This is a genomic window from Eubacterium maltosivorans (assembly GCF_002441855.2).
GTDB lineage: Bacteria > Bacillota > Clostridia > Eubacteriales > Eubacteriaceae > Eubacterium > Eubacterium maltosivorans.
On the sequence record NZ_CP029487.1, the window covers coordinates 2,932,619 to 2,990,289 of the forward strand.

The window sequence follows — 57,671 nt, forward strand, 5'->3', positions numbered from 1 at the left end:
GGTAACGGTCAGCTGAAGAACCTTGCCGACATCGGCGGCGCTTAAGGTGTAAACCGCGCTGGTTTCGCCGGGGATCGGCTCAAAGGCGGTGCCGTCGCCTCTCAGCCATAAGTATGTTACTGTGGCGTTTTCGGGAACGGTGGTGGCTGTGACCTTATGCCCGACAACGGCTTGATTGTTTTCAAGAGTCAGATTAACGGCAGTGACGGAGGTTTTTGCTGCTAATAGGCTCAGTGCATCGCTGATGGCTTTTGTCTTTTCGGCGATTTCTGTCTGTGTGGTTTCAGGCAGGGTCTTTGCCGCTTCATAGGCGTCTTGGAAGGCCTTCCAGCTGGCTGCGGTGTGATCGCTTTCCTGCTTGCCATTGGCGGTTTTTATCATTTCATCGAGCTTATCGGCTCCGGCAAAGATCAATTGGGCTTTTGCGGCAGCCATTTCCTCAAGGGCGGTGTTTACCTGATCAGTTGAGGCCAGGGCGTCTGCTTCTATACGAACGGCATTGCTGACAGCTGTCTGATAGCTGTCCCAGGTGCTTTCTTTATAGTCGTCTGCCTTTAGCGTATAGACAGGCTCTTGATGATTTTCGCCAATTTCGGCGGTGATGGCTGCGGTTAAGACAGTTTTATTCGCCGTGACGGCCTTGGCAGGCTCGCTTGTGACGCTGCCGGTATAGTGTCCGCTGACCTTTCCACTTGCGGTTAGGGTAAGGCTTTTGCCAATATCGCTTTCACGAACCGTATATGTGCTGCCACTGCCGGCATCCTGGGCATCCGATTTCCAGCTCAATAGGACATCAGAGGCTGCGCCTTCGGGATCAACTGCGGTGAGGGAAAGAATTTCCCCGACAGTGACGGTTTTTCCGCTGCCGCTCATTGTGACGCCTTTTAAGGGAGCGGTCACACGGAGGGTGATGGTCGCCATGATGGAGGCGTCGGTGGGATTTTCAGGAATCGCCATGATAACAACGTCTCCCGGCGCCTTTGCGGTAACGGTGCCGTCTTTATCGACAGTGGCGGTGCTTTCCGATGAGCTGCTCCATTTGACGTTTTTATTCGTGGCGTTATCCGGTTTGACGGAAGCGGTTAAAGGCAGGGTACTGCCAGTTTCGATACTGTCCGCTGTTTTTTGAATAACAACGCTGTCGACCGGGATATCTACCGGTTCTTTTTTTGTGACGGTAACGGCGCAGGTAGCTTTGTAGCTGCCGTCTTTTGTCACAACCGTAATTTTACTCTGTCCCTCGGCCAAAGCTGTGACTTTCCCGTTTCCGTCGACATTTGCAATTTTGCTGTCCTCGGCATACCATGCGATGGTTTTGTCTGCAGCGTTATCCGGAGCGACTTTAGCGGTTAACACGGCGCTGTCGCCCACAGTCATGGTGAGCTGGCTTTGATCCAGGGATACGCCGGTAACACGGACTACTGCAGGCGTTGGTGTTGGTGTCGGCTCAGGCGTGGGTGTTGGCGTCGGTCCAGGCGTGGGTGCAGGGACCGGCTGTGGTGATGACGGCTGCGGCGTTTGCTGTGGCGCTGCCGGATTTGTCTGCCCGCCGCTGCTGGTATTATCGGCATTGCCGCTGGTATTATTGTTTTCGCGGCTGGTGTTGTCTGCCGTGGTGCTGGCGGTGGTATCAGTCGTTTTGGTCGAATCCACTTTGTTGTTCACGTCGTTCCCGTTCGCGCTTTTCGCGATAGGATTGGCGGAAACCTTAACGTTTGCGGGGACGATATTGCCCTGAATGTTTTCTTCTCGGTTGGTAATGACGTTTTCGACAACACCTTCTCCAGTAAGGTTTAACGTGGTTTCTGTGGCCAGTGTGTTTACTCTGGCGTCTTTTGCGATGTTCACGGTGCTGTCTTTGGCCTTATCTGTCACGATGAGTTTTCCGACTTCGGAGCTGGCATTGAGGTTTATCTCTGCCTTGGCGTTAATGTCAAGCTTATCGACTTTGGCGTTGATGACGAGTTTGGTCTCTTTGGCGTTTTCACCGACGACCAGTGTCTTAAGAGGGCTGTCGATCGTCATTTCGGCCTTGCCGTCCAGCTTGACGGTTTCGATCTTGGCTTCTTTGGCAATGGCAACAGTACTCCCCTCGCCATTTTTAGCGATTGACAGTGTGCTGATCTGTCCGCTGAGCTCCAGCTTTGCGGGCTGGATAACGTTCAGCTCTGCCGCTTCGGATTCTTTGTCCAGAATAAGGCGGACGTCTTTTTTGTTGACGCTGATCTTATTCAACACTGTTTTTTCAAAATGGACGGAGTTCGCGCCGCCGCCGTTGATGTCCGTATCTTTGGAAATACGGCTGTTGCGGACGGTAACGGTTCCTTCTCCAACGGCTTTGTCGATGGTCAGGGTGCCGTTGATGGTAGCGTTTTCCAGTATGACGCCATCTGATTTGATCTGTACGTCGCCATAGGTGGCCTGATCGCTGTAGGTTCCTGCTGTGTCAAAGACTTTTGCTGCTGTCTGTTCGCTGCTTTTCCTGCCGCAGCCAAAGACAAGCAAAAGAATGGTGATCACGGCCAGAAGGACAATCGCGATGTTTTTCTTCTTCATCTTTTTACCTCTCGTATAGGATTATTTTATTTATAGTTATCGGGCATGGCCCTTGATAAGTAAATAATGATCTAATATTGCGCGTTTCTTTGAAAAGGCTTTTGTTTTTTTGAGAAACGCTTTACTTTTTTATTCCAAACCTTACCGCTTCCAGGAGCGTCGAAGCCATAAAAACGCCGAAGCGCACTTAGGTCGAAGCGCAGCCAGGTAATCTTTTTTTGACAGAGGTTTACCTCCGCTGTTTTATCTGCCAGCTGCTTATAAAGGATTTCTGGCCGCCATTCATAAGCGTTTGAATAATCTTTGTATTTTTGGCTATCCACGCATGAGGCTTGGAGGGGATTATCATAAAAAAGCTTCTTAAGAATAAGGGTGGTTTCATCAAACTGGTAGCAGCGAGAAGCCTCTTTATCGATTACCGCGGGAGAGCCGCCTAAATCCCGCAACACATTGTGAGCGGCTGAAAATGCTTCTTCTCTTAGGAATAACTCGATTTTTTCACAGCAGCGTATATCTGGATAAGGATACAGGTTTTTTAAGGAAAGATCTTTGCCTAAAAGGCACTTTATACCCTGTTCATCAAAGCTGCTGAGGATTTTTTTCAGCAAACGCTGCTGTTTTGCTTCCTCCAGAACAATTTTAATTTTGTTTTTTCGTATTTCGGCCATTACAGGAAGCTCAGGTTGATCGTTTTCACTCAAATATTCCACACCATAGCAAATGAATGGCACCATAGACAGGCGCGCCGCCTCCTGGTATAAACGTCCCCAGTCTAACTCTGAGGACGGCGGGGCTGGCGGATGTGCCGTCAGCACCGAACTGGCCAATTCATGCAGATACTGCGTTTCAGTTGTGCTGTTTTTCATACTGTCTCCTTAGCCCAAAACCGATTAAATATTTCTTTAACCTTATTTGTTTATAATATTAGCTGTTGCCATAGATAATACGGGTGCAGCTCGTTTTTTATTCGTGGAATCCTGTCATTCCACGAACTTTCCAGCGAAAACCCTGTAATCAGAGGGATTTTTTTGTTTTTTGACCAGAATTTGACCAGATTTTCAGAGGTTTTCGATTTTCGACATTTCGATACGGTCCTGCTCATCAATGGCATGTACATAAATCTGCAAGGTGATGCTGGGGTTCGAGTGACCAAGGATTCTGCTTAATGTGGAGATCTGCATATTTTTGCTGGCCGCAATGGTGGCAAAGGTATGCCGTAGAGCATGGAAATTTACACAACGGATTCCAGCTTCTTTCAGAAGCGCCGAAAAATAATTTTGATAGGCTCTCGGGTCCAGATAGGAGCCTTGCCGGTTACTGAACACAAAGCTTTCTTCAGCGATGACGCCGCTTTTTTTCAAGCTTTTCTGATATGCGTGTAACAGCCTGTAAATACCGTCGTTCATGGGAATATCTCTTTCAGAACAGGCGGATTTTGTTTGGCCAAACACGACTTCGGTTTTGTTCTTTTCAGACGCTTCTGCCTTGACCCGCTGAATTGAATGACGGACATGAATCGTTTTTGACTGCAGATCAATATCGGCCCAGCGCAAGGCTGCCAGCTCGCCCAGGCGGATACCTGTTTTTAAGGCGAGTAAGATGGCGCGGGCTCTTTTGTCATAAAGCTTATCTTCCAGCACTTTTTCCAATTTTTGATACTCACTTTGTTTTAAATAATTGGGTTTTTTCTTTTGTCTGGGGGGGATATGTATATTTTTGCAGGGATTATTCTGAACCAGCTCTAATTCGATCATCTTTTCAAAAAAGGACGACAGCAGTACAAGATGGATTTTTATGGTAGCGGGGGCCAGCCCCTTGCGGTTTTTTGCGTCGTTGCTAAGATAATGAATATAATCTTGAACCGTCTTTGGGGTCACTTCATTGACAGGGCAGTCCCCGAGCTGCGGCAGAATATGCTTATAGACGATGCTGCAATAGCGTGTGTAGGAGGAAGCCTTTACAGTAAGCTTTTTAGATTCTTCCAGCCATTGAACAAGGCACTGTCTCAGCGTTGCGCTGCTCTGGGCAAATTTATTATGCGAATAGCTTTCCGCCATACGCTCCAGGCTTTCTACCGGTAAGTTTTTTCTTTTTTGTTTGCGGATCAGACGTTCCAATGCTACTTTTTCGGAGACGCTTTTTTCAGCCTCCTCCAAAAGCGCTACGGCTTCCCGGTAAGTATCGGCGTAGATCGACCGGTAAATCGCTTTTCCATGAATACCCTTATATCCAGTAATATAACGCCCCTCATAACGGTGATCGGAACGCTTATATACATTTTTACGATGTTTTTTCATTACGATTCCTCCTCATACCATTTTTTTGACCAGATATACAATAATTATAAAACTTAAATAGTTCCAAAAGCGCTACTCGCACAGGCGGTTTCCTGTGACAACAATATTTTTGCCGCACATTTTTAAAATTAATGTATATAATTAATGGGAAAAGTGATATAATAAAAACAATATTTAATATTTGTATCTAAAGAGTGTTGCATTTTTGTTCGTGGAATGACAGGATTCCACGAGCTTTTTATATTTTCGGACTATAATTTTTAACAAAAATAAAAAACACAGCTATATGATGGTAGCTGTGTTTTTTGTGAGAAAAAATTTCTGTTAATTTACAGTTCTTCGGCCGCCCCGGTCTTGTTCAGAATCACGACTGCGGCGATGACAACAGCGATCCCGAGAATCTGAATCCAGGAAATGACCTGCCCGAACATAAAATAGCCTAAAACAGCGGCGGTAATGGGCGAGAAGGCAGCCATCATATTGGTGATGGCCGGGTCCACCAGCGAGAAGGACTTGACCCAGACGTACTGGGTTAAAATCTGAGTAAAAATGCCGTAGGCGGCAATGGTGGCCACCAGCAGCGCGATGTTCTGCGCGGCGGCAATTTCTCCGACAACAGCCCAGGGTGGGCACACAGTCCAGTAAATCAGGGCAGCGCCCAGGTTATAGTAGGTGATCAGCACATCGTTGTCGATTTCATTGTTGAGTGCCCACTTGAGCAGCAGGGCAATGGCGCAGTTGCAGAACCAGTCCACCGCAATCCACAGAAGGCCCACGGGGCTGATGAAAGCTTCGGGTGAAAAGACATTCAGCACCATGACCATCCCCACAACCGCCAGGGAGAGGGAAAGAATTTTCCCCTTGGTGATCTTATATTTGAAGATAAATGAGGACAGCAGCATTAGAATAAAGACATGTGAAAAATCGAGAGCCGAGAAAACACCGGCGCCCATGTAATTTAAGCACATGGCATAAGAATAGTAGGTCAGGGCATTGACGATGCCGCCGCCCACCAATACGATAAGCAGGTGTTTCCAGCAGATTTTAAATGCTTTTGGATTTTTCACCAGCGTTTTAATACCGTAAAAAATGATAATTATCATTGGCCCGAGCGACGAAACGGCAATATCACTCATGCCAAAATTTTTGAGCAGTGAGATGAAAATGCTCAGTGTTCCCCAGATTATTCCGGCAAGGCCCCCGTACAGAATCCCCTTTGTCAGATTGCTTTTGCTTGTATCACTCATTTTAATTTCCCCCTTACATGATTAAGCTGATGATAAATGTTTCAAATTCTTTTTCCGTGACCGACAGGCTTTCCCGGATCAAGGCCTGATATTCCTCAGGATATTCTCTGATAAACGTTTCAATGCTTTGGTTTTCTTCATACATATGATTTTCCCCCCTAATATTTTCCGTATTCTCGTACAAATTGCAGCACCGCTTTCATTTTTTCAGGCTCTGCCTCACTAATGTGGAAAGGCGCTTTATTAAAGCCGAAGTAGAATTGCCCATACGCCATTCCAATATCCATAAGCTCTTTGGCCTTATCCAAACATTCCTGAAGTGGGTAATGTGTCAGATAATCCAGTGGATAGGCGCAGGAGACCATGTTTTTTCCTTTAAAAGCTTCGAGGGTTTTTGTGAAATCCTGATTTTGAATGGCGATGATGACCTTGTCTTTGGGCAGCTCGGCATAATAGTCTAAATACCGGCCATCGCTGTAGTCTCCCTGAAACTGGAGGTACAGATAGTGCCCCTTTTCTACCAGGGTATCACAAACCTTCTTAAAAGTAGGCCAGAAGAATTTGTCAAAATTCCGAGGGCTGATCATAGGCGGCAGGTGCACAAAAGCACAGGCGCAGGACAGGCCGCTTTCATCCGCCGGAAGGGTATTTTCAACATAATCAATCATGACGGGCGCCAGCGCTTCGCAGGCTGCCTCCAGCTCTTTCTTCCTCCGACGCATATCAAGCGAAATCTGCGTCAGGCCTCTGAGGTGATCTCCGATCAGATCAAAAGGTGCGTAAAACATGGAGCCGTAATAGATTGGAACCTCATGTTCATACGTAACGGTAAAAAGCTGGTTATAGAAATTTGTCATTTGATTTTTTTCAAAAAGAAGGGTCTGGGCAATGGCACTTATAGCTTTTTGGTCGTCTTTTCCAATGGCACTGTACATTTTTGGAAGGATATTTTTGATAATACACGCCATGGGGTCAGCAATAAGCGCAGGATATTCTGTGTCGCTCAGTGCCATAACCTCGGGGTGCTGCATAATGCCATTTTCCCGGTTTTGTATCCATGTCCGGCTTCCTAAAAGAAAGCTTCTCTGCGGTGGTATCCAGCCAAGGCCAAAGGTGGCATCTATCTCAAAATCTGAAAGCAGCTTTTCATAGGCCTCAATAATTAAGGTGTAATCCCAGCTGGCCCTCATAAAATCCAGTCCTGCGTATTCACAGGCGTAGCTTGTCTCAAAATCTGCCAGTATGGGGACGTGCGCGGCTGTTTGCCCGCACATGGCATTCTTAATATTCTGAATGCGTTCTTCATAAATCATTTTAATCTCTCCCTTTTATTATATGCATATAATATTATATGCATATAAGTTTATAATCTGTTGATATTTTTGTCAAGTAATTTTTATTTTTTATTTTTTTTACAAAAAATGCATGCTATAATAAACCAGAGGTGAATTATGGCCAATTACAAAAAAGGAACAGAGACAAAAACAGCGCTATACGACAGCGCGAAGAAGTTTTTTTATACAAAAGGTTACAATGAAACGACCATTAAGGAAATTGTTGAGGACGCCGAATCAAATCCTGGTTTGTTTGTCTATTATTTTGAGGGAAAAGAGTCGGTTGCCATCAGCATTTTTCGGGAATTTGCAGATGCGATCACTTCTGCGCTTAAGGATATCCTCGTGCCGTTAGGAGAAAAAGGGGAGGATCTGCTCATTGATATGGTAGAATACCGGGCATATTTTGAGTGCATTAATGCCGGCCCTGAAATTATACGATTTTACAATGATATTTCTGAACTCGGCAGCTTTCCAAAGCTGGTCATCAGCTGGATGGATTTCTTTACTCATAAACGTTATAAAGACGGTCTGAGATATGAAACGAATCCCATGATTTGTGATAAAACCTATTTTGATGCCGTCGCTTCTCTGACGGCAGGTATGCAGATTCAGTTTTTCAGGGATATTATCCAAAAGAATATTGATATTCCCTATGAGGACGCTGTCGATATGTTTTTAACGGAGTGTTACCGTTTTTTGGTGCCGGATAAAAATCAGGTTCTGGAAAATGTTCGGAAATCCCGTAAAGTGAACGAGGGGTTAAATTTTGTGGTGAGTGAATACTTTAAGGTGACGGTTGAGAAGAAAAAGCAGAAAATAAAAACACAGCTGTGAGATTTTACAGCTGTGTTTTTTTATAATGTTTTATTTTACAAAAGATTTCCCATAAAGGTCAATGTTTTCTCCGGCTGCGTAGAGCACGCTTTTTCCAACGGGTTCGTCCTTCATGGTGTAATAATAGGTGGTAAAACAGAATACCGGGTCATCCCTGTCCACTAACAGTTTATTCTGGATAAAGCGGTTTGGCGTATCCATGGTAATCTCGAGGACTTTTTTGATTTCAAAACCATCGAGGATTTTGTTGATGGTCAGAAGGTTTTTTTCGGTCATATCCGCCATACTCTCCGGATTATAACGGCCGTTTAAGAGAAGCGCTGTAATGATATAACAGATAGGGAGAGTGTCGGAATACAGGATCTGGCGCAGCTCCACGGCTTTCATTTCCTGCCGGATCTCACGCATTTTTATGAGAGAGAGGCTTATGTCCTCAACGCTGATCTCGGTGATCTCCTCGTTAATATTGGCCTGTGGTGCGAAACTGATGAGGTACTGTTCCTTTTCACATTCCCGAACAAAGGTCCCTACCCGCTCCACAGCGCTCAGGTAGCCCTTATTGATTAAGGAGGAGATGCTCTTGCGGACTGTGACGATGCTGGTGCTGTACTTTTTAGCCAGCTCGGCATAGGTGGGGAGCTTTTCTCCAGGCTTCAGGTTGCCGTAATGGATGTCGTCCATAATATCATTGATGATCTGATCGTATATTTTTACTTTCATTGGTGTCACCTGCTTTGGCCTTTAGGGCAGATAGGTAATGCCGGTCAGCTTACAGCACTCCTTCCTTATATAAAGCTTGCGCATACCCAGAGGGTCGTCGTTATCCATGAGGTTTTGGGTAATCTGCATGACGGGCGTATCCTCGGGGATATTCAGCTTTTCCGCGGCCTGGGCGTCACAGCCTGCGGCCTCGATGTGAATGCGTTCCTGGGTAATGTAAAGATGGTTTCGCTGGTTGACGATTTCGCTGAAGCTGTTGTACTCAAAATCGTCGTTCCAGGGAGAAATGCCGGGAAAATAAGGAATAAACTGGTTGTCATAGATGACGGGAAGGTCATCCTTGAACAGAAGCCAGTTGATGAGCACAATGCGGGAGTCCGGCGCGACCCGCAGATGATAAACCAGCTCGATGGTGGGTTTGATGATCTCTGAGCCCAGCAGCTCCACGCGGTTGTAGGGCTCCTTTAAAATGTTTTCAGGCTTTAAGGAGAGGACAAACTTATCGTTGGTTTTGGCCAGCACATAGTTGCCCTTGCCGGGAATGGTATAGACATAGCCCTCCTCGATAAGGTTACGCAGGGCGTTGCGGATGGTGATCCGGCTGACTTTAAATTCCTCGGCCAGGGTGTTCTCCGGCGGCAGCGGTGTATCGGGCAGATAAATGCGCTGCTTGATTTTATTTTTTATTTTATCGCAGATTTCGTCGTATTTATAACTTATGGGAAACGCCCCCTTCCATCCATTCCTTACAGAGGTTTACGCCTTCGTAAACATCCTTGGTAAAAGCATCGGCGCCTACGTATGCCACAGCGTCCTTGTGCGTTGACAGGCCGCCGAGGATGATCTTTACTTCATCTCTCAGGTTTTCCTTTACCAGGAGCTCGTTGGTCTCTTTCATATATTTTACGCCGTTTGCCATGATCGAGCTGATGGCAATCACATCGGGATGGGATTTTTTGGTTTCCTCCACGATTTTTTCCGGCGAGATGTCAATGCCCAGGTCGATGACCTTAAAGCCGGACATGAGGGCCGCGCTTTTGAAAATGGACTTTCCAATGTCGTGGAGATCGCATTCGATGGTGCATAAAAGAATGGTGCCGATAGCCTCTTCGGGATTTTCCTTTTCGAGCTTCAGGCAGTCGAGCTTTAGAATTTCCTCAAAAATAATGCCGGCCATCATGAGGTCGGTGACGCCGTAACGTCCAGTTTCAAAGTATTTGCCAACCTCGTCCAGTCCGGCCTGGACGGATTCGATGATCTGCATCTGGGAGGCGCCTTCTTTAACGGCGTAGCGTACCAGCTTGATGACCTTTTTTTCTTCCAGTTTTTTAACGGCGGTTACGATGGATTCTAGCAATGGGGGGCCTCCTTTTTAATCGATAAATGCTTTGGGCAGGTAGTCTTCGATGCGTTTTTTCTGCGCATGGGTCAGTGGCGGCGCTGTATAATTTCCAAGCCGCTCATCAATGAGTGCGCTTGTTTCTTCGATAATATCCTGCTCTCCGTCTGTGCTTTTAAAGGGATAGGGATGGTAATGCTTTCGGATAAGGCGCAGATTACTCATGTTGATATAGTTATCGGTGCATCCGGTCTCCTTGATGGCGTCTTTCATCAGGGTTACAGCGTTGACCTCAAAGCCGTTTAAATAATGTTTAACCGTAGCGTACAGGGCTTCGTCCAGGATATATTTATTATAATTGACAGTGTTTAGAGAATCCTCCATGCCAAAGGCATGCATCATGCAGTCGATGCCGGAAAACAGGCAGGAAAAAAGGTTCATGAAGCTCTCGGCGCCGCTCTGGTAGTCCAGGTACTTGGAGTCTGTAAAGACACCGCCGGACCGGACAGGAATCTTATAAAACCGGCCCATTTCTGCTGCGGCCATGGTAAAGAGCGCAGTGGTTGGCTCGCCGGGGGAAGCGTCTGCGTTAAATGGATTCACGCCAAAAAGCGGGAAGCCGTAGACAATGGGAAGGCCCGGCCGCACCATTTGAGCCAGAATAATACCAGCCAGCACGGCGGCATTGCTGATCAGGAAGTTGGAAGTTGGCAGAGGCGGTGCGGTCAGCCCGCTGAGTCCGCTGCCGCAGGCCACCATCAGGGGCTGATTTTCCTCTCCGTGTACCAGAATGACATCGGCGGTGCCCTCTCCCATGATCAGCGGTGCGGAGATATTGATATTGCCGATGAGGAGATTGCTGTCCTGGGAGTCCCAGTATTCTCTGGCAAAACGAATGCTTTCACGTGCCGACGGGCCGCTCTGGGTCATGGAAAAGGCAGGCTTATCGGAATATTTGAGGCACATGGCCATTTTATATTTTTCTCTGAAATCAATGGGAACATCCATGGGCTCAAGAACATAGGGACAGGCCATGCTCATCAGTCTGCTTGTCTGGTTGAGCTTTGTAAAATTGATAAAGTCTTCACGTCCCGCCAAATGGCTGACATTGTTCTTCTTTGCATAGGTGGCGCCGTAGGGCGGCATGGTGCAGGTAGTACCGTCGCCCACGGTTACACGGTGACCGGGTGTGTTAAAGGTAAAGGAGGAAGGCACGTCGACAAGACGGTCTTCTACGATTTTGGGCGGAAGAAAGACCTTTTTGCCTTCTACCTTTGCACCGTTTTTTTTAAAGGTGCTTCTTGCTTTTTCAGAATGAACAACAATACCTGTGTTTTCCAAAATATCCAGAGAATATTCATGAATTTGCTGGCACTCTTCTTTTTCAGAAAATGAATAGCGTAATTTCATGGGTGACCTTCCTTTTAAGTATAACCGGGTAACAAAATAAAATCTGATACCACTAATGATACCAGATTTTATCCGAAAAATGAATACTATATATAGAGGGTTAATTAAAACTTTTCGTCTTCAGGCAGATAACGGTTCAGGATATCCTTCTGAGTCTTGGTTAAGTCAGGTAATGTATAGCTTGCGACACGTTCTTCTACTTCTTTGCTGGCGCGCTCGCGGAGATCGCCGATTTCATCGAAGATCGGCTGTGGGTTGCCGGCCTGGCGGTTAAAGAGTTTGGTCAGCCAATGTTCCTGACGGTATTCTTTCGGCGTTCTTCCGGAGAGGTAATTGCCAAGAGGACCGGCTTTCTTGATGGCGTCAAATACTTTTTCGGCCTTGACGTCAGAGATGTCGATGCCTCTGTTGAGGCGCAGTAAAATACGGTTGACTTCTTCGTCAAGAACAAATTTTTCATAGCTTCCCAGTGCATAGGCCTGGAGAATACCGGCATGGTTCAGAACAAAGTCGGATTTTCCGAGATAGGTGGTCATGAGGATCATGAAGCTTTCAACACCGGCCTGATAGTCTGGTTTTAAGGAGTCTGTACCGGCAATACCGGTTCTTACTGGCAGCTGGTAGTAGCGGCCAAGAGCCAGAGAGGCCATCTGGATGAGCTGGGCTTCCGGCGCACCGATGGAGCAGGCTACGCTGCGCATATCGGTAGCGGTAGAAACGGTACCGTAGATAACAGGGTTTCCAGGGTTGATCAGCTGAGTTAAAACGATACCGGCCAGAATGGTCGCGTTATTCTGGATAACAGAACCGAGAAGTGCTGCCGGTGCGGTCAGGTTGGTCATAGAGCAGGTGATGATGGTAACCGGCTGTCCTTCTTCAACCAGCCCCATGATATTGTCAAGAACTTCATAGGAATAGCCGAGTGGCGACAGTGCACAGGTATTGGTTAAGAGCACCGGGCGGTCCCAGATGTCATAGAATTCTTTATAAAGCTTTGCGATGTCCTTGGCTTCCTGTTTTAAACTTTTGCCCCGGACGTTCATGCTGTTGGCGACATTGCCGTAGGTTGGTTTCTGAGAATATTTCAGGCACATGGCGACCTGAGGCAGATAGAAATCTTCTTTGGTCTTGTCCAGATCTGGTGTATCGTATGCGGAGTTGTTGACAAAGTCAGTGACATCGCTGGTATCCATTAATTTCAGGAATTTAACCATGTCGTCTTTTTGCGCAACGCGGTATTCGTCATCTTCAAATAAGAATTTCGGTGGTCCGTAGCAGCCAACTGTTTTTGGCTTATAGCGTTCGCCGATTTTGGTTTCGCCGGCAGCGGTATAAACGGTAAAGGTTTTGGGTGCGGTTTCGAGCGCCTTGTTTAACAGGTCTTCATCGATCTTTACAATGCTGCCTTCAACGGTAGCGCCGTGCTTTTTAAAGATTTCCAGTGCTTCTGGACAGTCGAAGGAAACCCCTACTTCCTTCAAAACTCTCAGCGAGTATTCGTGTAATAATTCAACATCTCTGGTAGAAACATATTTGTCATAAAATCTTCTGTTAACGTACATGGTACACCTCCAAATTTAATAAATACATGTATTTCACAAGCTCAATATATCACGATATGGAAAGGTTGTCAATACAAAAAACTAGAAAAATATAAAAATTTTGATAAATTTGAGGGTTTAAAGTGGGTTGTTTAGTAAAAAACAGCGGTTTTCTTCTATAGAAGCCTTAGAGAAACATCGTAAAAAATAGAAAATAATTATTTTTTTGGTTGACGTTTCTAATGAAATCGTGTTATACTTCGTTTATAAAAGACATGTATTTCACAAATAGCATGCTTTTTTACAGAAGCATTTCGATCGTCGTTGTTGTTTATCTCAGAATGGAGGCAATTATGAAAAAGATATTTGAGTCTGTAGATAAAACAATTTTTTTGGTAGCCGGAAGTATCACTTTGTTACTTGCCATTGTCAGCATTGTTTTTACCGAACAGGTCGCAAGCATATTTTCTGGTATTTTTAATTTCTTTACGAGCACACTGGGGTTTGCCTATATTGGCTTTGCGCTCTTTGTAATTGTCGCCTGTTTGTTTGTCTCTTTCAGCAAATATGGAAAAATACGTCTGGGCGGAGATGATGAAAAACCTGAGTACAGCAACATCAGCTGGTTTTCGATGATTTTTGCGGCAGGCATGGGCATTGGCCTGGTATTCTGGAGTGTGGCGGAGCCCATGAACCATTTTATGGTGCCGCCCTTTGCCGATCCGCAGACGCCAGAGGCGGCTGTGGAAGCGCTCCAGTATACTTTTCTGCACTGGGGAGTGCATCCCTGGGCATTATATGCAGCGGTCGCGCTGCCCATGGCCTACTTTCATTTCAGAAAGGGTCTGCCGCTTCTGGTGAGCTCGTCCTTCTACCCATTCCTTGGTGATAAGGCGCTGAAAGGCGGGTTTTCAAAAGGAATTGACACCTTTACAGTTATTTTGATTCTGATTGGCGTGGCCACATCCTTTGGGCTGGGAGCGCTGCAGATTCAGAGCGGTCTGGAATTTGTTTTCCATATCTCAGGCGGAACGCTGCTGGCGGTGGTGATTGTTGTTATCTGCACGGTTCTGTTTGTGATTTCCTCGACAGCAGGCATTGACCGGGGTATGAAGCTTCTCAGCAATACCAATACGGTCATTGTGTTTGCCGTTATGCTGTTTGTCCTGCTTGTGGGACCGACGCTGTATATCTTTAATATTACGCTGGAGAGTATCGGCGATTATATTTTTAAATTTATTCCCATGAGCTTTTTCACCGATGCTAACGGCACCGTGGCGGCTCATACGGGTGAAAACTGGATCGGTAACTGGACTGTCTTTTACTGGGCATGGTGGATTACCTGGACCCCCTTTGTGGGCAGCTTTATTGCCAAGATTTCAAAAGGGCGCACAATCCGGGAATTTGTCCTCGCTATTTTGGGTGTTCCAACCATCATGAGCTGTATCTGGTTTGGTATTATGGGCGGCACCGGCCTTAATATGGAGCTTACAAATCCTGGCAGCGTGATTCAGAACGGCGCTGTGGATACGAACAGCTCCGTGTTTCAGATGCTCAGCAATCTGCCGCTGTCCGGTGTTATTTCTGTCCTTGTCATGCTGTCCCTGCTGGTCTTTTTCCTGACCTCGGCTGATGCGGGTGTGCAGGTCGTGAGCACCATGAGCTCCAGGGGCAGAGAAAATTCTCAGAAGCTAATCAAGGTCATCTGGGGTGTGATCTTGGGCTTGCTTGCTATTATGTTTATCGTGACCGGAGGGCTTTCTGCGGTGCAGTCATTGTCCTTTGCTTTCAGTTTCCCGTTCTTGATTATTATCTGCCTGATGATGGCGGGATTTTTCAAGTATCTTAAAAAAGAGGAATTGGATGAGTAATGCCGTTGTCGTCAAAGAACGAACGGGGCTGATTGTTTGTTAAATTTGGAGGGGTAATTATGGAATTAGATAAAAAGAAAAGAAATATTGTTCTCGTCATTTTGAGTATGATCGCCGGGATCGCTTACCTGACGCCGCTGATCCGGTTTTCCTTTTATGACCAGATGATCGTAGCGCTGAACATCAACGATGTGCAGCTGGGGACCATCGCCGGTGTTTACGGGCTTTTTAATGTTATCGGCTATGTGCCGAGCGGTATTTTGGCTGAAAAGTTTAACACGAAGAAACTGCTGATTCTGTCCTGTGGGGCCATGTGCCTGGTAACACTGTGGTATTCGAGCTTTCCGGGCTACACGGCGCTCATTATCATTCATGCGCTTTACGGCATCTTCAGTGTAGGAACTTTCTGGTCACCCTACCTTAAGGCCATTCGCAACCTGGGCAGCGAAAATGAACAGGGACGTCTCTTTGGAATCAGTGAAGGGCTGCGCGGTATCGGACAGACAGCGGTCGCTTTCCTCTGCCTGTGGGCCATGGGGCTTTTTGCGACTCAGGCAGCCGGCTTTAGAGCAGTGCTTTTAATTAACGCTGCGGCCTTTGCCCTGTTGACTGTCTTGGTGATCGTGCTGGTACCAGATTTTGATAAAGGCAAAAAAGAACAGAATGCCAAGGCGGAAAAAAAGGAAAGCATGTGGAAAGCCTTTGGCATGTCCTCCACCTGGCTGTGTATTTTTGTGATTATGTGCGGTTATACCCTCTGGAACACTGCCAATGGTTACATGGGCACCTACTGTACCCGTGTGCTGAACATTTCGCCAGAGCTCTCAAGCACCCTGTCCATTATCCGGAGTTATATCATTGTCTTTGTGGCCGGCATTTCCGGCGGGATTATCATGGACAAGTTCAGCTATAAAGGCAAGGGGATGTTCTGGACCTTCCTGGCCACAGGCATCTGTGTGCTGGCCATCCTGTTTACCTCTAAGATTGTGGCAGTCTGTGTGGTCATTACCGTTGTGCTGGCTTATCTGGTCAATGTGCTTAAATCTACCTACTGGTCGATTCTGGGTGAAGCGGGTGTGCCGTTAGCCATGACCGGTATCGCCACCGGGATTATTTCCTTTATCGCACTGACACCAGATATCTTTGTAGCGCCGATCATCAGCCGATTTTTGGCCTACGGCGAAGCAGGCGGCAATGTAGAACTGGGCTTTAACATGATGCTGATCTGGATGGTTGTCTGGGCTGTGCTCGGCGTTTTCTCCGCTGTTTTACTCAAGAGACGCGGTGTGAAGACCAAGCAGCTGGAACAGGCGGCACAGGTAGAAAACGCGTAAGCTGAAAAATAAAGCATCATCAATCTCATATAAAGAAGGCCCCGGGAATAACGCCCGGGGCCTTTTGCATATTAGCGCTTTACACACCTTCTTTGTTGTGCTTTAATAGAATTAAAGAAAACGATTATAACAGGAGGGCAAAATGAAGAAAGAAATCATCATCGGCGACTGGAAAATGCCGGAATGTGATACGGAAGCGTCCATGAACATGTGGAACGCCCGGGCTCAGGAGTTTGCAAAGCAGAGGGCCGTTGAGGAGAACGACTGGGTAGCCGCGCTTGTTAAGCGGCACGGCATGCTGCCGGCGGACGGCGCGTTCCTGGATGTGGGCTGTGGTGCTGGAAAGTATACGGTCTATTTTGCAAAAAAATGCGCCGAGGCCTGCGGGACTGACTTTTCAGAGGAAATGATTAAGAGCGCTGAGCAGCGGGCCAGAGAGTCCGGAACAGATAATGCTTTCTTTTCCTGTGACAACTGGCATACCCTGGAGCTTGAGAAAAAGGGCTGGAATGGGAAATTTGATTTTGTACTGGCCAACATGACTCCGGCCATCCAGTCGGCAGAAACCTTTGAGAAGCTGACCGAAGCCAGCTGTGGCTGGTGCCTGTACATTCATCCGGTTTTAAGAACCGGCTCGGTGGCAGACCGGCTTAAAAAGAAAATTTTCGGTAAAAAGCCAGATCCCCGCTACCCTCAGCTTCAGTACGCCTTTAACCTGCTCTGGGAAAAGGGGCTTTTTCCGGCTGTGGAATACCGGGAGCACAACTGGATTCGCAGCTTTGAACTGGAACGGGCCATTGATATTTTTAAAAACGACCTGAGAAGTAAAAGAGCCCTGACCACCGGCGAGGAAGCCAGCATTGAAAAATACCTGGTCGAGCACGCGGTAAACGGCATTGTGGAGGAAGAAGTCCGGACAACGCAGTTTGCTCTGTACTGGGAGGTGTAATTAAAAAAAGACTGGAGGAGGATTCCAGTCTTTCTTTGATGTTATATAAGTCCGATAAGCATCCAGTATGGAACAGCAATGGCTAGAACAAAGACAAAACTTAAGATCATTTTCGTCCCCCAGATTCTTGTGAAATCTTTTCCGCTGGTTAGATTATACCCCATGAAAATAAGAACAAGTGCCCATTGATACGGGAACAGGATCTCCGTAGTGGACAGGTTCATGGTGTAATAGATAACCAATGGGCTGATACCGAGGCTGAGGGCGATTTGTGTCAGCGGAACCGTTAAGGTTGCATAGGTGGCCAGCGGCGTGAGGAAGATCTTTGCGACAACACAGACGAGCCAGACAGCTCCGATAACAAAGAATACGCTTTTACCCTGAAGCAGTGGAAGAACTGCGTCGGCGATGATCTGGCCAATGCCCAGCGAGTTTGCGACATGACCAATGGACAGACACGCGGTGGTGAAGATGGCCATAGTAAAATTGATTTTACTGATATCAACAGGCTTGCCTACATTGATTCCCGGAATAAAGAAAAGCAATGGGATTAAAGCAAAGCCCCAGCCGACATCAATACCGTGCAGGTCACTGGTGAACATAAAGATAAACAACAGAGAAACAACAATGAGGGACTTTTTTTCTTCAAGGGATACTTTTCCAAGTTTTGAGTACTCTTGAATAGCGTAATCTTTGATATTAATCTGTTTTTTGGGCTTACAAAGCTTAATCACCATAAATATACAGACTGCGAGCCAGAGAACAAACGGAATATTATTAATAAAATATTGAATCCATGTTACCTGAACAGGAGCAACCTCCTTGCCTAAAGAAGGCATAATCGCAAAGGTTGGGTTGTACAGAAAGAACGTAGGAAACCAGGAGGCAAAAAAGCCGCCCATCATAATGCCCGCGCTTTCCCTTGACTTTTCAAAATTCAAGGCTTTACAGATACCAAAAGATAAAGCGGCCATTGGAACATACGCCTTGCCGGGTGCGATGAGATTTAGAATAATACCCGCAATGGCAAGCCCCCAAAGGATACCGCTGTAGGTACCGCCCGTCTTAATGATGCTCCAAAAAGCAACTCTGTTTAGCAGGCCGATTCTTTCCAGAACATTGGCGAGTAAAAACCCGCCCATAAACATCCAGGGAATATTGCTGAACCAAGCGGCAAAAGCGATGTTTGGTTCAGCCACCTTCAGCAGCATATAGGAAACAGGCAGGGCGACTGCCACAACAAAATTTGGCAAAATATTAAAAGCAAACAAAAGAATAGCCGTGAGTGTGATTGCGGAAAAGGTTCTCAGCTGAGGGGTAAAAACACCCTGCGTGGGAATCAGCATGACGATAATGGGTGCAGCGATCACACAGATCCACATGATCAATGTTTTGGGGTTGGTTTTACGAATAGCGTCTGGCATGGAGTGCCTCCTTTAAATTAAATGATTGTGAAAATCATTTTGTAGAGCATGTCTTCATAGGATTGAAGAAGAGGATCAACGGTGGATTCAAGCGATGTTTCAATTTCGTTTTTAGGGACATCTCTCCAATTCGTATAGAAAGGCGATTCAAATGAACTGACAGTGGTATCCGGCTTTTCGTATTGATTATTATCAGGTCCTTTAGCTGTTTCGCCTGCGTTTTGATAATTCGTATTTTCGGCAACATACTGGATTACAGCAGCATAGTTTTCGATATTAATCGTATCGAGGGACATCGCGCTTTTATCGAAATTAAAGATAAAGCGCCCGCCCGGAGCCATAATATCAATCATTTCCTTTGCCTTATCAATACATTCCTGTTTTGTGCCGGTCTTTGTCAGTGTGATGGGGTATAATCCAGATAGCACGTGCTTGTTGCCGAGCTTTTCCTTGATGACTTTGGGATCGCCGTATTCAAACTGTATCCGTGTATTTTCAGGAAGATCCTGGAGCAGATCAAGGTAACGCATCCAGTCATGCTCACAGAAAAGCGATGCTGTCTGCCCATTCTCTGCCATAATGTGGATAAATTTAGAGAATGAGGGCCAGTATATTTTTTCAAAGTCTTTTTTTCTTAAGTATGTTCCAAGATGAAGCGGCATAAAAACTTCCCCAAGCTTATGGGGTTTAGCTGGAAGTCCTCTTTTCACCTGCATGGGCAGCATTGCTTCACAGGCTTCAATAATTTTTTCCGGACGCTGACGGACATCCATGTAGATGCCCTTAACACCTCTTAAAAAATCACCGATAAGGTCAAATGATGCCTGACATAATGTATTTGCGCCTGCCGGAGGTGTGAAGTAACCATATTTTTTAAAAACAGGGGCTTTAATAGCGTTGAATTTTGCCTGATGGTCATAAAAAGCTTTCATTGCTTCGGCTAAAATCATACCGGCTCTTGGAGAATCGGTGTCCAGATTTTCGAAGATACGCGGTAAGGATTTTGTAACGATAAAGGTGTAGGGGTCCTTTATGAAGGCATCGTATTCATCTGCTTTTAGTGTTTCGAGATCAGTGTGCTGCATATAACCAGTTTGTCCCATTGAGTAACCTCTTGAGCCAAGCAGCTTAAAGACAGCGGGATTTTTTAAAATGCCGCCAACAGCCGGTGTATCGGATGGGATGAATTCACAGACACGGTCCATAGCGGCAGTTATGTTTTCGGGATCGAGATCCCAGAGGGTTTTGCCGACAGGAATTTCTGAATACTCCAGTGCGGCCTCAAGCGTCATTGAGGCTTTGATTGGTACGCGTTTAGGGATAACACCACTGTATACATCTTCAAATAATTTCGTTCTTTCCGCCTTTTTTTCCTGGGCGCTGGTCATTTTTTGATCACTCATTTCAGTATCCTCACATATTCAAATGATTTTTGAAGTTCAAACTTTTTTCCATTGCAATGTCTTGACAGAATTATATATTATCTTATAATTACGAATCAATGGAATTGAAAGACTTGTCAATTTACAGCGGTTGACACTTAATTGACAGCGTATTCAAAAGCGTTAAATCAAACCAATTAGCCGCCAGTATGGAATATAAACCAGAAGCATGTAAAAAAAGTTAAGAACCATAACCGTTCCAAAGATTCTGGTATAGTCTTTTGTCTTTATTAAGCCAAAAGAAAAATAGAAAAGGGGAAGCGCCCATTCATAAGGAAAAAGGACCTGGCAGGAGGCCTGATACATTTGGTAGTAGATTACCAGAGCGTTAATGCCGAGCGACTGGGCTGCCTGTACAAAAGGAACTGTATAGGTAGCCCAGATTGCGAGAGGAGTCAGAGCGAAGTTGGTAACGACGCAGATTGCCCAAATAATCATGAGGGTAAGTGTAACATTTGAAGCGCTGAGGTGAGGAAGGATCAGGCCGGCGATAAGACTGCCAAATCCAATATAGTTTGCCACGTAACCAATGGACAGACAGGAGGCGATGAAAACAATCATACCAAAATTGACAGAAGTGAGATCCTCAGGTTTACCAAGCTTTATTCCAGGGAGGAAAAAGACCAGTGCGACTAATGGGAACCCCCAGGCAAGAGGAAGATGATGGAGACCTGAGGTCAGGAAATACACAAAGACCAGAGCGCTGACAAGCGCTGTTTTTTTCTCTGTTTTTGACATCGGCCCCATCTGCGCAAGTTCATTTTGGGCGTGATCTACCGCGTTCAGCCCGTGCTCTGGTTTTGTGAGACGGGCGGTAACAAAGACAATGATAATAATCCATAGGATGCTGGGGATATTATGGTAAAAGTACTGAAAGAAGGTTAAATGTGTCTGAGCCACTGTTGAGCCTAATGTCTGCAGGTTATTGATTTCACTGCTGTAGATAAAATACTTTGGCATATAGGACGAGAAAAATCCCGTCAGCATGATCCCGGCAGAGGTAGATGATTTTCCAAGCTTCAGTGCTGCGCAGATACCATAAGTGAGCATGGCCATTGGGATATAGCTCTCCCCTGGTGCCAGAAAATTCATGATAAATCCAGAAAGTGTGATGGAGAGCAGGAGCTTGTAATAAGTATTGCCGGCATGCTCAATGAGCACATAAGCAATTCTTTTAAGAAGGCCGGTCCGCATGAGAATATTTGACAGAATCATGCCGCCCATAAACATCCAGGGGACAGTACTCGTCCAGGGCGAAAAAACCACCTCTGTGGGGGCGAGATTTGTGATATTATAAAATATAGGCAGAATGAGCCCGGCAATAAGTTGAGGAATATACCCAAATGCAAATATAAAAATAGCAGCTATTGTGATGGCCGAGAAAACCTTTATCTCATAGGTAAAAGTCTCGTTTTCAGGTATCAGCATTATAACGGCTGGTACCAGAAGCGTTACAAACCAGGACCATTTTTCTTTATTAACAGCTGCGAAATATTTTTTTAGAGTAAATAGAATATTCATATACCTCTCCTTAAAATGACATGTAGCTAAATGCCAGGTATTCGTATTTTAATTTGATTTTACAAAGAAGCTTGAAAACCGTCAATGTGCTGGATGGAATTGTCAATTTTCTAAAATTGACAGTTTATGGACAAACTTACAGCGTACCAGAGCGAAGGAGGAAAAATGGAAAGTTATCAGGAATTATCACGATTGGGGTATTTAATGGACCTGTTTCATGTGAAAGGAATGGAGCTGGCTGATTATCTTCATGTGGATACTTCATTAATCAGCAAACTGAAAACGGGAAAACGAAAAATCAACACGAATTCTGAGATTTGTGACGAAATTGTAGATTTTTTTATCATGTTGGATAAAAGGTCGAATTATGCGTCCGTAAAAGGACTGCTTATGGAAGCGGGTCAGGCTTCAAAAGAGACAGAGGCAAGCGCGCTGAAGGTACTCCTAAAACGCTGGCTTGTAGAAGAAAATGACACAAACAGCAGTTTTACAGACAAGACAGTCTATACAACAAAGGTCAAAATTTTTCAGGGAAAAACAGGACGCAGGAAGGCGGCGCAGGAATTTATTCAGTCCGTTTTATTGGAAAAAACAGCGCAGGATGTTTATGTGTTGGACTGGACAGAACACTATAGCTGGCAGTCAGAGGATACGGAGTTTTTTAAGGAGTGGAAAAAGCAGTACTTGAAGATTGCGGAAAAGGGACACCGGATTGTTTTTTTAATTTCGCTGAACCATAGTATTGACTATTTGATTAATACACTGCTCTATCGTCTTCCCATGCTGCTTACAGGCAATGTTCAATATCTGTATTATCCTGTGTATTCCCCACTTCTGTATAAACATAACATTGTCGTCTTAAAGAACAAAATGGCTTTGGTAAAAATTGCTGCAGATGAGATTACCCAAAAAGATATTACGCATATGTATACGGATTACCCAACAGTGAGACATTATGAAGAGCTGATCAAATCCGCCTATACGCTTTGCAAAAAATCGCATGAAGTAATCCATCATCATGAGATACGGGAGTTGATTAAAAAACTTCCCTATAAATTGGGCAACACCTATGTTAAGACAAAAATGCCCTTTTCACTCGTTACGACCAGCCAGAATTTTGAATGTATTTTAGCTAAAAACGATATGGAGGAAGAGGAACAGAGAGCACTGCGTGAAATTCATAAAATACACCATAAAAAATTTTCTGAGGATGTTGTCAATTTCAAGTACTGTCTGCTGGTTAACAAAGAAGCTTTGATACAGGGGCTGCACAGCGAAATGATCCCGTTTCATGAGCTTACATTATTTACAGGAAGAGAAATTACAGTGGATAAACAGGATGTTTACAGACAAATTGAGTACTTGATCTGGCTGCTGGTTACTTTTCCAAATTTTAATGTTGCTTTTTATCGAAGCGGACAGGAAAATCTTCTCGACGGTTTAAACTTGTGGTTAAATGAAAACGGACCGGTTATTATCAATCAGGAAATAGACGATGACTCTTCTATTATTATGGATGAACCATCCATCTGTACCGCATTTTATGTTTATGCAGAAAAATACTGGTATTCGATACCATCGGTTGAAAGAGAAAAAGAGTCTGTTATCCGGCAATTAAAAAATATGTTGTTGAGTTAGAACGTTTGGTGTAAGCTTCAGTCATTGACTTATAATAGGACTTCCGATATACTGAGGTTATCAGACAACAAGATTGGAGAAACGAGGCGTAGGGATGAGAGATAAGCGCAGACGCTCCAGCCGGCTGCTCAATGGCATTATTGTTATTGCGGCAATTCTGGTTGTGATTGGCGTTTCTTTTATATATGTTAAATCCGTTAAGGGAAAAGTCTCAGAAGAAACAGGCCAGTACCTGGAGGAGGTCGGAATCCAGAGTGCTGCGTTGATCAAACAGAAATTTGATGACGACCTCGAAAATCTGAAGGCCGCCGCTGCGGTTATCGGCGCAACAGACCTGGCTCTGGACGATGACCAGATTATGGAGGCGCTGCAGCAGACCGAGGAAGCGCTTAAGTTCAGAAACGTGGCTGTGGCCGCGCTGGACGGAACAGCCTATGAGATTAAGGACAGTGCTGTCTATACCGTTGACGTTTCAGAAAAAGAGCACTTCCGATATGCCGCGGTCGGTGTGCCGACGATTTCTAATCCGACAGTGCCAGAGGACCATTCCGAGGAATCCATTGTGCTGGCTGTCCCGGTTTATCGGGATGACGCCATCATCGGCGTGATCATGGGCCGGTACTATCTGAGCGATCTTACCGAGCTTCTTTCTGTCAACACCTTTGACGGAAAGGGTTATTCCTATATGGCCCGGCGCAGCGGTGAGGTTTTTGTTACCTCCAATAATGAGAATGCCGATAGAACACTAAAAAATCTGAATACGGATTTTGAGGACTCCCATTTTGAGGATCCTTTTGCCCTCCAGACCATGCAGGTCAATATGCTGGAAGGTAAAAGCGGCAGTGTCTCCTATGTGTGGAATGGCACCAGCCGTACGATGCGCTATCTGCCGGTGGGCATCAACGACTGGTATCTGCTCTCCGTTTTACCCAATGAGGTGGTCGAAAGCCGGGCCACAGGGCTGGTAGTGCAGGCGGCGGTTTTCTGCTGTGTTCTCTTTGGTGTCTTTACCGTGCTCAGCCTGTATGTTCTCGGAAATCAGAGACGCAAAAATGAAGAGCTCCGCAAGACCCATCAGGAGCTTGAGACCAATGAACAGCGCTATGAAATCGTGATGGCCCAGTCAAAGGATATTATTTTTGAGTGGAATATAAAGACCGGGCATATTTATCATTCGGACATGTTCAGGCAGAAGTTTGGCTTTGAATCTCCCAGTGAGAATTTTCCAGAAGCAGTCCTTGAGGCCAAAGGGGTGCCCGAAAGCGATGAGTCTGTGTTCCTGGAAATCTACCAAAAAATTGCCGGTGGAGCGCCCTATGCTGAGGGCGAGTTCCGTGTGTATGATAACACCCATTATCCGCGGTGGTGCCGCTCCCGGGTCAGCCTGATTGTTGATGAAAATGGAGAGCCGAGCAGAGGCATCGGGATCCTTATCGATATCGATGAGGAAATGCGGGAAAAGGAAAAGATTATGGAAGCCGCGGAAAAAGACTTCCTGACCCAGACCTTTAATAAGGGCGCGGCGGAAAGCCGCATTGAGCTGTGGATGAAAGAAAACGCCGGCGCTCAGAGGGCTGGGCTGCTGATGATTGACGTGGACAATTTTAAACAGGTCAACGATACTTTCGGGCATATTTCTGGCGACCGCGTTCTGCGGGAGGTTACCAAGAAAATCTCCGCTATTTTCAGAGAAAGTGATGTCGTGGGAAGAATCGGCGGCGATGAGTTTGTCGTACTTATGAAAAATATTCAGGATACAGAAGCAGTGACCAAAAAGGCTCAGGAGATCATCAGGATTTTTGAGAGCTGCCGCGTCGGGGTACAGAAAGAGTACTGTATTTCCGGCAGTATCGGCATTGCCCTGTTCCCGGAAGACGGAACCGCCTATAAAGAGCTGCTGGGAAAGGCCGATCAGGCGCTGTACTACGCAAAGGCCCACGGAAAAAACCAATTTGTTTATTTCAAAGAGGACTAAAATAAAAGGCTTCGCTGCCTGGCGAAACTTTTTTATTGGCTAAAAATTATGTTCAATGGGGCCTGTATGGTTGATCTGGCTGTAAATAATCTGTATATGGCATTTTGGCGGTGCTGTAGCAATGCTGCCTGGCCATCTGAAACGATTGCCATCCTCAAAGGGCAGGTTATTTAAAAGCGCGTTTACCGTATCCAGGTAGTAAAAGAAATTTCCGGAAACCGTCAGAGAGTTTTCAGGATAATCACCGTAGGTCCAGCCAGCATTTAAGCTGTCACGCCCCTCTAGAGTCCGCCCGCTGTTCTGCAGAAAAGGCTGGCAGAAGGCTTCGCTTTTTACGGTGCGCTCAAGGGTGACCGGTTTTGAAGCGTTGACGGGGCTGGGTTCTGGCCTCAGGATTGTTTTTCCATAGGCTTTAAAAAATTCAGGATCATTTAAAAACAGGACACCGTCAATGGCGCGCAGCGTTTCTGGGTCGTTGGTTTGAAATGTATTGTAGCTGCCGTCCCCCTGAGGCAGACTAAACAAGACCTGATCTTCCTTGATGGACAGAAATCGGTACTCCCCGCCGCTGCTGAAGGCGGCTGTTTTATGTAGCCGGTCCACTGTGATATCAAGAGAGGCGCCATTGCCTTTTGTCGTTGTATTCACCCAGTTCCAGAAGGGCAGCTCCTCCAAAGAAGAAAAGTCCAGCGTGTTTTCAGGAAAACCGTCAGACAGATAGAGGCGGATAGAATAATTTTTGCTGCTGTACAGGTTGTTCTTCATCCAGGACATAAAGGTGTCCTCTGCGTCTGCTGAAGCTTGCTGAGGTGCATTGCCTTTGTCCTCTAAAGCAACCTGATAGACGAAATAGATAAAAAATGCTGTGAGAATCACAGCCAGGATAAGCCGTGTGATGAGCATCCGTTTTTTCATTTTTTTAGTGTCATAGCTCATGTCAATCCTCCGTATGAAAAGCATATCATAAAGAAAAGCGTCTGGCAATGGCAGAGTACGAAGAAAGATGTTCACAGAAGCGAAAACAAGAAGATTTTTATGGGAGATCGGGCGGAGATACCGGTATCTGAGATTAAGCGGGCATAGAATGAAGGGCAGCCTGCCGTTTTTATGAGTTGGGCGGCAGGCTGCTTTTTACAGGCTATTAATTTTTAATCTGAAGGTCTTTGGGAATATATTGATCAATGATTTTTCTCTGTACCTGGTCGAAATCGCCGGGTTCATACTCAGCTATGCGGTCAAGGTATTTTTTTCGGGCTTCAGCTTCAAGGCTGGGACGGCCCTGGGCCATCCATTCAGCGGAGCTTTCTTTAAAGTATAAAGATGAGCGGTAGAAATCTTCCCGGTAAGCCCGGTCTGTTCTCGCGAGGTAATTCCCCGATGGGCCTGCTTTTAGAATTTTATCGATTTTCATACGCTTTTCATCAATGGCCACAGGTGCCAGTAATTTTAAAATGGATTGAACGTTTTCTTCATCCATGATGAATTTTTCGTAGCTGATGGTATTGTAGGAATCCAAGACCCCCAGAGACTGTGCGACCAGATCCGGATTTGAATGGTAGGCAAAATAAAACATCATAAAGGCTTCTGCCCCACACTGATAATCAAGCTCCTTGGCGTCTGCCAGTCCGGTGGTGCCAAGGCTTGGCAGGCCATAGAAATCAGCCATATCCTTTTCTGCCATCATGCGATAGGGAGATTCGGGGGTAGCCACAACACAGGAGGTATAGCGCAGATCGGAAAGCATGGAAATCAGGCTGTACATAACTGGATTTCCTGGGTTGATGGTCTGGGAAAGGGTGATGACTCCGAGCTTTTCGGCGTTGCCCTGAAGCAAGGTGCCTGCGAGGGTCGGTGGTGTTGTTAAGCCGGGCATTCCGGAGCCCTGTGCCCAGAGGAGTTGGTTGCATCTGCAAAACGACAGTAAAGTTTCGCATGTATCCTGGGTCAAGCGAAAGGGTGACGCAGTGCTGATGCAGATCATGGCATAGACGTCCTCGTCACTGGCGCCGCCGTAAAACTGTTTGATCAGTTCAAAGCTTTTGTCAGAAATTTCGCCGCCTTCACAAAAGGTTTGAACCGGTTTAGTAGAGTAAGCAAGAGTGATTGCCAGGCGCGTCATGGCATTGTCGAGGGGGGACAGCGGCAGGTCGCGCGGCCTTAACATATTTGCCCCTACGGTCCGCATTAAGTCGCTGGTTTCATGCAGTATTGTGAAATCCACCATGTCTTTCATGGTCGTTGGCCGGTAATGGCCGTTTTCCAGGACATTCATAGGCCCAAGGGCCGGAGCGAGCTTTGTTTTGCCATCCCGGATACTGAAAGTCTTTCGCCCATCCCGTCCGCGAAGTTTAAAATCTTTGGGAGCCTGTTTTATAGCGGCCTCAACCTTTTCACGGGGATAGTAAACGCGCTGACCCTCAACGCGAAATCCTGCTTTTTTACATATTTCAAGGATTTCATCACTCTCGATGATTTCACCGTTATTTTCCAGCAGATAGAGAGATTTTTCATGGATTAATTCCATTTCTGTTTTTGATAATACAGGTTGATAATTTGCGATTTGCATTTTTTCCTCCATAAAGTGATGTTATTAATGATTGCTTGTTTTTGTTTTTAGGATTGATTTCTTCAGAACAAAGGTTGCTGCGATTCCGACAACACAGGAAACCAGACACAGAATGAAGATTTGCTGATAGCCCGAAAAACCATTGGCGTCAATCATGCCACCGCCGACTTTATAGAACCAAATGTCACTGGAGTATCCCACACAGGAGACAAAACCGGAGATGGTTCCAGTATATTTAGCAGAAATACCCGCTTCCGAAATCGGGATAAAGCTGCAGGTGACGGAAATATTATATAGTGCAGATACCAGACATAAGGAGGTAACAATTACCCAGGCAAGCGCTGGATTCAGCGGTGTGAAAAGAACCATTGCAAAGGCCAGGATTCCGATGACAAAGGCGATCCGCATGACGATCGACGACGCGCCGATTTTATCGCGGAGCCATCCGGCCAGCGGGTTAGCCACTAAGCGCACCACCTGCTGCCGGAAAATGGCAATAACTGAAATCCATGCCACAGGAACAGCAAAGTATTCGCTCATATAGGGCTGGAAATAGCTTTGGGAAGATTTTGGAATGTAGGCGCACAAAACAACAATGGCCATAATCCAGACAATGGGCATTTTTAATACCTTTCCAAGATCACGAAGATTGACTTTGCTCTCTTCAGAGCCTGTATCCGGCAGGGCTTCCTTTTCTTTGAAAATGACGAAGAAGATAAGCGTCGGGACAGCAACGACCAGGGCAAAAAAGATGATCAATGCTTTGAAAGCTGTCACATTTTCGCCCAGTCCACTGTATAAAGCGGTCGCGGCAAAGCCCTCCAGCGCGCCGAAGATGCCGGAAAAGGCGAAAAACAGCCCATAGAGTTTTCCCTGTTCGCTGTCATCCCCCATAATGCGGATAAATTTGATGATTGCTCCCCAAAAAGTAAAAATGGTGGTGACGGCAAAGCCAAATTGAATGACAAGCATAATTGGAAGCGGAGGAATCAGCAGCATGCAGAACCCAAGCGCTGCCGTTCCTAAATAAGAGACTGTTATCAGGGCTTTAACGCTAAATTTGTCTGAGAGATATCCGCCGGGAAAGTATAAAATAACGGAAACAATCCCAAAAACAGTCATCATTGAGCCGATCTGCTCATTGGTAAAGCCAAAGGCCTGCTGTACAGGGATATAGTACGTTTCCAGCATATACGGGAACTGCCAGACGGCCCCGTAGCTGATGGTCACTAACAGAATGATGATCCACCTTTTCTTTTTAAAATCCATTTTCAGTGCTCCTCAATAAAAATATTTAACCGGTTATGCTGGTTATAATAATGCAAGTTGTGTGCCAAGCTTGTTTTTTTTGATAAAACACTAAAAATTTTAAAAAAGTGTAAAAAATAATACCAAAATAGTGAATTGAGCAGATTAAACGGTATGCTCTTTTGTGTTTTTGTACCGTTTGTGGTACAATATGTTCCTATAATGGACATAGAGGTACATGGAAAATGGATAAAAAATATAAACCGAGTAAAGAATATCTGGCCTATCTGGATTCACTGCCCAAGAGCTTTTTTGTAACGGTGCTTGAAAACAGCTATAATGAGCACATTGTTTACGATGCCGATGGAAAAATCCTTTATGTAAACCCCGCCTGCATAAGGCATTATGGCTTAAAGCCGGAAGAGATGATTAACCGCAATAACGCGGATGTGTACCAGGGCTACTGGACGCCACCAGGGCTTGATGTTTTTTATGTTAAAAAAGATACGGCGTTCCTGCGTCAATATTTTATTCCTTCAGATTCTGTTTTTTATACGATTGGTGTTCCGGTCCTCAATGAAGAGCAAGATATTGAGATGATTATTGGGACAGTGCAGGAGGAGCCGGTAAAGGAATGGGATGTTGATTATAATAAAAAAAGCAGAACCTCTAAGAGCCATTTTAAGTCGGAAGAGATTCCCTTAATCAGCGTTTCATATCAGTATTGGAAGATTGTCAGTGAATTAAAAGAAGTATCGGAGTCGACTATCCCCATTATGCTTCTGGGCGAGTCTGGAACTGGTAAGACATATATGGCAAAATATATTCATGAAAACAGCCACAAAGAAGGCCTTTTTATGGCTTTGAACTGTGCCGCTATTCCAGAAGCGCTTCTGGAGTCAGAACTGTTCGGCTATGCCGGGGGTGCGTTTACCGGCGCCAGTAAAGCCGGAAAAGTAGGATTAATTGAAATGGCCAATGAGGGAACGCTGTTTTTAGATGAAATTGGGGATATGCCGCTGTCAATACAGGCAAAACTTCTGGATGTTATTGAGAATAAACGCTATCTGCCTGTGGGCAGTACAAAAATGAAGTATGTAAATACGCGGATTATAACAGCTACCAATAAGGATATTGACCAGCTGGTCGCTGAGGGTGAATTCCGGGAGGATCTCTATTGGCGAATCTGTACCTTTAAGGCCATCATCCCGCCGCTGCGAGAACGGGTAAAAGATATTCTTCCTCTGGCGACTTTTTTCTTGAAAAATTTTAATCTGAGCTATAATAAGTCGAAAAGATTCTCAAAAGAGATCATTAGTTTTTTTCAGGAATATCCGTGGCCGGGTAATATCCGGCAGCTTAAAAATCTGATTGAACGGCTGGTTGTAACAGGACGGGGAAATGAGATTTCCATGAAGAGTCTTCCAGATTACCTTTTGGAGGAAACAAAGCGGTTTCCGGATTATCAAAAATCTGGCGTGGGCTTTAACAAACGTGTAGACGCCTTTAAAAAGGAGCTTGTGCAAAAAGCGTATGAACAGTATCCAACCATCAGAAAGCTTGCGCAGGCCCTGGAGGTAAGCCCGACAACAGCCCAGAGATTAGTAGAGAAATACTGTAAAGAGGTTTCTGAAAGATCGTCGGAAATGTAAAAAAAAGCAGCTGTGGCGGGCTGCTTTTTTATTGGTTAAAAATTATGTTTGATGGGATTGTATGGTTAATCTGGAAGTGAATAAGCCGAAGAGAAGAAAGATTGTTAAAAACAAAACATAATTTATTTTTAAGAAAAATAATTTTTTATGAAAATTGATTTACTTTTATTTCTTGCTGTGCTATGATTAAACCATTACAAAAGTAAGGGGATTTAATATGTTTACAGAAATTGAAACAGACGTGCTATTGGAAGAAATTGCTCAGGGGGATGAATTGTATGAGAGCGATGCATACAGAGCGATCGATATCTGGTATTCGGTTTTCCTGAAAATTGCAAATGAGAGTAAGGCAATGAAGAGTACCTATTTATATGCGTGCATCAGGGATTATTGGAAAGCGATGGAAATCAGCGGTTGGTTTGATGATCTGGTGTCGACTTTCTTCTGGTCCGGACGCAATCGGGAGAAGGAGCGGGAAGATTTCTGCAAAATTATGATGAATGATTTTGATACGGGCAATATCCGGAACGTTTTTCAGGTTAACCTGGCCGATCTTTTTTATCTGCAGGGCAAAGAAAATGAAGCCAATGCGCTGGTGGAAAACGCGCTTGCAGATTATCCGGTGAATTTTTTTGGCTGGCAGCTCTACGCTGAGCACTATGCGAAAAAAGAAACAAAGAAAGATATGAACAAGGCTTACCGTATCTGCGAAAGAGGGGCGGCGGCATTTTTGAACAGCAGAATGGATGCCAGCATACTCATAGAAAACGGCGCGGATATTTTTATAGCGGGCTTTGCAGCGCTGTGTGAAAGCCTCGGAAAAGATGAGGAAATGGACTATTGGCAAAGAAAAAATAAAGACCTGAAGGAACAGCGCGAAAGGGAAATCCGGAATTACAACAAGTATGAGGCTTATAACATTTTGTATAAAGAAAAAGAAACAATAGAAACGATTGATGAGCGGGTGCTTTCTGAAATTCTGGATCCATGCGCAGGCTGCAGAAAACGAGGCAAATGTAAATCCAAATCCGCGTGAAAGTGAAAATAAACAAAGACCATGGGCGCTTTATTCTTTTTAAGGCTCATGGTCTTTTTCGCTTGTATTTTTCAGCAGAGCGGGTGTTTTTGAGGATATTAACAACCTGTTTTTATGCTTCGGGTATTTCCTCAACCGGGTCGTGACTCAGCAGAAACAGCGTCAGAATTTCTTCTGCGTATTTACCTTTATCTTTGGGACAGCGCTCGAGCAGTTCCAGTATGGCCGAGTATTTTGTACCCATGTACTCCCTCGGGCCATAGAGAATTGCGTCCGACGACATTTTGAGGGCGTTGCAGAAATAATTCAGGCTTTTGAGTGAAAAGCCCTTTGTTCCAAGCTCTATATCTGCCAGAAAGGTGGGTGTGATGCCAATTTTTCTGGCCAGCTGGTCCCGTGACATATTTAAAAAGGTCCGCTGCCTGCGGATACGAAGGCCAATGGCCTTGTGGTCGAGTTCCTGCATTTTTCTTTCCTCCGTCATTGTGTTTTTTGTCCGCGGGACAGGGGTTCAGCCCCGCTGCCCCGCAGACGGCAAACAAAAAAGCCGTGCAGGGCCAGACGTGACCATACACAGCTTCAAAAAACGAATTAAGGATACAGAAGTCCCCTCGATCTCTTTCTCCGAAAACGCGTTACACAAATACACCGCCTTATTACCTTGGAGCACAAAAAATCACTTGTGATAAAACACAAAATGGCATATAATAAATAAGCGGTACGTGCCCAGGAGGGCCGTTGTGTATGGTGGTGTTTGCACCTGCGCAAGCCGGTAATGTGGTGGTGCACATTGCCGGATGCCGCACTTTTTATTTGCTTTTACTTTATCATTATATCCCCTCTTCTATAAATTTGCAAGCTTAATTGTGCATAACTCTTTTCAAAGTTATTTTAAATAAATTTTTGTCTTTAAAATGCGAGGCGTTTGGTGTGGATAAACAGGTGGTATAAATGCAGCAGATTTTTTTGATTTTCCAGTGGCGGCTTGCTCGTTTTTGTATTTTATCGTGGAGCATGGGTGGTTCTTTTAAAAGACAGAGGATCCAAAGCAAAAAATAGTGAATAAAAAAAGCCAGCGAAAGCGATCTTTGCTGGCTTTTGGGCCTATTTCTTTACCTTTGCGCCGTACTGTACCTCGTCCGCGCGTTCTTGTTCTTCCTCGCTTAAAACTTCGTCTTCTTTTTCAAGTACCCTTGCACCGAAGTACACTTCGTCATCACGTTCCTGCTTTTTAGACTTTTCGCCTTCTCTTTTTGCGTTATCTTTAATGTCAGCGCCAAAAAATAATTCATCGTTTCTTTCTTTACTCATATTGGATGTCTCCTTTCGTAAAAAGACAATATACTTTAAATACACTATACAGCAAAAATGACAAAAAATCAACTACTATGGAGCAAAGAACCTCTTTTCTTAAAAATATGTATACTAAAATGTTTTTTGTTTTACAAAGTAAGAAAAAACAGTTTGATAAGAAGCAGAGTAAGATGCTTTCTCGTGTCTGCGGCCTTTTCAATAAATAAAAAGCCTGCGGGCCAGTGATTGTTCTGACTTACAGACTTTTAGAAACGGTGTTATTTTAGGTTTTTTTGAAATTCATTCAATGTTCTTTCACACACTGTGAAGCCTGGGGCTTTTGACATTATATTTTTGAAGCAAACCGCTTAGTGATGGTCAAAATCTGGATTGTTATCCAAATCGTAAGGGGTCGCCTGGTAAACGTAATAGTTGAGCCAGTTGAAAAACAGCAGATTGGAATGGCCGCGCCAGCGCACCACGGGTTTTTTCGTAGGGTCGTCGCCCGGGTAATAGTTATTGGGAACATTGATGGGCTTACCCTGGGAGATATCCCGGTCGTATTCTTTTTTCAGGGTATCCCAGTCGTACTCGCTGTGGCCGGTGATAAAGATCTGCCGCCCTTCTTTAGCGGTCACGATATACACGCCCGCTTCATCAGACATGGCCATCATGGAAAGCTCTGGCACCTTTTCGATGTCCTCGCGCCGCACTTCGGAATGACGGGAATGGGGTACATAGAAGGTATCATCAAAGCCGCGGAACAGCGGGATGTACTTTTCCTCAAGATGGTGCTCGAAAACACCGAAGAGCTTGTGGTCCAGATTGTGCTTGGGTACGCCGTAGTGGTGGTACAGAGCCGCCTGGGCGCCCCAGCAGATGTGAAGGGTGGAATAGACGTGGGTCAGACTCCAATCCATAATATCCACCAGCTCATCCCAGTAGTCTACTTCCTCAAAGGGAAGGGTCTCGATGGGTGCGCCGGTGATGATCAAACCGTCAAAGTATTCGTAGCGCACATCGCTGAAGGTTTTATAGAAGGTATCCAGGTGGGCCTGGTCTGTATTTTTGCAGTCATGGGTATCGGACTGCAAAAGGGTGACGTCCACCTGAATAGGGGTGTTGCCGACGAGCCGCAACAGCTGGGTTTCGGTAACTACCTTGGTGGGCATGAGGTTCATGATGGCGATTTTCAGCGGACGGATATCCTGTGTGGTCGCCCGGTCCTGGTCCATGACAAAGATGTTTTCATTTTCGAGAATCTGAAAAGCAGGCAGGTCGCCTGGAATTTTAATAGGCATAAAGTCACTTCCTTTTTTAGTTGACGTCAATTAAGGCCAGGCTGCCGCGCCTTACAGTCTGGCCGGGTCTGGCTTTGTTCAGTTAAAAAGCGGTGTGGACAGGTAGCGTTCACCGGTATCAGGCATCAGGACAACAATGTTTTTCCCCGCGTTTTCCGGCCGTCTGGCAAGCTGGATAGCCGCCCAGGCCGCAGCGCCGGAAGAGATACCGACCAGAAGGCCCTCGGTTTTGGTTAACATCCGGGCGCAGGTGTAGGCATCCTCATCCTTTACAGGAATGATCTCGTCGATGATTTCAAGATCCAGAACAGCGGGAATAAAGTTTGCGCCGATCCCCTGGATGGCATGGAAGCCGGCCGGCTCTCCCTTTAATACCTGGGAGCCCCAGGGTTCTATGGCAATGATCTGCACATCTGGGTTTCTTTCTTTTAACCCCTTTCCCACGCCGCCAAGGGTGCCGCCTGTGCCAACGCCAGCCACAAAGATATCCACTTGTCCGTCCAGATCATCCAGAATTTCCACAGCGGTGGTTTTTTCATGGGCGAGGGGGTTGGCAGGATTTTCAAACTGCTCCAGGATAATGGAATTTGAAATTTTCTGGTTGAGCTCTCTGGCTTTGTCGATGGAGCCCTGCATGGCCATGTCGCCGTCGGTCAGGACGATTTCTGCGCCAAAGGCCTTGAGCAGGCTTCTGCGCTCAATGCTCATGGTTTCCGGCATGGTCAGAATAAGGTGGTAGCCTCGGAGGGTTGCCACCAGAGCCAGGCCGATGCCTGTATTGCCGCTGGTGGGTTCAATGATGGTGCCGCCAGGTGCGAGAAGCCCCTTTTCCTCCGCGTCGAGGATCATGGACAAAGCGATGCGGTCTTTGACACTGCCGCCGGGATTAAAAAATTCCAGCTTGCCGAAAAGATTGGCCTCCAGATCTTCCTTTTCCATCAGGTGGTTCAGCTTCAGAAGCGGCGTGCCGCCGATGAGCTCGGTTAATTCTTCATAGACTTTCATATTATGACACTCTCCCTGTTTTTTATTTTTGTGAAAGCTTTAGCGCGTCGTCAAGGGCGCCGATCAGGTCGTCAGCGTTTTCCAGACCGATGGACACGCGGATCATATCCTCTGTAATGCCAGCGGCCAGCAGTGCATCGCCGGAAAGCTGCTGATGGGTGGTGGTGGCCGGATGGATCACCAGGGATTTGGCATCGGCTACGTTGGCAAGGTGGGTGAAAATCTGGATATTATCAATGAACCTGCGGGCAGCCTCAATGCCGCCTTTAATGCCAAAGGTGAAGATGGAGCCTGTGCCGCGGGGGAAATATTTTTGCGCCAGGGCGTGGTATTTGTTGTCTGCCTGGTCGGGATAATTCACCCAGGTGACCGCTGAGTGGCCGGATAAAAAGTCGATGACCCGGCGGGTGTTTTCTACATGGCGGTCCAGCCGCAGCGAAAGGGTCTCAAGGCCCTGAAGCAGCAAAAAGGAGTTGAACGGGCTGATGCAGGCGCCGGTATCTCTGAGCATCTGGACGCGGGCTTTGGTGATAAAGGCCGCGCTGCCAGCATCCCGGGTATAGACAATGCCGTGATAGCTTTCATCAGGCTCGGTGAATTCCGGAAATTTGCCGCTGCCTGCCCAGTCAAAGGTACCGCCGTCCACGATCACGCCGCCGATGGTGGTGCCATGGCCGCCGATAAACTTAGTGGCAGAGTAAACCACAATGTCTGCCCCGAAGTCCAGCGCCTTAAAAAGGTAAGGGGTGGCAAAGGTATTGTCGATGATCAGCGGAATTTTATGGTCATGGGCGATTTTTGCGACAGCTTCGACATCGACGATGTTAATACTGGGGTTGCCGAGGGATTCGATATAAATGGCCTTGGTGTTTTCATTGACCGCGGCTTCAAAGTTCGCAGGATCGTCCGGGTCCACAAAGGTGGTCTTGATGCCAAATTTTGGCAGAGTCGCGTCAAGCAGGTTGAAGGTGCCGCCGTAAAGGGTAGAGGCAGCGACGATTTCGTCACCGGCCTGGGCAATGGTCATGATCGTCAGGGTGATAGCCGCAGAGCCAGAAGCTACCGCCAGAGCGCCGACTCCGCCTTCAAGGGCGGCCATGCGCTTTTCCAGTACGTCAGAGGTTGGGTTCATGATACGGGTGTAGATATTGCCGTTTTCCTTTAATCCAAAGAGGTTTTCTGCGTGTTCGGTGCTGTCAAAGGCGTAGGAAGTGGTCTGGTAAATGGGCACTGCCACAGAATGGGTTACAGGATCCGGGGTTTGTCCGGCGTGAAGCTGGAGGGTTTCAAATTTCAAGTTTTTATCCATGATTTATCTCCTTAATGCATGAAAACATATTAATTTAATAAGAATTATATGTAATATACCATTATTCCATATTCTTGTCAATGCAAATAATGCTTTACGGGCTTTTAAAAGTACTGTATAATAAAATTTAAGGAAGCATTTGGACCTGAGGAATCCATTTGTGGAAGAAAGCCCGACGGAAAGCCCGGAGGGCTTTTTTTAGAATTTACGGAAAGAAGGTGACAGGAAATGATCAATACACAAGGGCGTCTGGCCAGAGTGGCAACGGTTCCGGGCTCAGAAAAATGGAAGGCCGCCACCGCCAGACAACATGCGCTGTATCAGAAGGAGGGGGATATCCGCACCCCCTTTGGGAGAGACTTCACACGCATCCTCCACAGTACAGCCTACAGGCGTCTCAAACATAAAACCCAGGTGTTTTTTTCGCCGGGGAATGACCACATCAGTACCCGTATCGAGCATGTAAACTACGTGGAATCGGTAGCGTCCACCATCTGTGAGTACATGGGGCTTAACGTAGAGCTGGCAAGGGCCATCGCCATCGGCCATGATCTTGGTCATCCGCCCTTCGGCCATCACGGTGAAAAAGTGCTCAATGACATTGTGAGGGATGAAAAGCTTTGGAGCGGCCAGAATGGTCAGTATTACTGGCATGAAAAAAACGGGCTGCACTTTGTGGATAATATCGAGCTGCTGGAGGGCCCGGACCGTAAAAAGTACAATCTCGATTTGACTTACGGTGTGAGAGATGGTATTATTTCCCATTGCGGCGAGGTCAGCGAGGCCGCCCTGTACCCAAGAGAAGAAGCCATTGACCTGTCAACCTTTAAGCGCGTCAACCAGTTTTCACCCTTTACATGGGAGGGCTGTGTGGTCAAGCTGGCTGACAAAATATCTTACCTGGGACGCGATATCGAGGACGCGCAAACCCTGGATATTCTGAGCGGCGGCCAGCTGGAGATACTTGATGGTATCGTGGCAGAGTATTTTGAAAAGCAGGGACAGTCCAGAGGAAATGTCAACAACACCACGGTTATCCACCTTTTGATTCTGGACCTTGGAAAAAACAGCTCAGTGGAAAACGGCCTGCGCTTTTCCGATGAGGGCTTCGAGGTTTTAAAAAACATTCAGGATTTTAATGTGGAAAACATCTATCATCATGAACGGCTAAACGGTTATAAAGACTATGGTGAGCTGATTATACACCGGGTATACGATGCCCTGAAGGAGCTCTATAATAGAGGTGAGATGGCAGAAAAACTTCCCTATTTTAAGAAGCAGTTTCCCCTGTTAACCACCAACTTTTTGGACTGGATCAGCGACTACTGGAACCAGACTGACCGGCGGACAGAAGGCTGTCTTCTGAAAAACCGGATTATCTATCGTATTCCCGAAGAGCCTCTGGACTTCTATCGGGCCATTATTGACTATATCTCTGGTATGACCGACCAGTTCATCGAAAAAATTTACCAGGAACTCATCCGGTTTTGATACAGGAGGCTCTCCCTCCTGTAATATATTTTTACAAAAACGCGTTGACAACTCACGGAAACAGGTCTATAATGAAAAACAACTTAAAAATTCAGGTAAAGGAAAAACGTCATGAAGGATTTAAGAATGAGCTTAAATGCATACTTTTACTTTAGCCAGGGCTATTATTATGGTGCTGGTTATTTTGCGTGCATAAAATTAAGTTCACCTGAGAGTCGTTTTGCGGTGTCGTAGAGACATTGTAAATTTTCCAATACTGAAGAAAAATCAGTTTATTAAGGGAGACTCGGTGAGTCTCCCTTTTCTTTTGTCCTAAAACGCCTGTAAGTGCACGTACAGGCTGTGAATTCAAATAAAATATTAAGGAGAAACACAAATGATTGTTGTCGTAAAACCAGGAACCCCGGAAGAAGAAGTACAGAAGCTGGCCGCTGCCATCGAGAACCAGGGATTGAAGATCCATTACTCTCAGGGGGTGGATCACACAATTTTAGGATTAATCGGCGAAACGCAGACCATTGACGTTCATAAATTGCGTTCAAACCATATCGTTGAAAAGGTCATGCGGGTACAGGAGCCCTACAAAAAGGCCAACCGTGCCTTCCATCCAGATGATTCAATCATTGACGTTCAGGGGAATCGTATCGGTGAAGGCCATGTTTCCGTTATCGCAGGCCCCTGCTCTGTGGAAAGTGAGGAACAGATCGTTGAAATTGCCAGAGATGTCAAGGCTTCTGGAGCAAAATTTTTGAGGGGCGGTGCTTTCAAGCCCAGAACCTCCCCTTACTCATTCCAGGGAATGGGCGCAGATGGGCTGGAGCTGCTGCTTTTAGCCAAAAAAGAAACGGGCTTGCCCATTGTTACCGAGTTGATGGACATATCTCAGCTGCCGCTTTTCGATGAAGTAGACGTTATTCAGGTTGGCGCGCGCAATATGCAGAATTTTACGATGCTCAAGGAGCTTGGCAAAATCGACAAACCCATTCTGCTGAAACGCGGTCTGTCTGCCACCATGCGGGAATTCCTGATGTCGGCTGAATACATCATGGCAGGCGGCAACGAGCAGGTTATTCTCTGTGAACGCGGTATCCGTACCTTTGAAAACGCGACCCGCAACACCCTTGACCTGAGCTGCATTCCACTGCTCAAGAAAAAGAGCCATTTACCAGTGATCATTGATCCGAGCCACGCGACAGGCATTAACTGGATGGTAGAATCCATGTCTAAGGCAGCCATTGCGGCCGGTGCTGACGGCGTAATGATTGAAGTGCACAATAAGCCTGAAGAAGCATTGTGTGATGGTGACCAGGCCATTACGCCGGATGAATTCGATAAAATTATGGCGACACTTAAAAAATACGCAGAATTTGAGGGAAAGGTTCTTTAGGATGGAAACATTAAAAGGAAAAACCGTCAGCTTTATCGGCCTTGGGCTCATGGGCGGCGCGCTGGCCATGGGTATCCGGAAGCAGGGGCCAGATAAGATCTGCGCCTTTGACATCAATGAAGAAGTCCTGGAGGACGCTCTGAGGAAAGAGGTTATTGACTGGGGCGTCAGTGAGACGGAAGGAATCCGCCAGATTCTGGGAGTGTCTGATCTGGTGGTGATTTGTCTTTATCCACAGCTTGCGCTGGATTTTATTTTGGAATATATGGAGGACTTCAAAGAGAACGCTGTTATCACAGATATTACCGGTGTTAAGAAGCTGCTGGTCGATCATCTCAGAGGCGTGCTGCGGGAGGATCTGGATTTGATTCTGGGCCACCCCATGGCTGGCAGCGAAAAAGAAGGCTTCGGCAATGCGGATGATTCTATCTTTAAGAATCGGAATTATATTTTAGTTCCTCAGCCGGAAAACAAACCGGAAAATCTGGCTTTTATCAAAGAGATTATCCATAATCTGGGCTTTGTGAATATTGTGGAAACCACCGCAGAGGTCCACGACCAGAAGATCGCCTTTACCTCGCAGCTCTGCCACGTTATCGCCAGTGCCCTTGTGGACAGCGAGGATGACCTCCACATCACAGATTATGAGGGCGGCAGCTTCGGAGACCTCACACGCATTGCCATGATCAATGCGGGCATGTGGACAGAACTGTTTATCTGCAATAAAGAAGCGCTGGTCGACCAGATTGAAAAATTTGAAAAAAGCATGGACACCATGAAAAAAATGATTCAGGCAGAGGACAGCCAGGGTCTCACGGAGATTTTGAGTAATGTTCGAAAAAAAAGAATTACGATGGAAGTGGACCGGCAGAACAAAACATCGGCGAAAACACAAAAAGCTTAAAACTTTCTGAAGGGATATTCAGACAAAGTGAGAGCGAAAACGAGCGTCATTATCGTGAAAACTGTTACAGAAAAGGTGCAACGCATTTCACTATTGACTTATTTTCAAAAGGTTGTATACTATAGACAAATAAACAAATACCAATTGAAACTCCCCTGTTTCAAGCGGTACAGATTTGTTTATTGAGCTGTGAATAGTGAGGTTCACAGCGGAATAAAATCATATATTACCCCCCTCTCCCCTATAGAGAAACCCTCGAGACAACGTCCCCCCTTATGCGTTGCGAGGGTTTTTCTCTTTTTTGAATTTCTTCTGGAATTTTGGCAATAAATCTTTTTAAGGCCTTTCATAATTATGTTTGTTCGATTATAATAAACCAGAAGGAAGTGATAAAAATGTTAGCAGACAGCCATGCGCATTTAGATGACGAGCGTTTTGAGAATGAAGTAGATACGATTATTGAAAATGCCCGGGAGGCCGGCGTCGGGTTTATTTTAAATCCCGGTACCGAAGAAAACACCAGCGCCCGTGCCGTAGAGCTGAGCCAGACCTACGACATTGTTTATGCCGGCGTTGGGTTTCATCCCTCCGATTGCGCGTCTTTTGATAAAAATAAGCACCCGAAGATGATTAAAGACTGGTGTGAACAGGAAAAAGTACTGGCCATCGGCGAGATTGGCCTGGATTATTACTACGATGACGGCGCGCCGAGAGATTTACAGAAAAATGTTTTTGAAGAACAGATCGCCCTGGCAAACGAATTGAAAAAGCCCATCATCGTTCATGACCGTGATGCCCACGGTGACTGTCTGGACATGGTAAAATCCTGTCTTGATCCCAATGTCGGCGGGGTATTCCACAGCTATAGCGGAAGTGTCGAGATGGCCAAAGTTCTCCTCGATTTTGGGCTCTATCTCTCCATCGGCGGCCCTCTGACCTTTAAAAACTCCAGAAAAGCCCCCGATGTGGTCAAATATATGCCGCTGGATCGGCTTCTCATCGAAACCGACAGCCCCTACCTCACCCCTGTTCCCTACCGGGGAAAACGCAACGAGCCCGCCTATGTCCGTTTTGTGGCTGAAAAGGTCGCGGAGATTAAGGAGCTACCCGTGGAAACGGTACAGGAAACGACCTTTGAGAATTGTTGGAGGTTGTTTGGGGGTTAAGAATAAAAGATTGAAGATTAACGTTTAGACGTATTTAAATGTTAGATAATTTATGAAAAAATAACTTTGAAGAATAACATATGATGTAATGAATTGAGCCCCAAGTGAAGAAAACACTTGGGGTTTTTTATTAAATGTATCGTCTAAAACAATAGTTTTAGATGGTTAAATCAGTTAGATAAATAATGAGATTTTTTTAAAAAATGCTTGACAAAAACGCTTTTAGAGAATAAAATAGGGTCAAAGCTTGAGAGGAGTGTTAATGGTAAGCTGGTAAATGAAAATTATAATGGAGGTGAAATATATGGTTGTATATGAAATGAAATTGAAAGTTTTTTTTCTAAAAGATATTCCAGTTCATTCAGTCCAAGAAAAAATCAGCGCTTTGATCGACAAAACGCTGGTGCAAAATGAAAAGATGGCGGCGTTTCATAATGGGACGGGTTATAAAAATTACAGCTTCTCCGGATTTTATCCAGTGGAGCCGCAAAGAGTCTACAGGCAGGACAAAATTTACACCATACAGATACGGACCATTGATGAAAATTTGATGAATTATTTTCAGGAGCATCTCATCAACGCTTATACCGAAGAGATGAAGTCCCTGACCATGACCGTAACAAGAATCAAAAAAATTCCCATTGGCCGAATCTACACGTTAACGCCAGTCATCCAGAAATTCGATGGCGGTTACTGGAAAGAGATTGTCACACTTGATGCATTTGAGCGGAGGCTTAAGGAAAACCTGATCAAAAAATATAATCATTATACAGGCAAAAAATGCGACGAAGACTTTGATTTTTACACGCATCTGCAATTTGACAACAAAGGCCCGATCTCCTGCCCTTATAAAGGAATAACCTTATTGGGAGACAAGATTACGTTGCAGCTTGCGCAGAACCCCATGGCTCAGGAGCTTGCGTACATGGCATTGGGCTGCGGGCTCGGGGAAAACAACGCAAGAGGAAACGGCTTTTGCGGTTATAAATACCTTTAGAAAGGGGTGAAAGAATGCTTAAGGAATGCCTTGATGTCTTTAAAAAAATTTATGAAGAAAAAGGGGAAAGCCTGATTTTAGATACCTATGTTCCGGCGGAAGGCGCTTATGTTCTGGTCGACAGGAATGGAGCGATTAAAGAGATCAAAGAACTGCCGAAACAGAAGGAACCGCCGGAAGATTTTGAAAGCTTTATTGAAAAGGATTATCTTTCTAAACTGATTTCAACAGATAAGGCAATGGATAAGAAAAAGAAAATTCACAGCAATAATTATTATTCGTTTTGGGTAAAAAAAGATAATCTTAAGCCTGGAACAAATGGCGATTCTCCATTGTCAAAAAAAATTATTAAAGAATATTATGATCGCCTAAAGGAGCCGGAGAAGAAATATGACAAAAAAGGCCGAAAGCTTTATGACATGGTCGAGAATGCGATTGGAAAACCGGAGCGCGATAAAATAGAAAAGTATCAGTCCTGGATTGAGGAACATATTTTTACGATTGTTTCAGACAATCAGCTAAAAGACGATAAAAATTATCTTAAAATTTATTTTGAGGAGGATATAAATTCATATCGGAAAGAAAACCAGCGGTATATTGTGCCGAATGCTTATAATAAGACAAAATATAACGTTGAAATCGGGGATCAAATTTTTGGATTATCGAATGATAATATGGGCCTGAATGATAAAAAGCCATACCTCGACAATAAAACCCGTAAGAACACTTTACCCTATCTTATTTCTTCTGAAGAATTAGCGCTTCAAAATAAATTTTTTGATTATTTGTATAACCAGGTCTGTCTTGGAAAAAATAATATTTATTTAAGCGAGAAGGATGGAATCCTGGCAACGGCGAATGATGAAACGCCGGGCAGTTCTTTTCGCGGCTATTATCTCCGGATTCGAAAGGGCAAGGAATTGGAGATACATGATTTTGACATTATTACCGGTTATGAGCCTGACATTAAGCCCATTGAGCTAAAACAGTATCTTCCGGTTCCGGAAAAAAGCACAACGGGTCTTGTATACGAAAAAATTAAGCATCTCGAAGCGGTGAAAAATTTGATCAACGCGGTGTTTTTTAAAAAGTTTTTAACGACCAATTTTTTTACAGACGCAAAGGATATCCGCCTCAATGATACAAAAGTTAAGGAGGAGTTGCTCAGGTGCCGCGCGGGATATTTCAATTGGTTTTTTAAAGGAGAGTCCGTGGCTGTAAGATCTTTTTTCGCGGAAAGCTCAATGGTATTAATCAAAAATTCGATTTTGAACAGACATATTCCAAAGGCCATTGATCAGTTTAATGTGCGAGAATCAATATTGAATTATTTTGAAGGAGGAGAAAGAATGGAACAAACATATGAACAAATTTTTGAACGTTTAAGTGAAATGATAAACAGTGACACGCGGAGTACAATTGAAGACGATGCAATGTATTATTATGCTGCCGGACAAATCGCTCAGTTTTTGCTTTCTTTAAACCAGTCAAGCAAGCCAACGCCAGCTCTTGTCAATCCGGTTATTAATGCAAGAACCGCACAGCAGCTGCAGGTTGTTTTGGAAAGGCTTTATAAAAAGTATAATTATGCCATTAAATATCCCCAGAGGATTTCAAGATTATATGCGATGTTTTTACTGCATATTCCAGAAAATAAAAAAACCGACAGCCAGATGCTGATCGCGGGGTATTTGGACAGAAGCTTAGTTTACGAAAAGAAAAATAAAAACGAAGGAGAAGCAGAAAATGAATAAACGTGTTTATGGAATACTGGGAATCAAATCCATCATGGCGAATTGGAACGCGGATTTTAGCGGCATGCCAAAGGCAATCTCAACCGGTGAGGTGTTTGGCAGCGACAAAGCCTTTAAATACCCCATGAAAAAAATGTGGGATGAGCAGGGAGAAAAGGTGCTCTATATCAAGTCCTTCAAAGCGGAAGAAGACAAAAAAGAGGGCATCAAGGTGCGTCCGCGTTCGTTAAAAGAGCGCTATGAACAGATTTTTGAGGTAGAAGACCTTAAAAAAACAAAGGATAATAAGGCAGTGTTAACCAATCTCTTTAAGGCCATTGATGTGAAAAATTTTGGCGCGACCTTTGCGGAGGGCGGAAATAACACCGCCATCACCGGGGCTGTTCAGATCACCCAGGGCTTTAACAAATACGACGGCCACAATGTTGAGGAGCAGCAGATACTGTCCCCCTTCCGGGACGGCACAAAGGAAGATGCCGAGCAGTCCACCCTCGGCACAAAAATCGTCAGCAACGAAGCCCATTACTTTTATGGCTTTGCCATCAATCCAACAGCCTACAAAGATTTTGTGGAAATGGGCGTGACCGAAGGCTATACCGAAGCTGATTATGAAAAGTTTAAAGAAGCGGCATTAATTGCGGCAACAGCCTTTAACACCAACGCAAAGGTAGGATGCGAAAACGAGTTTGGCCTGTTTGTGGAAACAGAAGCGGATCTGTACCTGCCGGATTTAGCGCAGTTTATCCGGTTTGAAAAAACAGAGGATAATGAAAAAGACCTCATATCTTTGGGGTTAGACGAGCTGTTAAAGGCCTTTGGCGGCCGGATTTTATCCATAGAAATTTATTACAATCCCCTGACAACACTTCTGGAAGGCAGTTTGGATAAGGCGAAGACCTACCATATTTTCACAAAGGAAGCAATTTAAAATGAAAGCCCTGAAATTTCTGTTAAGGGGGAAGACCGCCTTTTTCAAACAGCCGGATGTCAATACCTACTGCTATTATACCTACGGCTGTATCCATAAGGTCGCCCTGCTGGGAATGTTCGGCGCGGTGATGGGCTTCCGAGGGTATAACGGACAGACCAAAGCAGAAACCTATCCGGAGTTTTATGAAAAGCTGAAGCATCTGAAGGTATCGATCTGCCCGCTGAATGAAAAGGGCTATATCCCCAGAAAGGTACAGACCTTTAATAATTCGGTGGGCTATGCGTCTAAAGAAGAGGGGGGCAATCTCATTGTTAAGGAGCAGTGGCTGGAAAACCCAAGCTGGGAGATCGCTTTTCTTATTGAAGATGAAGATTCGGAGACACTGGCTGAAAGATTACTGAATTATCGATTTGCGTTTATTCCTTATCTTGGGAAAAACGATCACTCGGCACAGCTTGAACAGGTTGAGGTGACAGAGGTCTCACCCGTTTCTGACCGTGGAAATTTGAAAATAAGCAGTCTTTTTCCGTCAAAAGCGGGGACCATTCAGCAGATTGAGGGCGGCATGGCGCAGCTGCAGATGCGGGAGTCTCCTTTTAAATACGAAGAGCGGCTGCCGGTGGGGCTCGAGCCAGCCTGCAATCAATATGAAACCTGCCAAATGACCTTCACCAACCAGCCCGTATCCCTGGCGGATAATGCTGAAGCCTATTTTATGGGGGATAAATGCTATGTTTTTGTATAAGCATACATGCCGTTATTTTGATCATACACCACTTTTTGATTTTGGGGGGCTTATCCAAAGCGATAAGCCCTTTTACGCACATATCCATAAGGAGAAAGACGCGGAGCTCTTAGAGGAACACATGCGTCTGGCTTTAGATTATTTTACAGCGCTCAATCATCATAAACATTTGGAAGCTGTGCTCTCCTGCTTTGAAAAGACCTTTTTAGAGGGGGCGCCGCAAAATGAAACTGAACTGTGGCGTGAGATGATTCTCAACACCATCTATATGCACGATATGGGAAAGATCAATCCAAATTTTCAGGCCAACAGAATGGAAAACAGAGCCTTTAAAAGGACAGAATCGAATAACAGCAGGCACGCTCAGTTTTCAGCTATGATCTATTTTAACCATTACTTTAAAAAACTGAGTGGCGTTGGGCCAGAATACGCTGATTTGTTTATCGTCTTTCTTTTGCTGAATACTTTTATTATTCAAAAACATCATGGTCACCTTAACGATTTTGGCAATTTTTTGGAATGTCTGGATGACAATTTGCGGGAAGAAAAAGAAGAGATCGCAGCTTATAAGGATTTTGCGGCGATCCAATGGCCCGTTAAAATTGGAGTTGTTTTTGAGGAGAGCATCAAGGGTGTTAAGAAAAAACAGGCATGGCAGTGTGTTGACTTTTACATCTACACCCGATTCCTCTACGCTGTTCTGGTCGCCTGCGATTTTTACGCAACCTCAGAATACATGAACGGCGCCCCGGTTGATGATTTTGGCGTCCTGGATGAAATTGCGCCCTATCTGGACGCGTTTAACGCCGACCCCATTACAAAAAGCATCCGAAAAATTAAAAAGGATCAGGCGCCCGATGGCGATATTAATATTTTAAGAAGCCGGTTATTTTTGGAAGCAGAAGAAAATCTGCTGCAAAGCCAAGAGGATAATGTAGTTTTTTTGGAGGCGCCAACAGGTTCTGGCAAGACCAAAACATCCATCAATCTGGCCTTGCAGCTCATAAAAAAGGATAAACAGCTCAACCGGATTTTCTATGTTTTTCCTTTTAACACCCTAGTGGAGCAGACCTGTGATGCTCTGGAAGAATGCTTTGGCAAAGTCCTCGGCGAAAAAATTGGTGTCATTAACAGCGTGACGCCGATCAAGAAATATGGGAAGGTTAGCGATGAGGGTGAGTGGGATTATACTGGACAGGGAAAAATTGATTATGAAAAATCTCTTTTGGTCCGGCAGTTCATGCACTATCCCATTGTGCTGACCACCCATGTGAAATTTTTCGAAGCAATTTTCGGAATCGACCGGGAAGCAGTATTTCCGCTGGCACATCTGGCGAATGCTGTCATTATTCTTGATGAGATACAGCGCTATAAAAACCAGATTTGGAAGGAAATCATCATTTTTTTGAAAGCCTATGCGCGCATTTTGAATTTCAAGGTGATTATCATGTCCGCGACTTTGCCAGACTTGAACCGGCTCAGCGTTGAAAATGAAAAGGTGGCATATCTTGTAAAAAACAGAGAATTTTATTTTCAAAATCCCCTGTTTAAAAACAGAGTAGAACTGGATTTCTCCATGCTGGAGATGAAGTCAAAAGAAACCTTTGAGGCACTGCTTCAAAAAGTCCTTGAGGTTTCAAAGGCCCTTAGGAAAAATCCGGATGCGGAAAACAAAATTGTGGTTGAGTTTATCAAAAAGGCTTCGGCCATTGAGTTTTATAATCGTTTAAAGGAAGCTGTGGAAACTGATCTGGCGTCCATTGAACTGATGACAGGGGACGACCATAAGGCAGAGCGGAAACGGATTATCGGCCAGGTTAGAACAACGGGAAATATCATACTGGTAGCCACACAGGTTATTGAGGCAGGCGTTGATATCGACATGGATGTTGGCTTTAAAGATACCTCCATTCTTGATGCAGAGGAGCAGTTTCTTGGGAGAATCAACCGTTCCTGCAGGAAAAAAGGCGCCATTGTGTATTTTTTTAATCTGGATTCGCCGGATATGATTTATCAGAAAGATATCCGGAAAACAGATAAATTGAGGTTGACCGGGGACAACAAGGCCATGCAGGAAATTCTGATCAATAAAGAATTTTCGAGGTTTTATGATCTTGTCTTAGAAGGCCTTGAGGCACAGAGCCGAAAAGAAAATGATTTGAATTTGGAGGCCTTCCGGGATAGACATTTGTGGACCTTTGATTTTCCCAAGGTGCAGGAAAGAATGCGCCTCATTGACGATAACCAGAGAAAGGTATCCTTATTTTTGAATACAAGAGTGACCGGAGAAGATGGCAAAGTCCTTATCGGAAGCGAGGTGTGGAAAGCCTATAAGGCGTTATTGCAGGATATGGGAATGTCTTATGCTGAAAAACGTGTTCGTTTATCAGAAGTGCAGTCAAAGATGGACTACTTTGTCTATGAGATTGATAAGCGCTTTGCCGACACCTGCGTGTTGTGCCCAGACGACCTTTTGGGTGAGCTGTACTATTTTGAGGATGGTGCGCAGTTCTTTGAAAACGGCAAATTCAGCCGCGAAAAATTAAAGCGTGAAAACGACTTTTTATGAGGAAACGAAAATGAAGGTAAACGGAACCCTGGTCAATTATTATTTTCATTGCAGGCGGCAATGCTGGCTGCATGGAAACCGGATCAATCTGGAAAGCAACAGTGAAAATGTAAAAATTGGAAAAGCCCTTCATGAGATAAGAGCAGAGGAAAGTGAATCGACAGAAATCGGCATCGAAAATATCCGCTTAGATAAGATCACCAAAGATTATCTGGTCGAGGTTAAAAAATCCGATGCTGATTATGAAGCTGTCAAATGGCAGGTGCTGTTTTATTTAAAAGCCCTGAAGAATAAGGGAATCAAACGCCGAGGGAAAATTGAATTTATAGAGAAGAAAAAAGCTGAGCGGAAAATCTACTATGAAGATCTGACACAGGAACGGGAAAAAGAATTGGAGGAAGTGGTTCGGGCCATTGAAACACTTCTGGAAAGCCCTTTTCCGCCTGGGCGGGAGGCAGATAAAAAATGCCGCCAGTGCGCATATTTTGACTACTGTGTTTTATAGGAGAAGATAAGATGGGAACAACGAAGTATTTAACCTCAATGGGTGAGCTGAGCCGTAAAGATAATTCGCTGTGTTTTCGGGTGGGAAGCCATAACAAGTATATTCCGGTTGAGCAGGTCAGTGAGATTTATTGTATGTCCGAAATATCCCTGAACACAAAATTATTAGATTTTCTGGCGAAAAATGAGATTATCGTACATTTTTTTAACTATTATGGCGGTTACAGCGGCACCTTTTATCCCAAAGAGCATCTGGTCAGCGGACGCCTGCTCATCGCGCAGGTCAAGGCATTTGAAAATCGGCGTCTGGATATTGCAAAAGCCATTGTGGGCGGTATTGGAAAAAACCTTGACGCGCTGCTGTATCATTATTACAAGCACGATAAAAAGGATGTCAAGCCAACCATTGACTGGATCAGACACGATCTGTCCGATAGACTAGGAAACGCCGAGGATATCAAGCAGGTCTTACAGGCCGAGGGTGAAACGTGGCAGCGGTTTTACAGCAGCTTCCAGTATTTTCTGCCCGAAGATTTTATCATGAATAAACGGGTCAAGCGGCCGCCGGATAATCCGATCAATGCGTTGATCTCCTTTGGAAACAGCCTGCTGTACAGCAAAACGGTATCAGTCATATACCAGACCCATCTTGACCAGCGAATCAGCTTTCTTCATGAGCCTTCAGAGGGACGGTTTTCCCTGAGTCTGGATTTATGTGAAGTTTTCAAACCGGCCATTGTCTTTAAAACGATTTTCGATGTGGTCAACAATCGAAAGCTGCAGGTAGACAAGCACTTTGAAAAAAATCTGAATTATTGTATTTTAAATGAGGAAGGCCGAAAGATTTTCATTGCAGCCTTTGAAGCCCGTCTGGACAGTGTGTTTGAGCATCCAAAACTCAAACGAAAAACAAGCTATCGAACTGCGTTGAAGCTGGACTGCTATAAGCTGATCAAGGATATACTTGAGGAAAAACCGTTTATTCCGTTTAATATGGGAGAAAGGCAATGAGTGCAAATAAAAATTTTAATTATAACTATGCCTTTGTATTTTATGATGTCAATGAAAAGCGTGTGGCAAAAGTTTTTAAAATTTGCAAAAAATATCTTGTGCATTATCAGAAGTCCGTATTTAGAGGCGACATAACCCCATCAAAATTAATTACTCTGAAAAACGAACTGAAAAAAACCATTGTCGAAGATGAAGACTTTATCTGTATTGTAAAACTACTGAATGGAAATGTCTTTGGAGAAGAAGTTATGGGCATCTCCGAATCCTCGGAAGATCTTTTCCTGTAGCTCAGTTTTACCAGGCACAGAAAAAAACAAAATGTCGGAATCCTTTTAAATAAACAGTTTGTGCGCTATCTGAAAGAAAAACTGACGAAAGTTTGTGCAGCTGGTAAATTTATTGAAAAATGGCTTAAAATCAAAGGTCTTAGAGAATATGAATAGAAGAAGAATGGCTTGTTTATTATGGTTGAAGCTTAACATGAGATGTATTTAAATGACCTTATTAGCCATAAGATTAAAAAACGTTACTCTGTTGAAGCTTAACATGAGATGTATTTAAATTCAACATTGTCCGATGTTTTTGGCTGAAGCAGTTCGTTGAAGCTTAACATGAGATGTATTTAAATGGCAGACGCTGTTTTTGAAAAATATCAGACAAAGCGTTGAAGCTTAACATGAGATGTATTAAATCACAAGGACATCAGAGATAAAAGAGATTGTTAAGAATAAAGACGTATATTTAAATCGGGGTTTACTAGAAATGAAAATATCGAGGCAATATATTCACCGTTCTCAGATAGCATTGAAGAATAATAAAAGCTATATTTATCAACATAAAAACTAAAACCGCCAGCTTACGCTGACGGTATAACAAGCTTTTATTCTTCCTCATCATTTTCTAACAGAGCATCCTCCTGCTCAGCGTAGAGGCTGTCCAGCTCTTCATTAAGCAGTTGGTTTGCAAGAATAACCTCCTTAATTTTCTGGACCAGGCCAGAGGCGGTTAGCAGGCAGGCTGGGATAATGATGAACCAGAACATGTGGAACATACTGACTTCGCCGCCGGTAAAAAAGGTGTATATCAGCCCGCCAAAGCACCCGAGCATAATGACCACTGTCACGATGAGGGTGGCGTTAAAGGACATATCCATGGTCAGAGCCACGAAAATGCAGAGAACAAAAAGAATCAAGTAGTCCATAGCAATAAAATGTCCCGAGGACAGGGCGGTAAAAACACCCATGCCCAGCATGGCAATGACAAATAAAATCAAACGCAGGGATACTGCGGAATATTTAAAGGCGCCGAGGGATACGGCATCAACATTTTCGTAGGTGACATCATCCAGGTTATTATCGGAATATTCTTCATCCGGGGCCTCATCCAGTGGAAGCTCATCAAATAACTCTTCTTTGACGGACTCTGCAGTATCTTCAAAAAAATCGGCAAAGGGATGGTCTGGCTCATCTTCGGGAATCGCGTCCTCAACGTTTTCCTGAAAAATTTCTTCATCTTCAGCTGAAAGGATTTCTCCATTGAAATCTTCATCTTCCAGGAAGTCATCAGGCTCGTCTTTTTCATAAAGAATTTCCTCATCAGAGTGAGCATCTAAAAGGGGATCTTCGTCGTCAAAAGCTTCGTCTTCTTCAAAGTCATCTTCTTCAAAAAGGGCGGCGTATTCGTCATTGTCTGCTTCAAAGGCATCGGAAGCATCGCAGTCATATTTATCGAAAGCTTCTTCATCTTCGTCGAAAGATTCAAAATCAGTTTCTTCATCCTCGGGTGTTTCCAGAGGATTATCGTCAAGAACTTCTTTGTCGACGGCGGCTCTTGCCGCCATATACCGGCTGTAGGGGATATCCTCCATTAAGTCTTCGGCTTCCTGCAACAGCTCGTCAATTTCGGCCAGGTCAGGCTCGTCAACGCCGAGAGGAAGCTCCATTGGCTCTTTATCATGCTGGGCAATTCTTTCCTCTGGGAGATCGTCCATAGTATCTTGGCTTGCGGCAGAAACAGATCGTTCAGGAACTTCTGTTTCCGATGGAATATCTGCAGACATCTGGGCGTCCAGCCCGGATATCTCTGGTTCCGCCATTTTTGGATGGGGCGATTCGATAGGGTCAGTATGCGTAAGAATAACCGGTTCTTCGGACGTTTTGAGCATTTCCTCGGGATCTTCAGCGCGTTTTGCTTCAGAGGGCTTAACCGGTTCTGTTTTTTTTATTTCGGCCAGAGCTTCCTCTACGCCGAGAATTTCTTCGGTGTGGAAACCAATAATGCCGCTTTCATGAGTTTTTTGTCGGCTCTTTAAAACAGCCTGCTCGAAAAGATCTTCAACAGGATCCTCCAGATGATGCCTGGAGGGCTCTGCGATTTTCTGTTTGATGGATTCCACAGGAATTTCCGCGGAATCGGTGAGATGGGATATTTTATGATCGATCCGGTCCTCAAAGGCGGAGAAAAGGGAAAAAAGGTCTTTCTTTTTTTCCAGAAGCTCTTCGACTTCGCGGCTCTCTGGATTGCGTTTATCCATAGTCTATACCATGCTTTCGTTTATAGTTAAATTTATTATAACAAAAAGCTGAGCCAGAATAAAGTAAATTTACGAAAAAGTGACGTCGTTCGTATTTAAACTGTGAATAACTTATGGTATAGTAGTAGAAAATTGTACACAAAAACACTTGTTTTGCTCGGAAAAGAAAAGCCCTAAAATAAAGGTACTGGGGATTCGTCCACAGAACACACACAAAAAACTGTGGAAATGTGGATAACTTTATAAAAGAGTAATAAACAGGGCAGACAAAAAACAAAAAGTGTTCAACCGCTTAAGATTACAGTCTTTTTGTTAAAATTAGGACAATCTTACACAGAGTTATCCACAATAAGTGCATAAAATCGGGTAAAATGTGGACAACTTTTGTGGAAAACGGGTGTTTTTCAAAATATTGTGGTATAGAAAGAGTAATGGAGCATAAATTGTGGATAACTTTATAAAAGAGAACGAGCGTTTAGAAGATTTAGGAATTAAGGGACTTAAGATCATTCAAAACCCGGATTATTTCTGCTTCGGCATTGATGCAGTGCTGTTGTCCTGGTTTGCTTCGAGCGCGGTGCACAGAAAGACCCGGGTGATTGATCTGGGGACAGGAACTGGGATTATTCCGCTGCTTTTGTACGGAAGAACAGGCGCCCAGAAAATTCAGGCTCTTGAAATTCAGGAGAATATGGTGGAGATGGCCGGACGCAGTGTAGCATGCAATGGATTGGAAGAAAAAATTGAGATTATCCATGGTGATATCAAGAACCCTGGCGAGCAGGTGAGGCCCACCAGCTATGACGTGGTGGTCAGCAACCCGCCTTATATGAAAGTGGGGCACGGGCTTAAAAATCCTATGGAGACCAAGGCCATTGCACGCCACGAAATTCTGTGTGGTATTGAGGATGTGGTGATTTTTGCCAAACGGATGCTGAAGGACCGCGGTAAGCTGTTCTTAATCCACCGTGCGGACCGTCTGGCGGATATTATGAGTGTGATGCGGGAGCACAGGGTAGAGCCCAAGCGCCTGCAGTTTATCCATCCCTATTTGGATAAGCCGGCCAATCTGGTTTTGGTGGAGGGGATGAAAGCTGGAAAACCTTATTTAATCACGGAGGCACCCATTGTGGTCTACGAAAAGGATGGCCGGTACACACAGACAATCAATGATATCTATGGAACCCCGGAGCCCTATGACCGGATCATCGAAAATAAAACAGCACCGGAGCAGTAAAGCGCCGATGCTGTTTTTTAGCCCATACGTTTTTTAATCAGCCGGATATCGTCGCCGGCAAAGACAATGTTCAGGAAGTTGCCACGGATTCTGGAAGTCAGACGCTCGTCATAGTTCTCAAGAATCTGGGGCATGGTCAGGTTGGTGGATAAAATGATTTTTTTATGCTCCTGCAGACGGGTGTTAATGACCTCGAAAAGCTGCTTTTTGCTGAAATCCGAGTAAGACTCTGCCCCGAAATCGTCGATAATCAGCAAATCGGCGGTAAAAAGTGGGGAATATATTTCATTAATGGGTATATTATCATTGAAAATTTTACTCTGAATATCCTGGACCAGATGAGCGGCGGTGATATAGACAACATTGTAGCCCTTGCCAATCAGGGCGTTAGCCACACAGTTTGACATAAAGGTTTTGCCCACGCCGGGCTTTCCGGTAAACAGATAGTTGTCGTTTTGAGACTCGAAGTGCAGGCAGTAATGCTGCATTTTTTCCTTGAGACGGCACATTTTTTCCCTGGGCGAGCCGTTCTGGGTTTCGACGGCTTCATCCGCGTAATAATCGGGATTAAAGGTGTCGAAATTTTCGGCCTGGGCATGGACGTTTAAATCATAGTTATTAAAGGCAGCCCGGATGAGCTCTTGCTTTAAGCAGGAACAAACTTGTCCGTTTATGTAGCCGGTATCCTTGCAGATCGGGCAGTCGTAGCGCAGCGTCAGGTAGTCCAGTGGATAGCCGTTTTCAAGCAGCAGGGCTTCCTTTTGCTTTTTTAAGGCTTCGACGTTTTGACGGAATTCAGAGATAGCGTCAGGATTTTTGCGGGATACCTCGCGGGTCATTCGGATTCCCTGAAGATTGATGGCATGGTCGAGTTCGGCGAGCTTTGGAATGGCGGCATAAAGCGCGTCCTGTTTTCTCTTAAGCTCGAGCTTATTGCGAAACTGTTTTTGCTCAAAGGCGTCATAGACTTTTTTTGTTCGTTCATTCATTATCGTCACTCCATAACCAGGCTTCGTCCAGCTGGTCAAGCTCCTCGTAGACCTTTTTACGGTCATCGCTGATCACGACGTCGCCCTTTGACTGATGGTAGCCTTTTTTAGGCTCTGCATTAATTTCTTCCAGGCTGGTATAACCCTTTTGGAACCAGCGTTTTAAAATCGCGTCGATGTAGCGGATATCCTGTTTGCTGGAACGCTGCATGGCGGCGGTGATGATGTCCATATCAAAGCGGTACTCGTCTGCCCAGCGGATGACCATTTCCTTTTCCCAGGCGATGGGCGCCCGGCGGAGGCCAAGATATTTGAAAACATCATAGACCAGCTTTTGTTCACCCGCGCTTTTTCGGATATAGGCGTCGGCTTCTGTGGCTTCCCGGATACCGGCTTTGTACCAGCCCTCGGCCACAGATTTCAGATAATTGATGATCTGCTTTGCTGTGAAAGGTTTTTCCTTTTTACCGATGAGGTTCATAGAATACTCTACCAGAAGGATTACAACCTCCGGTGTAAAATGGTATTCAGTAATCCAGTTTTTAAACATCTGAGTTTCTTTCTGGGTGATGGTCCGGCTGCCGTACATCTGCTGAATTTTGGAATACATGTGGGCAACGCGGGCCTCCATGCTGTCGGGGTCCTGCTTTTGGGATGTTTCCGTCTTTTTAGTCTCCGCCTCAGCCTTGGTGTGGTGCGACATCAGTTTGGCAGAAATGTTGTAATAAGTGACGATGACATCCTTTGTGCCGACGTATTCCAGGGAGAGGATGCCCTCCTTTTCCCAATATTCCCAGGCCTTGATGACATCCCCCTCGGTCAGGTCAAAAAGTTTGCTGAGTGCCAGATTGTCGATGGGCTCAAGGGACTGATTAAAGCAGTGCTTCAGCCCAAAAAGATACACCTTCACATAATCGCCCCGGGCCTGGGGCATATAGTGATTGATAAATATATTTTCGACTGGCGTCATGGCCATATTGTCGTTGTCGATGATAAACTTGAACTGATTCATTTGGAAAACACATCCTTGATTAAAGAGTGCTCTTATTATAGCACAAAACCCTGCAGTTTTTTATCCCAATTGTATACGAGATGTAAATTCTTTCATTTGTTGGCTTAAAAACGGGCACTTTGGGTTGCGAATCGGTTTAGGTATGATATAATAACAAAGTTAAATGCGTGTGCGAAAGGAAGACTAATATATGGATACTTTTATCATTGAAGGAGGTCACCCGCTAAACGGTGAGGTGGCAATCTCCGGAGCAAAAAATGCAGTATTGGGTATTATCCCCGCAGCCATCCTTTGTTCCTGCTCAAGCAAAATCGATAATGTGCCCGACATTAAGGATGTCAACAAGATCGTTGCAATCCTGGAAAAAATGGGGGCAGAAATATATAGAGAAAATGATACTTTAATTATAAATACTGACAAGCCGATCAATTATGATTGTTCGGAATATGAAGAAGAAACAGGAAAGATGCGTGCGTCTTACTATCTGCTGGGAGCGCTGCTGGGCCGTTACCACAAGGCCATTGTTCCGTTGCCGGGAGGTTGTAATATTGGAGACCGTCCCATTGACCAGCATATCAAGGGTTTTGAAGCGCTCGGAGCAAAGGTGCTGATCGAGCATGGCCAGGTTAAGATGACTGCAGACCGTCTGATCGGCGCAGATATTTACCTGGATGTGGTCAGCGTTGGTGCGACCATCAACATCATGCTGGCGGCGACCCGCGCAGAAGGGATGACCATCATCGAAAATGCGGCAAAGGAGCCGCATATTGTGGATGTGGCAAACTTTCTGAACCTGATGGGAGCAAATATTAAAGGTGCGGGAACAGATACCATTAAAATCAAAGGTGTGGAGGAAATGCATGGCTGTGAATATTCCGTCGTGCCGGATCAAATCACAGCAGGAACCTATATGATGGCAGCTGCTGCAACCTGCGGCAATGTGCTCGTAAAAAATGTCATTCCGAAGCATATGGAAGCTGTCACCGCAAAAATGCGCGAAATGGGCGTCGAAATCATTGAAGAGGACAATGGTATCCGCGTTATTGGAAAAGAAAATATTAAAGGGTGTAAGGTGAAAACATTGCCTTATCCAGGCTTTCCGACCGATCTGCAGCAGCCCATGGCAGTGCTTATGAGTATTGCCAGCGGACAGAGCGTTATTACTGAGAGTATTTTTGAGAACCGTTTTAAATATGTCGATGAACTGCGTAAAATGGGCGCAGATATTTCAATTAACGGCCGTGTCGCCAATATTACCGGAGTCCCGACCTTGTCCGGGACCAAGATCAAGGCGACAGACCTGCGCGCCGGCGCTGCCATGGTCATCGCAGGGCTTATCGCAGAAGGTGAAACACGGATTACGGATATCCAGTATATCGACCGGGGTTATGAAAAATTAGAAAGTAATATCCGGAGTCTTGGAGGAATTATCCGCCGCGAGGCCATTGAAAAGAAAGTCGAAGACTAAGAATGAAGACACGAAAAAGACGCCGCATCCGGTTTAAACCGCGGTTTTACGTGTGGGTGGCGGCGCTTGCTGCCGTGCTCATGACGTCGGTCTTTTTCATAGCCACCCATCCTGCAAAGAAGCTTGAG

General features: G+C 45.1%; 48 protein-coding genes and 1 pseudogene (2 of these 49 running past the window's edge). 23 read left to right on the forward strand and 26 right to left on the reverse strand.

Going from position 1 to position 57,671, the window contains the following annotated elements:
* The 6 genes from CPZ25_RS13705 to CPZ25_RS13725 form a co-directional block, all read right to left on the reverse strand.
* On the reverse strand, positions 1–2,556 hold the start of the coding sequence (locus CPZ25_RS13705) for an Ig-like domain-containing protein (protein WP_096918870.1). Its footprint begins 4,566 nt before the window's first position; only the first 2,556 of its 7,122 coding nucleotides appear in the window; it begins with the start codon at positions 2,554–2,556; its stop codon lies beyond the left edge, outside the window.
* A gap of 71 nt (positions 2,557–2,627) precedes the next feature.
* Positions 2,628–3,422, reverse strand: coding sequence for a nucleotidyltransferase family protein (locus CPZ25_RS13710; RefSeq protein WP_096918871.1), 795 nt, complete (start codon positions 3,420–3,422; stop codon positions 2,628–2,630).
* Between the two features lie 192 nt (positions 3,423–3,614).
* Positions 3,615–4,853: a tyrosine-type recombinase/integrase gene (locus CPZ25_RS13715; RefSeq protein ID WP_096918872.1), complete on the reverse strand. Its 1,239-nt coding sequence runs from the start codon at positions 4,851–4,853 to the stop codon at positions 3,615–3,617.
* A 329-nt stretch (positions 4,854–5,182) separates the two neighbouring features.
* Complete coding sequence (locus CPZ25_RS13720) at positions 5,183–6,100, reverse strand: DMT family transporter (RefSeq protein WP_096918873.1); 918 nt, start codon at positions 6,098–6,100, stop codon at positions 5,183–5,185.
* Positions 6,101–6,113: 13 nt separating this feature from the next.
* The gene (locus CPZ25_RS21025; RefSeq protein WP_263422120.1) at positions 6,114–6,245 is read right to left on the reverse strand and encodes a hypothetical protein; all 132 of its coding nucleotides are present in this window, start codon (positions 6,243–6,245) and stop codon (positions 6,114–6,116) included.
* Positions 6,246–6,258: 13 nt separating this feature from the next.
* The gene (locus tag CPZ25_RS13725; protein WP_058693056.1) at positions 6,259–7,413 is read right to left on the reverse strand and encodes a uroporphyrinogen decarboxylase family protein; all 1,155 of its coding nucleotides are present in this window, start codon (positions 7,411–7,413) and stop codon (positions 6,259–6,261) included.
* Between the two features lie 138 nt (positions 7,414–7,551).
* Here CPZ25_RS13725 and CPZ25_RS13730 point away from each other — a divergent pair, with 138 nt between their 5' ends.
* Positions 7,552–8,271 (forward strand): TetR/AcrR family transcriptional regulator, encoded by a 720-nt coding sequence (locus tag CPZ25_RS13730; RefSeq protein WP_096918874.1) that lies wholly within the window; start codon positions 7,552–7,554, stop codon positions 8,269–8,271.
* 30 nt (positions 8,272–8,301) lie between these two features.
* Here the strand turns inward: CPZ25_RS13730 and CPZ25_RS13735 are convergent, their stop codons facing one another.
* From CPZ25_RS13735 to mtpB, 6 genes and pseudogenes are all read right to left on the reverse strand, one after another.
* Positions 8,302–8,991 carry a GntR family transcriptional regulator gene (locus CPZ25_RS13735; protein WP_058693058.1) on the reverse strand — a complete coding sequence of 230 codons (690 nt, stop codon included), beginning with the start codon at positions 8,989–8,991 and terminating at the stop codon, positions 8,302–8,304.
* Positions 8,992–9,012: 21 nt separating this feature from the next.
* On the reverse strand, positions 9,013–9,513 hold the full coding sequence (locus tag CPZ25_RS13740) for a UTRA domain-containing protein (RefSeq protein WP_058693059.1): 501 nt from the start codon (positions 9,511–9,513) through the stop codon (positions 9,013–9,015).
* A 9-nt stretch (positions 9,514–9,522) separates the two neighbouring features.
* Positions 9,523–9,711: pseudogene (locus CPZ25_RS21190) on the reverse strand (winged helix-turn-helix domain-containing protein); the annotation flags it as partial.
* On the reverse strand, positions 9,701–10,348 hold the full coding sequence (locus tag CPZ25_RS13745; protein ID WP_096918875.1) for a cobalamin B12-binding domain-containing protein: 648 nt from the start codon (positions 10,346–10,348) through the stop codon (positions 9,701–9,703). The pseudogene CPZ25_RS21190 and the gene CPZ25_RS13745, both read right to left, overlap by 11 nt.
* 15 nt (positions 10,349–10,363) lie before the next feature.
* The gene (locus CPZ25_RS13750; protein ID WP_096918876.1) at positions 10,364–11,740 is read right to left on the reverse strand and encodes a trimethylamine methyltransferase family protein; all 1,377 of its coding nucleotides are present in this window, start codon (positions 11,738–11,740) and stop codon (positions 10,364–10,366) included.
* Positions 11,741–11,844: 104 nt separating this feature from the next.
* A complete protein-coding gene (mtpB, locus tag CPZ25_RS13755; protein WP_058693062.1) occupies positions 11,845–13,302 on the reverse strand; it encodes a proline betaine:corrinoid methyltransferase in 1,458 nt (485 codons plus the stop codon).
* 332 nt (positions 13,303–13,634) lie between these two features.
* On the opposite strand from mtpB, the gene CPZ25_RS13760 reads away from it, so the two are divergent.
* The 3 genes from CPZ25_RS13760 to CPZ25_RS13770 all read left to right on the forward strand — a co-directional run bounded on the left by CPZ25_RS13760 (position 13,635) and on the right by CPZ25_RS13770 (position 17,435).
* Entirely contained in the window at positions 13,635–15,152 is a 1,518-nt protein-coding gene (locus CPZ25_RS13760; protein ID WP_074616302.1) for a BCCT family transporter, read from the forward strand.
* 59 nt (positions 15,153–15,211) lie between these two features.
* The gene (locus CPZ25_RS13765) at positions 15,212–16,486 is read left to right on the forward strand and encodes an MFS transporter (RefSeq protein WP_096918877.1); all 1,275 of its coding nucleotides are present in this window, start codon (positions 15,212–15,214) and stop codon (positions 16,484–16,486) included.
* Positions 16,487–16,628: 142 nt separating this feature from the next.
* Entirely contained in the window at positions 16,629–17,435 is an 807-nt protein-coding gene (locus CPZ25_RS13770; RefSeq protein ID WP_058693065.1) for a class I SAM-dependent methyltransferase, read from the forward strand.
* Positions 17,436–17,476: 41 nt separating this feature from the next.
* On the opposite strand, the gene CPZ25_RS13775 is transcribed toward CPZ25_RS13770, so the two are convergent.
* From CPZ25_RS13775 to CPZ25_RS13785, 3 genes are all read right to left on the reverse strand, one after another.
* The gene (locus CPZ25_RS13775; RefSeq protein WP_058693066.1) at positions 17,477–18,859 is read right to left on the reverse strand and encodes an SLC13 family permease; all 1,383 of its coding nucleotides are present in this window, start codon (positions 18,857–18,859) and stop codon (positions 17,477–17,479) included.
* 17 nt (positions 18,860–18,876) lie between these two features.
* Positions 18,877–20,262: a uroporphyrinogen decarboxylase/cobalamine-independent methonine synthase family protein gene (locus CPZ25_RS13780; RefSeq protein WP_058693067.1), complete on the reverse strand. Its 1,386-nt coding sequence runs from the start codon at positions 20,260–20,262 to the stop codon at positions 18,877–18,879.
* 162 nt (positions 20,263–20,424) lie between these two features.
* Positions 20,425–21,822, reverse strand: coding sequence for an SLC13 family permease (locus CPZ25_RS13785; protein WP_096918878.1), 1,398 nt, complete (start codon positions 21,820–21,822; stop codon positions 20,425–20,427).
* Positions 21,823–21,987: 165 nt separating this feature from the next.
* Between CPZ25_RS13785 and CPZ25_RS13790 the strand changes: the two genes are divergently transcribed.
* Both CPZ25_RS13790 and CPZ25_RS13795 read left to right on the forward strand, forming a co-directional pair.
* A complete protein-coding gene (locus tag CPZ25_RS13790) occupies positions 21,988–23,460 on the forward strand; it encodes a hypothetical protein (protein WP_096918879.1) in 1,473 nt (490 codons plus the stop codon).
* A gap of 94 nt (positions 23,461–23,554) precedes the next feature.
* On the forward strand, positions 23,555–25,435 hold the full coding sequence (locus CPZ25_RS13795; RefSeq protein WP_096918880.1) for a sensor domain-containing diguanylate cyclase: 1,881 nt from the start codon (positions 23,555–23,557) through the stop codon (positions 25,433–25,435).
* 39 nt (positions 25,436–25,474) lie between these two features.
* On the opposite strand, the gene CPZ25_RS13800 is transcribed toward CPZ25_RS13795, so the two are convergent.
* From CPZ25_RS13800 to CPZ25_RS13810, 3 genes are all read right to left on the reverse strand, one after another.
* Entirely contained in the window at positions 25,475–26,371 is an 897-nt protein-coding gene (locus tag CPZ25_RS13800) for a hypothetical protein (RefSeq protein ID WP_096918881.1), read from the reverse strand.
* 205 nt (positions 26,372–26,576) lie between these two features.
* Positions 26,577–28,001 (reverse strand): trimethylamine methyltransferase family protein, encoded by a 1,425-nt coding sequence (locus tag CPZ25_RS13805; protein ID WP_167495238.1) that lies wholly within the window; start codon positions 27,999–28,001, stop codon positions 26,577–26,579.
* 24 nt (positions 28,002–28,025) lie between these two features.
* Positions 28,026–29,270, reverse strand: a complete 1,245-nt coding sequence (locus CPZ25_RS13810; RefSeq protein WP_058693073.1) for an MFS transporter — start codon at positions 29,268–29,270, stop codon at positions 28,026–28,028.
* A 224-nt stretch (positions 29,271–29,494) separates the two neighbouring features.
* On the opposite strand from CPZ25_RS13810, the gene CPZ25_RS13815 reads away from it, so the two are divergent.
* Together CPZ25_RS13815 and CPZ25_RS13820 are read left to right on the forward strand one after the other, a co-directional pair.
* Complete coding sequence (locus tag CPZ25_RS13815) at positions 29,495–30,901, forward strand: sigma-54 interaction domain-containing protein (protein ID WP_058693074.1); 1,407 nt, start codon at positions 29,495–29,497, stop codon at positions 30,899–30,901.
* 217 nt (positions 30,902–31,118) lie between these two features.
* Entirely contained in the window at positions 31,119–31,937 is an 819-nt protein-coding gene (locus CPZ25_RS13820) for a hypothetical protein (protein WP_096918883.1), read from the forward strand.
* Between the two features lie 112 nt (positions 31,938–32,049).
* On the opposite strand, the gene CPZ25_RS13825 is transcribed toward CPZ25_RS13820, so the two are convergent.
* The 5 genes from CPZ25_RS13825 to CPZ25_RS13845 form a co-directional block, all read right to left on the reverse strand.
* Complete coding sequence (locus tag CPZ25_RS13825; protein ID WP_096918884.1) at positions 32,050–32,403, reverse strand: helix-turn-helix domain-containing protein; 354 nt, start codon at positions 32,401–32,403, stop codon at positions 32,050–32,052.
* A 638-nt stretch (positions 32,404–33,041) separates the two neighbouring features.
* A complete protein-coding gene (locus CPZ25_RS13830; RefSeq protein WP_058693077.1) occupies positions 33,042–33,248 on the reverse strand; it encodes a hypothetical protein in 207 nt (68 codons plus the stop codon).
* A 350-nt stretch (positions 33,249–33,598) separates the two neighbouring features.
* On the reverse strand, positions 33,599–34,531 hold the full coding sequence (gene metA / locus CPZ25_RS13835) for a homoserine O-acetyltransferase MetA (RefSeq protein ID WP_058693078.1): 933 nt from the start codon (positions 34,529–34,531) through the stop codon (positions 33,599–33,601).
* Between the two features lie 78 nt (positions 34,532–34,609).
* Positions 34,610–35,536, reverse strand: a complete 927-nt coding sequence (cysK, locus tag CPZ25_RS13840) for a cysteine synthase A (protein WP_074616287.1) — start codon at positions 35,534–35,536, stop codon at positions 34,610–34,612.
* 22 nt (positions 35,537–35,558) lie between these two features.
* A complete protein-coding gene (locus CPZ25_RS13845) occupies positions 35,559–36,845 on the reverse strand; it encodes an O-acetylhomoserine aminocarboxypropyltransferase/cysteine synthase family protein (RefSeq protein ID WP_423245031.1) in 1,287 nt (428 codons plus the stop codon).
* A 228-nt stretch (positions 36,846–37,073) separates the two neighbouring features.
* Here CPZ25_RS13845 and CPZ25_RS13850 point away from each other — a divergent pair, with 228 nt between their 5' ends.
* From CPZ25_RS13850 to cas2, 12 genes are all read left to right on the forward strand, one after another.
* Positions 37,074–38,336, forward strand: a complete 1,263-nt coding sequence (locus CPZ25_RS13850) for a deoxyguanosinetriphosphate triphosphohydrolase family protein (protein WP_096918886.1) — start codon at positions 37,074–37,076, stop codon at positions 38,334–38,336.
* A 376-nt stretch (positions 38,337–38,712) separates the two neighbouring features.
* The gene (gene aroF / locus CPZ25_RS13855; RefSeq protein ID WP_096918887.1) at positions 38,713–39,723 is read left to right on the forward strand and encodes a 3-deoxy-7-phosphoheptulonate synthase; all 1,011 of its coding nucleotides are present in this window, start codon (positions 38,713–38,715) and stop codon (positions 39,721–39,723) included.
* A gap of 1 nt (position 39,724) precedes the next feature.
* A complete protein-coding gene (locus CPZ25_RS13860; protein WP_096918888.1) occupies positions 39,725–40,627 on the forward strand; it encodes a prephenate dehydrogenase in 903 nt (300 codons plus the stop codon).
* Positions 40,628–41,022: 395 nt separating this feature from the next.
* A complete protein-coding gene (locus CPZ25_RS13865) occupies positions 41,023–41,793 on the forward strand; it encodes a TatD family hydrolase (protein ID WP_096918889.1) in 771 nt (256 codons plus the stop codon).
* Between the two features lie 304 nt (positions 41,794–42,097).
* Positions 42,098–42,790, forward strand: coding sequence for a CRISPR-associated endoribonuclease Cas6 (gene cas6 / locus CPZ25_RS13870; RefSeq protein ID WP_096918890.1), 693 nt, complete (start codon positions 42,098–42,100; stop codon positions 42,788–42,790).
* Positions 42,791–43,029: 239 nt separating this feature from the next.
* The gene (locus tag CPZ25_RS13875; protein WP_133067058.1) at positions 43,030–44,544 is read left to right on the forward strand and encodes a type I-B CRISPR-associated protein Cas8b/Csh1; all 1,515 of its coding nucleotides are present in this window, start codon (positions 43,030–43,032) and stop codon (positions 44,542–44,544) included.
* Positions 44,537–45,472 carry a type I CRISPR-associated protein Cas7 gene (locus tag CPZ25_RS13880; protein WP_096918891.1) on the forward strand — a complete coding sequence of 312 codons (936 nt, stop codon included), beginning with the start codon at positions 44,537–44,539 and terminating at the stop codon, positions 45,470–45,472. Before CPZ25_RS13875 ends, CPZ25_RS13880 begins: the two co-directional genes overlap by 8 nt.
* 1 nt (position 45,473) lies before the next feature.
* Entirely contained in the window at positions 45,474–46,220 is a 747-nt protein-coding gene (cas5b, locus tag CPZ25_RS13885) for a type I-B CRISPR-associated protein Cas5b (protein ID WP_096918892.1), read from the forward strand.
* Positions 46,207–48,789: a CRISPR-associated helicase Cas3' gene (cas3, locus tag CPZ25_RS13890; RefSeq protein WP_167495239.1), complete on the forward strand. Its 2,583-nt coding sequence runs from the start codon at positions 46,207–46,209 to the stop codon at positions 48,787–48,789. The genes cas5b and cas3 overlap by 14 nt, the downstream gene beginning before the upstream one ends.
* A gap of 10 nt (positions 48,790–48,799) precedes the next feature.
* Positions 48,800–49,294 (forward strand): CRISPR-associated protein Cas4, encoded by a 495-nt coding sequence (locus tag CPZ25_RS13895; RefSeq protein WP_096918894.1) that lies wholly within the window; start codon positions 48,800–48,802, stop codon positions 49,292–49,294.
* A gap of 11 nt (positions 49,295–49,305) precedes the next feature.
* The gene (cas1b, locus tag CPZ25_RS13900; RefSeq protein ID WP_096918895.1) at positions 49,306–50,304 is read left to right on the forward strand and encodes a type I-B CRISPR-associated endonuclease Cas1b; all 999 of its coding nucleotides are present in this window, start codon (positions 49,306–49,308) and stop codon (positions 50,302–50,304) included.
* Positions 50,301–50,591, forward strand: coding sequence for a CRISPR-associated endonuclease Cas2 (gene cas2 / locus CPZ25_RS13905; protein ID WP_058693092.1), 291 nt, complete (start codon positions 50,301–50,303; stop codon positions 50,589–50,591). The genes cas1b and cas2 overlap by 4 nt, the downstream gene beginning before the upstream one ends.
* Before the next feature lie 593 nt (positions 50,592–51,184).
* On the opposite strand, the gene CPZ25_RS13910 is transcribed toward cas2, so the two are convergent.
* On the reverse strand, positions 51,185–52,837 hold the full coding sequence (locus CPZ25_RS13910; RefSeq protein WP_096918896.1) for a hypothetical protein: 1,653 nt from the start codon (positions 52,835–52,837) through the stop codon (positions 51,185–51,187).
* Positions 52,838–53,282: 445 nt separating this feature from the next.
* Here CPZ25_RS13910 and CPZ25_RS13915 point away from each other — a divergent pair, with 445 nt between their 5' ends.
* On the forward strand, positions 53,283–54,074 hold the full coding sequence (locus CPZ25_RS13915) for a tRNA1(Val) (adenine(37)-N6)-methyltransferase (RefSeq protein WP_058693094.1): 792 nt from the start codon (positions 53,283–53,285) through the stop codon (positions 54,072–54,074).
* A 17-nt stretch (positions 54,075–54,091) separates the two neighbouring features.
* Here CPZ25_RS13915 and CPZ25_RS13920 read toward each other — a convergent pair whose 3' ends face one another.
* Entirely contained in the window at positions 54,092–55,063 is a 972-nt protein-coding gene (locus CPZ25_RS13920; protein ID WP_158577924.1) for an ATP-binding protein, read from the reverse strand.
* A complete protein-coding gene (locus tag CPZ25_RS13925; RefSeq protein WP_096918898.1) occupies positions 55,056–56,075 on the reverse strand; it encodes a DnaD domain protein in 1,020 nt (339 codons plus the stop codon). Before CPZ25_RS13925 ends, CPZ25_RS13920 begins: the two co-directional genes overlap by 8 nt.
* A 190-nt stretch (positions 56,076–56,265) precedes the next feature.
* On the opposite strand from CPZ25_RS13925, the gene CPZ25_RS13930 reads away from it, so the two are divergent.
* Both CPZ25_RS13930 and CPZ25_RS13935 read left to right on the forward strand, forming a co-directional pair.
* Entirely contained in the window at positions 56,266–57,543 is a 1,278-nt protein-coding gene (locus tag CPZ25_RS13930; protein ID WP_096918899.1) for a UDP-N-acetylglucosamine 1-carboxyvinyltransferase, read from the forward strand.
* A 2-nt stretch (positions 57,544–57,545) separates the two neighbouring features.
* Positions 57,546–57,671: the 5' end (the start) of a polysaccharide deacetylase family protein gene (locus tag CPZ25_RS13935; protein ID WP_096918900.1), read on the forward strand. It continues 750 nt past the right edge of the window; only the first 126 of its 876 coding nucleotides appear in the window; the start codon lies at positions 57,546–57,548; the stop codon falls past the right edge of the window.

Coding starts and splice junctions, on each gene's coding strand:
- CPZ25_RS13710 (WP_096918871.1), bottom strand. CDS start 3,422: ATGAAAAACAGCACAACTGAAACGCAGTATCTGCATGAATTGGCCAGT.
- CPZ25_RS13715 (WP_096918872.1), bottom strand. CDS start 4,853: ATGAAAAAACATCGTAAAAATGTATATAAGCGTTCCGATCACCGTTAT.
- CPZ25_RS13720 (WP_096918873.1), bottom strand. CDS start 6,100: ATGAGTGATACAAGCAAAAGCAATCTGACAAAGGGGATTCTGTACGGG.
- CPZ25_RS21025 (WP_263422120.1), bottom strand. CDS start 6,245: ATGTATGAAGAAAACCAAAGCATTGAAACGTTTATCAGAGAATATCCT.
- CPZ25_RS13725 (WP_058693056.1), bottom strand. CDS start 7,413: ATGATTTATGAAGAACGCATTCAGAATATTAAGAATGCCATGTGCGGG.
- CPZ25_RS13730 (WP_096918874.1), top strand. CDS start 7,552: ATGGCCAATTACAAAAAAGGAACAGAGACAAAAACAGCGCTATACGAC.
- CPZ25_RS13735 (WP_058693058.1), bottom strand. CDS start 8,991: ATGAAAGTAAAAATATACGATCAGATCATCAATGATATTATGGACGAC.
- CPZ25_RS13750 (WP_096918876.1), bottom strand. CDS start 11,740: ATGAAATTACGCTATTCATTTTCTGAAAAAGAAGAGTGCCAGCAAATT.
- mtpB (WP_058693062.1), bottom strand. CDS start 13,302: ATGTACGTTAACAGAAGATTTTATGACAAATATGTTTCTACCAGAGAT.
- CPZ25_RS13760 (WP_074616302.1), top strand. CDS start 13,635: ATGAAAAAGATATTTGAGTCTGTAGATAAAACAATTTTTTTGGTAGCC.
- CPZ25_RS13765 (WP_096918877.1), top strand. CDS start 15,212: ATGGAATTAGATAAAAAGAAAAGAAATATTGTTCTCGTCATTTTGAGT.
- CPZ25_RS13770 (WP_058693065.1), top strand. CDS start 16,629: ATGAAGAAAGAAATCATCATCGGCGACTGGAAAATGCCGGAATGTGAT.
- CPZ25_RS13775 (WP_058693066.1), bottom strand. CDS start 18,859: ATGCCAGACGCTATTCGTAAAACCAACCCCAAAACATTGATCATGTGG.
- CPZ25_RS13780 (WP_058693067.1), bottom strand. CDS start 20,262: ATGAGTGATCAAAAAATGACCAGCGCCCAGGAAAAAAAGGCGGAAAGA.
- CPZ25_RS13785 (WP_096918878.1), bottom strand. CDS start 21,822: ATGAATATTCTATTTACTCTAAAAAAATATTTCGCAGCTGTTAATAAA.
- CPZ25_RS13790 (WP_096918879.1), top strand. CDS start 21,988: ATGGAAAGTTATCAGGAATTATCACGATTGGGGTATTTAATGGACCTG.
- CPZ25_RS13795 (WP_096918880.1), top strand. CDS start 23,555: ATGAGAGATAAGCGCAGACGCTCCAGCCGGCTGCTCAATGGCATTATT.
- CPZ25_RS13800 (WP_096918881.1), bottom strand. CDS start 26,371: ATGAGCTATGACACTAAAAAAATGAAAAAACGGATGCTCATCACACGG.
- CPZ25_RS13805 (WP_167495238.1), bottom strand. CDS start 28,001: ATGCAAATCGCAAATTATCAACCTGTATTATCAAAAACAGAAATGGAA.
- CPZ25_RS13810 (WP_058693073.1), bottom strand. CDS start 29,270: ATGGATTTTAAAAAGAAAAGGTGGATCATCATTCTGTTAGTGACCATC.
- CPZ25_RS13815 (WP_058693074.1), top strand. CDS start 29,495: ATGGATAAAAAATATAAACCGAGTAAAGAATATCTGGCCTATCTGGAT.
- CPZ25_RS13820 (WP_096918883.1), top strand. CDS start 31,119: ATGTTTACAGAAATTGAAACAGACGTGCTATTGGAAGAAATTGCTCAG.
- CPZ25_RS13825 (WP_096918884.1), bottom strand. CDS start 32,403: ATGCAGGAACTCGACCACAAGGCCATTGGCCTTCGTATCCGCAGGCAG.
- CPZ25_RS13830 (WP_058693077.1), bottom strand. CDS start 33,248: ATGAGTAAAGAAAGAAACGATGAATTATTTTTTGGCGCTGACATTAAA.
- metA (WP_058693078.1), bottom strand. CDS start 34,531: ATGCCTATTAAAATTCCAGGCGACCTGCCTGCTTTTCAGATTCTCGAA.
- cysK (WP_074616287.1), bottom strand. CDS start 35,536: ATGAAAGTCTATGAAGAATTAACCGAGCTCATCGGCGGCACGCCGCTT.
- CPZ25_RS13845 (WP_423245031.1), bottom strand. CDS start 36,845: ATGGATAAAAACTTGAAATTTGAAACCCTCCAGCTTCACGCCGGACAA.
- CPZ25_RS13850 (WP_096918886.1), top strand. CDS start 37,074: ATGATCAATACACAAGGGCGTCTGGCCAGAGTGGCAACGGTTCCGGGC.
- aroF (WP_096918887.1), top strand. CDS start 38,713: ATGATTGTTGTCGTAAAACCAGGAACCCCGGAAGAAGAAGTACAGAAG.
- CPZ25_RS13860 (WP_096918888.1), top strand. CDS start 39,725: ATGGAAACATTAAAAGGAAAAACCGTCAGCTTTATCGGCCTTGGGCTC.
- CPZ25_RS13865 (WP_096918889.1), top strand. CDS start 41,023: ATGTTAGCAGACAGCCATGCGCATTTAGATGACGAGCGTTTTGAGAAT.
- cas6 (WP_096918890.1), top strand. CDS start 42,098: ATGGTTGTATATGAAATGAAATTGAAAGTTTTTTTTCTAAAAGATATT.
- CPZ25_RS13875 (WP_133067058.1), top strand. CDS start 43,030: ATGGATAAGAAAAAGAAAATTCACAGCAATAATTATTATTCGTTTTGG.
- CPZ25_RS13880 (WP_096918891.1), top strand. CDS start 44,537: ATGAATAAACGTGTTTATGGAATACTGGGAATCAAATCCATCATGGCG.
- cas5b (WP_096918892.1), top strand. CDS start 45,474: ATGAAAGCCCTGAAATTTCTGTTAAGGGGGAAGACCGCCTTTTTCAAA.
- cas3 (WP_167495239.1), top strand. CDS start 46,207: ATGTTTTTGTATAAGCATACATGCCGTTATTTTGATCATACACCACTT.
- CPZ25_RS13895 (WP_096918894.1), top strand. CDS start 48,800: ATGAAGGTAAACGGAACCCTGGTCAATTATTATTTTCATTGCAGGCGG.
- cas1b (WP_096918895.1), top strand. CDS start 49,306: ATGGGAACAACGAAGTATTTAACCTCAATGGGTGAGCTGAGCCGTAAA.
- cas2 (WP_058693092.1), top strand. CDS start 50,301: ATGAGTGCAAATAAAAATTTTAATTATAACTATGCCTTTGTATTTTAT.
- CPZ25_RS13910 (WP_096918896.1), bottom strand. CDS start 52,837: ATGGATAAACGCAATCCAGAGAGCCGCGAAGTCGAAGAGCTTCTGGAA.
- CPZ25_RS13920 (WP_158577924.1), bottom strand. CDS start 55,063: ATGAATGAACGAACAAAAAAAGTCTATGACGCCTTTGAGCAAAAACAG.
- CPZ25_RS13925 (WP_096918898.1), bottom strand. CDS start 56,075: ATGAATCAGTTCAAGTTTATCATCGACAACGACAATATGGCCATGACG.
- CPZ25_RS13930 (WP_096918899.1), top strand. CDS start 56,266: ATGGATACTTTTATCATTGAAGGAGGTCACCCGCTAAACGGTGAGGTG.